This is a genomic window from Streptomyces sp. NPDC025793, from assembly GCF_055558375.1.
In genome coordinates, this window is sequence record NZ_JBVHMR010000003.1 from 448801 (window position 1) to 504131 (window position 55331).

Genomic DNA, 55331 nt, shown 5'->3' on the forward strand with positions numbered 1-55331 from the left:
TACGTCACCGCGGTCGGCGGCACCTCGCTCAGCCGCGCGGGCACCGCCCGCGGCTGGTCCGAGTCGGTGTGGTCCACCAGCAGCACCGAGGGCACCGGATCCGGCTGCTCCGCGGACGAGGCCAAGCCCACCTGGCAGACCGACACCGGCTGCTCCCACCGCACCGTCGCGGACGTCTCCGCGGTCGCCGACCCGGCCACCGGCGTCGCCGTCTACGACACCTACGGCGGCTCGGCCGGCTGGAACGTATACGGCGGCACCAGCGCCTCCTCGCCCATCATCGCGGCCACCTACGCCCTCGCCGACACCCCGGCCGCGAACAGCTACCCGTCGACGTACGCCTACGGGCACACGTCGGCCCTGAACGACGTCACCGCGGGCAGCGACGGCACCTGCTCCACCAGCTACCTGTGCACGGCGGCCACCGGCTACGACGGCCCGACCGGTCTCGGCACCCCGAACGGCACCGCCGCCTTCGCCTTCGGCGCGAACGGCGTCAACTCCCTCCAGCCCGGCCAGAAGCTCACCTCCGGCCACCGGCTGAGCAGCGCGAACATCACGCTGACCATGGGCAGCGACGGCAACCTGGTCGCGTACCTCAAGACGAACGGCACCAGCGGCAGCGGCCCGGCGATCTGGTCGACCCACACCAGCGGCCACTCCGGCGCCTACGCGTCCATGCAGGCCGACGGCAGCCTGGTCGTCTACTCCAGCACCGGCACCGCCCTGTGGTCGACCCACACCAGCGGCCACTCCGGCGCCTACTTCCTGGTCCAGGACGACGGCAACCTGGTGGTCTACGGCTCCGGCGGCGGCCCGAGCACGGGCGGCTCGCTGTGGGCCGACGGCACGAACGTGCACTCGGCGACGATCGGCTCCGGCCAGAAGCTCACGGCCGGCTGGTGGGCCCAGGCCCGGTACACCCGCCTGGCGATGCAGCCGGACGGCAACCTCGTGCTGTACCGCAAGCGCGACGGCAAGGCGATCTGGTCCACCGGCACCTCCGGCCACTCCGGCGCCTACACCTCCATGCAGGCCGACGGCAATCTGGTCGTCTACTCCAGCACCGGCACCGCCCTGTGGTCCACCCACACCTACGGCCACTCCGGCGCGTACGCGGTGATGCAGAACGACGGCAACGTCGTCGTCTACACCGCCACCGGCGGCACGGGCAAGGGCGGCGCCCTGTGGGCGAGCAACACACGGTCGTACCTGCCCTGAGCCGCACCCGCCCTGTGTGGGGCTGGATGGGGTACACGGTCGTAAGTCACCGCACATAACCCGTCCAGCCCGACTGGAGTCCGCACGAGGACCTCCCTCGCGTCAGGACGCCATTCTGTACGAGCCCTCGTACGAGAAGGGGAAGCAGCGCAGGGCGTCCCGGGCCGCGCGGTGGGCCGCCTCGATGACGTGCGGCCCGACGCTGGGGGCGAGCACGAGCGACGCCTCGACCGGCTCGACCGGCGGGAAGCACTCCTCGGGAGCCTTGCGCAGCCCCCACAGTTCGTCCGCGTTGGCCGGCAGGCAGGTGTTGCCGAGTCCGGCGCGGATCGCCGCCCGGACGCCGGGCAGATCGGGGCCCTCGTACACGCTTCTCCAGGGCACCCCGCCCAGGGCGACGGAGTTCAGCACATGGACCCGCAGGTTGCACGGCTCGACGCACAGCACCAGCGGGAGCGGAGCGCCCGCCTCGATCAGATGACGGCCGAACCAGGCGAGTTGGACGCGCCCCAGGAACAGGTCCCGGCTGCCGCGCGGCGGCGCGGAGACCACGGCGAGGTCCAGTTCGCCGTCGCCGACGCGGGCGGTGAGCGGTGCGCTCAGCCCCGTGCGCAGGGCGATCCGGGCGTCCGGCAGCAGCCGGGTGAGCGTGGCCAGCAGTTCCGGCATGGCGGGTTCGAACTGCTGCGAGACGCCCACCGAGAGGTGTAACTCGGTGCGCGGTACGGCGCTGACGCGGCCGACCGCCTCGTCGTTGAGAGCGACGATCCGCCGGGCGTATCCGGCGAGTTCCTCGGCCCGCGGACTGAGCCGGAGCCGGCGCCCGGTACTGGTGAACACCGGACCATTCAGCAGGGATTCGAGTTTGCGTATGTGCTGGCTCACCGCGGGCTGTGTGAGCGAAAGTCGCTCGGCAGCACGATGGAAACCTCCCGTTTCCAGAATAGTAACGAGGGTACGCAGCTGACCGACATCCAGATTGCGAGACATAACTACCTCGGTGTGTGGGGGGCTTGCATTTTCACCAACAAGGCCACCTGCCCAGGAAGTCCCCGCATCACCCTATCTTGACGGGATCTTGACAAGGCCTTTTCCTGTTACACCGATCCACCGATAAGCGGGAATTATTGAACCAATAACAAATTCTTGTTGGCCGACCCGTTGAGGCTTCACCTAGGGTTTTGAACAGCCAGTGTGGCAGCCATCGATGTGCCCGGACACCCATTCCCGGGCCTTTCAGGGGGACTCAGTGAACAAGTCCGAATACTTCGACGCGCGCACCACCGTAGAGCGAGTAAGCCTGGGAAACCTGCTGGAAAAGCTGGACGTCGGGACCGGTCCCGAGCCGTACCCGATTGTTCGGTACACCCAGGTCCTGAAGGAACTCCGGAAGCAGTCGGCCGGCATCGGAAACGAACGACAGCAGGTGGAATTCGGTCGGCTCGTCGAGAAATCACTCCGGGAACTCGGAGCGGAACTCGGGCTTCCGGAAGAGCACTTCTCCGTGGACACCTCAGGCGATCCGCTGCTCGTCAAGGAGGGTGCCGGGCAGCACTGGATCCTCCCCACCCACTTCGAGGGCGGCGCCTACTTCAGCGCCCCGCACGCCGACCACCAGTACGCCCTGGCCGCGCACCAGATACCCCGCATCAACATCGGCCGGTACGTCCGGTTCGGCAAGGGGAGCGGGATCAACGCGGGCGGCGACATCACCATCGGCGACGGCGCCTGGCTGTCCCCCGGCAGCCTGCTGCTGCGCCAGGACCACAGCGCGTACGGACGGCCCTCGATCGGGGCGCGCACCGTCTCCATGACGGACCAGCCGGGCGTCGTCCTGCGGGACTACGCATGGGTGGGACGCGACGCCATGGTCGGCTGGAACAGCGACTACCTGGGCCTGGCGAGCGTCGTGGGCACCCGGTCCTTCATCAACAGCTGGGTGGGCGACTACTCCATCGTCGGCGACCACGGCCGCATCCTCCAGTACCAGCCGTTCAAGGCCTTCCTGTTCGGCCGGTTCCAACTGAGCGTGGAGGAGGTGCTGCGGATCTCCGACTGGGGGAAGGTCGACGCGGACTGGCTGCGGACCTACGCCGCCGAGAGCGGCCCGCTGCTCGGCTCCGGCGACGACCTGTCAGAACTCGCCGAGCTCACAAGTGAGTTGAGGCACCCGCGGATGCGCACCCTGCTGCTGAAGCCGGACTCCCTGCGCCTCGTGCCCCTGCTCGCCGAGGCCCGTCTCGACATCGCCACGCACTCCCCGGACCTCACGCCCCACGTGCTCCAGTGGGCCGGCGACCACAAGGCCCTGCGCGTCCGGGTGCGTTCGGACCTCACCGGCGCCACGCTGCCCTTCGAGACCGCCGGTCACTTCCACTACAACAAGCGGACCGGCTACGACCTCACGATCAGCGAGCACGCCCCCGGCACCACGGTCGTCCCGTTCGCCGAGCTGGAGCGCACCCTGCTCCAGGGCGGCCTCCTGGTCAGCGACGTCCGCGACGTGCCGGGCGGCGGCCCGCTCCCCGACAACCTCGTCGAGACCGCCGACCTGACCCTCGCCGGAAACCAGTACAAGGTGTTCAGGAAGAAGTGATCACCATGACGCGGAAGACCGCCGGATCGTACGAACTCGCCGTCGAGTACGCCGCCAGCGGGCTGTCCTGGCCGGAGTTCCTGGACGGCCGGCCCGAACAGCCCCTCCCCGCCGGGCAGGTGCCCTTCCTGCCCGCCGACCGGTCAAGGGCCGCCGTCTACAGCTTCGGCTACACCCACTCCGTCGTGAACGGGGCGAAGGTGGAGAAGGGACGGCTGGACTTCTACTACAAGGGCACCGGGGACCTCCTGCGCACCGACGGCGACCGGCTCACCAGCCCGGTGCCGCTGACGTCCGGCGGCATCGAGGTCGAGTACTGCGCCGCCTACTGCGTGAACAAGCAGGGCGAGCCGGTCTACCTCGGCTTCACGCTGGCCAACGACTTCTCGGACGCGGGCCTCAGACACGCCCGCCGGAACCTGGCCAACCTGTCGAAGCTCCAGCCGACGGTCGTCGCCGCCGAGGCCGTGCTGGAGGAACTGCCGCCGACCAGCGCCGTCAGCGCGTCGATCAGCCGGGACGGCCGGGTCGTGTGGCAGCGCGACGGGGCCCTCGGCAGGCGGGAGATGCTCTACTCCCCGCGCGTCCTGGAACGGCTGCTGCTGCACCGGCGCGGCCTGTTCGAGGCCGGCACGGTCGTGTATCTCCTGCTGGGCTCCTGCATCAGCTCGCACAAGGACGGGGCCGAGCTGCGCGACGGTGACGTCATCGCGATGCGGGACACGTACTCGGGCCTGAGCCTGACCACCCCCTTCGCCTGCTGAACCGGCCGGTCCCGGCTCCCCGCCGGCACCGGCCCCGGTCAACGCGAGGCCGGCGCGCCCTCGGGCTCGCCGGCCTCGCGCCGCCGTTCGGGCCCCGGCTCCGCGGCCCCCATGTTGTGGATCACGGCGGCCAGCAGCCCCGGGAACCGCCCCTCGAACTCGTCGACACGCAGCCGGGCGCTCTGCTGCTGCCCCTGGTGGCTGCGCCAGATCAGCCCGCACTCGCGCAGGACACGGAAGTGGTGCGAGGCGTTCGACTTGCTGATGCCGAGGTCGTTGTAGATCACCGAGCACTCGGTCTCGCCGCGTTCGGCCAGCAGGGCGACGATCCGCAGGCGCAGCGGGTCGCTCAGCCCGTGCATCGCCTGGGCGAGGCTGACGTTGTCCAGTTCGGCATGAAACCTGTCGCGCATGCCTACGACCCTACTGCGCCGCGCCGCCCCTTCCAATGGTTCAACAACTCTTGTACCGTTGGACCATGAATCCAAGGATCTACCTCCTGGCCCTTGGCACCTTCACGGTCGGAACCGAGGGTTACGTGATCGCCGGCGTCCTCCCGGACGTGGCCCACGACCTGCACTCCACGGTGTCGATGTGCGGGCAGATGGTCACGGTCTTCGCCGTCGTCTACGCCTTAGCGGGTCCGCCCCTGATCGGCCAGTTCCAGCACGTTCCGCTCAAGAAGCTGCTCATCTGGGCGGCCGTCGGCTTCGCCGCCGCCAACGTGCTCGCCGCCGTCTCCCCCAACCTCGTCACCCTGGCCGTGGCCCGGGTCCTCGCCGCGCTGGGCGCCGCCCTCTTCGCCGCGCCCGCCGCGGCCGCAGCCGCCGCGCTGAGCAAACCCGAGGAGCTGCCGCGCGCCATCGCCGTCACGGCCGGCGGCAACGCGATCGCCCTCACCCTCGGCGCCCCCATCGGCACGGTCGTCGGCGCGGCCCTCGGCTGGCGGGCCTCCTTCGGCTTCGTCACGGCCCTGGCCCTCGTCACCGCCGTCGCCATCGCGGCCTGGCTCCCGGACGTCCCGGGCACCGCGGGCGCGACCGCCGGCCGGCTCAACCTGCTGCGCCGCGGCGCCGTCCGCTGGGGCCTGGTCACCACGTTCGGCCTGTTCCTGGCCGCCTACACGATGTACACGTACCTCGCCCCCATCGCGCAGCGCTCCACCGGCCTCGGCAGCACCGGCGTGGCCGCCCTGATGGTCGTCTTCGGCGCGGGCGGGTTCACCGGCGGCCGCATCATCGGCTCCGTCCTGGCCAAGCACGCGCTCGCGAACGTCCTGCGCACGGCGCTGCTGCTGATCACCGCGTTCCTCGCGGTACTGACCCTGCTGACCGTCGCGCACCTGCACACGACGGCGCGGATCATCGCCTTCCCGCTCCTGTTCGCCTTCGGCATGGCCTGGTGGTCGGGCGGCATCAGCCAGCAGACCCGCCTGGCCGGCCTCGCCCCCGAGCAGCGCTCCCAGGCCCTCGGCCTGCACTTCTCCGCACAGTTCCTCGGCGTCGCCGTCGCCGGCGCGCTCGGCGGCGTGACGCTGTCCACGATCGGGGCGGCCGGCGTTCCGGCGGTGGCGGGAGCGATCGCACTGGCGGCACTGGTGAGCGTGCGTCAGGTGGTGCCGGGAGCCGACGGGGCCCGCGGCGGCGCCACGCCGGCGGCTTCCACGACCTCCACGGCGCCGGGCGCTGCCCGCGTGGAGTGAGGCCGACTCCACCGGAGGCGGATCGCCGTCGAGAACTGCCGTCGATGCCCTCACGATCATGGATCGTGAGGGCATCGCCCCAGGTGGAGCCGGTAGAGCCAGAGCCCCCTGTCGGATTCGAACCGACGACCTTCGCTTTACAAGAGCGGTGCTCTGACCAGCTGAGCTAAGGAGGCGTGCGCATGGGCGCCCGTGCAGTGTACCCACCTCCGCGCCGGGTCCTGTCGAAAATCTCCGCGAAGTTCACCGTCGCCCGGGTACTGACAGACCGAGTGAACGCCAGGTACCGTCCTGATCCAGTTCACCCGCGTGGACCACAGCGCGTGGACTGCACCCACCACCTTCCTACAACGGATCGTCCGGCACGTTCCTGCCGGTAGAAGGGGGCCCCTCACCATGGCCACAGTCACGTTCGACAAGGCGACCCGGATCTACCCGGGTTCCACCAAGCCCGCCGTCGACGGTCTCGACATCGCGATCGAGGACGGCGAGTTCCTCGTCCTGGTCGGCCCGTCCGGTTGCGGAAAGTCCACCTCCCTGCGGATGCTCGCGGGCCTGGAGGACGTCAACGGCGGCGCCATCCGCATCGGTGACCGCGACGTCACCCACCTGCCGCCCAAGGACCGGGACATCGCCATGGTGTTCCAGAACTACGCCCTGTACCCGCACATGACCGTCGCCGACAACATGGGCTTCGCGCTCAAGATCGCCGGCGTCAACAAGGCGGAGATCCGGCAGAAGGTCGAGGAGGCCGCCAAGATCCTCGACCTCACCGAGTACCTCGACCGCAAGCCGAAGGCCCTCTCCGGCGGTCAGCGCCAGCGTGTCGCGATGGGCCGCGCGATCGTCCGCGAGCCACAGGTCTTCCTCATGGACGAGCCGCTGTCCAACCTGGACGCCAAGCTCCGCGTCTCCACCCGTACGCAGATCGCGTCCCTGCAGCGCCGTCTCGGCATCACCACCGTCTACGTCACCCACGACCAGGTCGAGGCCATGACGATGGGCGACCGCGTGGCGGTCCTCAAGGACGGCCTGCTCCAGCAGGTCGACTCGCCGCGCAACATGTACGACAAGCCCGCGAACCTCTTCGTCGCCGGCTTCATCGGCTCCCCCGCCATGAACCTGATCGAGGTCCCGGTCACCGACGGCGGCGTGAAGTTCGGCAACAGCGTCGTCCCCGTCAACCGCGAGGCCCTGACGGCCGCCACCGACAAGGGCGACCGCACGGTGACCGTCGGCGTCCGGCCCGAGCACTTCGACGTGGTCGAACTGGGCGGAGGCGCGGCCGCGTCCCTCTCCAAGGACAGCGCGGACGCCCCGGCCGGTCTCGCCGTCTCGGTGAACGTGGTCGAGGAGCTGGGCGCCGACGGCTACGTCTACGGCACCGCCGAGGTCGGCGGCGAGGTCAAGGACCTGGTGGTCCGGGTCAACGGCCGCCAGGTGCCGGAGAAGGGCTCCACGCTGCACGTCGTGCCGCGGCCGGGCGAGATCCACGTGTTCTCCACGTCGACGGGCGAGCGCCTCTCCGACTGAGCTGGGCGTTTGCGCCGGAGTTGACGAATGGGGCCCCGCGGAGTGCCGCGGGGCCCCATTCGCGTCGTATGTACCGCCGGAAATACCCCGGCACAGCGATCATTTCGGGTGAGCGGCGTCAACCCCATACCCAGAAAAAGGCACGACCTCATCCCCCGTAAGAGTGACTCAATGTCGCCAAATCATTACCGGGCGCTACCCTCACACGCGTGAAGCACTCCACCAACCCTCAGACGCGACGCGGCCACCGGGGCGGCCCTGCCCGCCACATCGGCCGCACTCTCGCCCTCGTCCTGCCCGTCGTCCTGGTGCTCTCCGGGACCCTCGCGGTCACGCGGGTCAACTGGACCGGGAGCCCCCGCAGCTCGGTGCTGGCCGCCTCGGACGTCTCCCCGGCGGAGGTTTCCCCCGCGTCCGCCGAGAAAGCTCCCGAGACCCCGCAGGACGCGCTCCGTGACCGGCTGATCAGCGAGCTCCAGGACAAGAACCCGGGGGTGGTCCTCACCCACCTCCAGCAGGCCGTCAACGACCACCCGTCGCTGGCCAAGCACTGCTCGTCCATCGCCCGCGCCCTCGGCCAGGCCGCCGCGCGCATCTACGGCGCCTCGCACGCCCAGTCCTACGCCCGCCCGGTGTGCGACACGTCGTTCGCCTCGGGCGTGCTCGCCGCGCACAGCTGAGCCGGAGCCCGGGCCCGCGTCGTTGTCGGCCGGCCCGGGCGGAGCGCCACGTACAGTGCGGGCATGACCCATCCCAACGCCGCGTCGCGCCCCACCCAAGCCGTGGTCCTGGCCGGTGGCCAGGGCTCCCGGCTGCGTCCGTACACCGACGACCGGCCCAAGCCGATGGTCGAGATCCCCGGCACGGGCACTCCGATCATCGGCCATCAGCTGTCCTGGCTCGCCGAGGAAGGCGTCACGGACGTGGTGGTCTCCTGCGGCCACCTCGCCGAAGTCCTGCAGAAGTGGCTGGACTCCGCCGACCTGCCGGTCTCCGTCACCACCGTCGTGGAGACCGAGCCCCTCGGCCGCGGCGGCGGCCTCAAGTACGCCGCCGCGCACCTCCCCCGCCCCGACCGGCCGTGGTACGCCACCAACGGCGACATCTGGACCCGCTTCTCCCTGCGGGACATGGCCGACTTCCACACCGAGCAGGACGCCACGGCCACCCTGGCCCTGGCCCGTCCCCGTATCCCGTGGGGTGCGGTGCGGACCGACGGGTTCGGGCACATCACCGACTTCATCGAGGCACCGCCGTCGACGTTCGAGATCAACGCCGGCGTGTACGTCTTCTCGCCCGAGTTCGCCGGGATGCTCCCGGAGCGGGGCGACCATGAGCGGACCACGTTCCCCCGGCTGGCCCGGGAAGAGCGGCTCTTCGGATTCCCCATTCCGCAGGGGGCCTACTGGCGGGCCATCGACACCGCCAAGGACCTGACGGAAGCCGCCAAGGAGCTGGCGGCTCTGGGCCGTTGACGGCAAAGGGCCCCGCATCGTCGTGATGCGGGGCCCTTGCCTTTCGCGCGCCTTTCGCTGCGCCGACTACCGGCTACCGGCTGCCGGTCAGCCCAACAGGCCGCCCACCAGGCCCGGTTGGCCGGAGGACGACGCGCCGCCGGAGCTGCCCGAGCCGCCCGAGGACGTCGGGCCGCCGGTCGCCGTACCGCCCGTGCTGGTCGGGCCCGCGGTGGTGCTCGGGGTGCCGCCCGTCGGGGAGGAGTGGTGACGCGGGAGCTGGCCCGAGGTGCCCTGGGTCTCGCTGGGCACCGTCGTACCAGCCGCGCTGCGCGTGGCGCCCGGGGTCGTCGCCGCGCCGGAGGGGCTCGCACCGCCCGTGGGGGGCGTGGAGGCCGACGGGGAGGTGCTGTGCCGCCGGCCCGGCTCCTGCGGGAGCGGGGAGCCCGGGAGGTTGTTGCGGGGGGCCTCGCCGGGGCCGGGGACGACCACGCGGCTGGAGTCGCGTACGGCGCCGCCCAGCAGGGAGCCGACGAGCAGGGTGAGGCCGGCCGTGACGGCCGTGATCAGGGCGCCGCGGCGCAGGACGTAGCGGCGCAGCTCCCAGATGTCGGAGCGGGGGCCGAGGCGCCGCCAGGCACCGGCCGCGAGCCGGCCGTCCACGGAGTAGACGGGCGCACCGGCGATGATCAGCGGCGACCAGGCGGCGAGGTAGATGATGTCGGGCGCGTCGTAGGCGGGGACCGTCTTCCAGCTGACCGTGACGATCAGGGCGGCGGAGAGCAGGGCACCGACGACCGCGGCCACGCGCTGCCAGCAGCCGAGGATCGTCAGGACGCCCACGACCACCTGGAGGAAGGCGATGACCAGGCCGGAGCCGACCGGATGGTGCAGGGCGAACTGGCGCAGCGGCTCGGCCACGTCCCACGGGTGCAGGGTGTTGAGCCACTTGACCATGGAGCCGCGCTTGCCGCCGTCGAAGTAGACGGGGTCGCACAGCTTGCCCATGCCGGCGTAGATGGAGATGAAGCCGAGGAAGATGCGCAGCGGGAGCAGGACGACGCCGAGGTTCATCCGGCGGCCCGGGTAGTAGGCGTGCCGGGCGAGGTCTTCGCCCTGGCGCCGCACGGGGCGCGCGAGGTCGTCGAGGGCGCGGTCCCGGCGGCCCGGGTGATCCGCGTACGCGTCGTAACCGTCGCGGTCGTCGTAGCCGTCGTAGTCGTCGTAGCCGTGGGGGCGTCCGAAGTCGGCTTCCTGGTACGGGGGTTCGTCGTAGGCGCCGCCGGCCGTGCCCATGTGGGGCAGCAGGCGGGTGCCGTCGGCGTCCGGGGCGGTGCGCTGGTGGCCCACGACCGGGGTCTCGACCGTCTGGTCCAGCGCGTCGTAGCCGTCGTCGTAGCCGGTGCCGACGCGCGGGATGACCTGGGTGGCGCCGCCCTCGGGCTCCTCGGTCTGGCGGACGCTGCCCCGCACGGCCTGGAGGAGCCGGTGGGCGCCGGTGTCGTCGGGGGCGGACTTGCCGCTCCACACGACGGGGCGGCGGCGGCCGACGGCGCCCGCCCGGCCCTCGGGGCTCATGGCGGGCATCCCGGCGGTGTGATGGGCGGCACTCAGATGCCGGGCGATCCGCGGGGATTGGGTCCGCTTCGCCGACGCGCTCAGCTGCACGCGGAAGCTGGCGTGATTGACGATGACCTGCGCCGGATCGCTCGGCACCTTCACCATGCTCAGCGCGGGAGCGTCTTCGGGACCGGACGAGAATCCGGACTTGAATCCCGACGAGCGGTCCCCCGTGGGTGTGCGGGGTGTTCTGGTGTCCACACTCATCTAACCGAGTGACGTGGAGTTAGGACACGTCTTTGACCGGTCGGATGTGTCCGGACCCCGTCAAAGGGGCCCGGAGCACTGCAGGAACACCGGAATCAACCCGAACAGGTGAGAATTCGGACGGCCGTTCAGGCCCGCCTGCGCGCCGCCTCGTACAGCACGATCCCCGCCGCCACACCGGCGTTCAGCGACTCGGCGCCGCCCGGCATCGGGATGCGGACGCGGAAGTCACAGGTCTCGCCGACCAGACGGGACAGGCCCTTGCCCTCGCTGCCGACCACGATGACGACCGGGCCGTCCAGGGCCGCCAGCTCGCCGAGCTCGACCTCGCCGTCCGCCGCCAGGCCGACGACCGCGACGCCCGCCTTCTTGTACTGCTCCAGGGTGCGGGTCAGGTTGGTGGCCCGGGCGACCGGGGTACGGGCCGCCGTACCGGCGGAGGTCTTCCAGGCGCCGGCGGTCATGCCGGCCGAGCGGCGCTCGGGCACGACGACGCCGTGGCCGCCGAAGGCGGAGACGGAGCGGACGACCGCGCCCAGGTTGCGCGGGTCGGTGACCCCGTCGAGCGCGACGACCAGCGGGTCCTCGCCCCCGTCGGCCGCCGCGTCGAGCAGGTCCTCGGGGTGCGCGTACTCGTACGGCGGGACCTGGAGGACGAGGCCCTGGTGGTTGAGGCCGTTCGTCATGCGGTCCAGCTCGGGGCGCGGGGCCTCCATCAGGTTGATGCCACCGCGTTCGGCGGCGAGCTGGAGGGCCTCGCGGACGCGCTCGTCGTTGTCGATGAACTGCTGGACGTAGAGGGTGGTGGCGGGCACGCCCTCGCGCAGCGCCTCGACGACCGGGTTACGGCCGACGACCATCTCGGACGCCGACTTGCCGCCGCGGCCCCGGGCCACGGGACGGCGCGCGGCCTGCTTCGCCTTGGCGGTGGCGATGCGGTTCTTCTTGTGCCCCTTGCGCATCTCGGCGGGCGGGGTCGGGCCCTTGCCCTCCAGGCCCCGGCGCCGCTGGCCGCCACTGCCGACCTGCGCGCCCTTCTTGCCGGACATGCGGCGGTTGTTCGCGGCCATGAGTCACTCGTCTCCGTGAGCTTCGTACGTACGTCTTCTGTGTCTGCGTCGTCCGCGTCTGTGCGTCCGCGCCCTATGCAGTGTGCCGCCCGGAAGGCCGGGCGGCACAATCGATCTTCCGGTCCTGGCTAGGCCTTGAGGGTCCAGCGGGGGCCCTGGGGGCTGTCCTCGACGGTGAGGCCGGACTGGGTGAGCTGGTCGCGGATGGCGTCGGCGGTCGCCCAGTCCTTGCGGGCGCGGGCGGCCTCGCGCTGGTCCAGGACCAGGCGGACGAGGCTGTCGACCACGCCGTGCAGGTCCTCGCTCCGGTCGGACTCGCCCGCCCAGTGCTCGTCGAGCGGGTCGAGGCCGAGGACGCCGAGCATGGCCCGCACCTCGGCGAGCCGGGCCACGGCCGCTTCCTTGTCGTCGGCGGCCAGCGCGCTGTTGCCCTGCCGGACCGTGGTGTGCACGATCGCCAGGGCCTGCGGGACGCCCAGGTCGTCGTCCATCGCCTCGGCGAAGGCCGGCGGGACCTCGGCGGCCGGCTCGACGGTCTTGCCGGCCAGCTCGGTGACCCGCTGCACGAAGCCCTCGATCCGCGCGAACGCCGACTCGGCCTCGCGCAGCGACTCCTCGCTGTACTCGATCATCGAGCGGTAGTGCGGGGTGCCCAGGTAGTAGCGCAGCACGACGGGCCGCCACTGCCTGACCATCTCGGACACCAGCACGCTGTTGCCCAGCGACTTGGACATCTTGTCGCCGGCCAGGGTGACCCAGGCGTTGTGCACCCAGTACCGGGCGAACTCGTCGCCGTACGCCTTGGCCTGGGCGATCTCGTTCTCGTGGTGCGGGAAGATCAGGTCCAGGCCGCCGCCGTGGATGTCGAACGCGGAGCCCAGGTACTTGTGGGCCATCGCCGAGCACTCCAGGTGCCAGCCCGGACGGCCCGCACCCCACGGGGTCGGCCAGGTCGGCTCGCCCGGCTTGGCCGCCTTCCACATGGCGAAGTCGCGCGGGTCGCGCTTGCCGGTCTCGCCCTCGCCGGACGGCTGGAGCAGGTTGTCGAGCTCCTGGCGCGACAGGGCCAGGTACTGCGGGAAGGAGCGCACGTCGAAGTAGACGTTGCCGTCCGCCGCGTAGGCGTGCCCGCGCTCGATGAGGCGCTGCATCATCTCGACCATCTCGGTGATGTGGCCGGTGGCGCGCGGCTCGTAGGTCGGCGGGAGGCAGCCGAGGGCGGTGTAGCCCTCGTCGAAGGCGCGCTCGTTCTCGTAGCCGATCGACCACCACGGGCGGCCCTGCTCACGGGACTTCGCGATGATCTTGTCGTCGATGTCCGTGACGTTGCGGACGAACGTCACGTCATAGCCGCGGTACGTGAACCAGCGGCGCATGATGTCGAAGTTGAGCCCCGACCGGATGTGCCCGATGTGGGGGGCCGCCTGCACGGTGGCGCCACACAGGTAGATCGAGACACAACCCGGCTCGAGCGGGGTGAAGTCACGGATCTGCCGGGCGCTGGTGTCGTACAGGCGAATGGTCACCACTCCAGGGTAGTGGGCACGGCATGGTGCCCGGTGCCGGACGGCTCAGAACATCCCCACGACCTTCTCCGGGGTGATCCTGACGATCACGCGGTCGGCGTCGTTGACGGAGTCGGGGTTGAACTCCGCGTATTTCTTGCCGGTGTACTTCAGTGACAGTTCGTCGATCAGCTCCCTGGCGCCCTGCACGGCGAACTCCGCGGTGCCGCGGATCTCGGCGTAGACGTACGGCATCTCGGGATCCTGGACGACGACGCTGACCCGGGGGTCGCGGTCGAGGTTCTTCTTCTTGCGGCGGTCGACGGTCGTGGAGAACAGGACCTGGTCGCCGTCCCGCTTCACCCACACCGGGGACAGCTGAGGCCGGCCGTCGGGCTGGATCGTGCCGACCACGATGAAGACGGGACCGTCGAGCAGGGACTTGAGCCGGTCGGGCAGGGTGGCGGGCATGGGTGCCTCCTAGGGTCGGCGGTGACTCTCCGGGTACCCTCGCACGCTCTCCGCCCACCCGCACCACGACCGACGGCCGCCGCCGGCCTCAGCCCGTACGGACCACCAGTGCCGTCGCGATCGCCATCAGCCCCTCGTCGCGGCCGGGGAAGCCGAGGCCGTCCGTCGTCGCGCCGGAGACGGAGACGGGGGCGCCGGCCGCCTCGGAGAGAACCCGCTGGGCCTCGGTGCGCCGCTTGCCGATCTTCGGACGGGGGCCGATCACCTGGACGGCGATGTTGCCGATGGTGAAGCCCCCCGCGCGGACGATCCGGGCCGCCTCGGCGAGGAGGGTCACCCCGGGGGCACCGGACCACTCGGGGCGCCCGGTGCCGAAGTGCTGCCCCAGGTCACCGAGCCCGGCGGCGGAGAAGAGGGCGTTGCAGGCGGCGTGGGCGACGACGTCCGCGTCCGAGTGCCCGGCCAGGCCCGGCCCCTCGCCCTCCCACTTCAGGCCCGCGCACCACAGCTCGCGGCCCTCCTCGAAGGCGTGGATGTCGGTGCCGATGCCGACCTGGGGCAAGGGCAGCACGAAGCCGGCCTCAGAAGCCATCGTTCAGCCTCCTGCGGGCCAGGACCGCCTCGGCGAGGACCAGGTCGAGGGGGCGGGTGACCTTGAAGGCCTCCTCGTGACCGGGGACGGTCACGACCCGCAGCCCGAGCTGCTCGACCATGCTCGCGTCGTCCGTCACGTCGTCGGTGACGGTCTCGTGCGCCCGGACCAGGGTCGTACGGTCGAAGCCCTGCGGCGTCTGGACGGCGCGCAGGCGGGCGCGCTCCGGGGTGGCGACGACCGGCTCGGGGGCGCCGGCCTCGGCGGCGGGCTCGACCTCCTTGACGGTGTCGGCCAGCGGCAGCGCGGGGACGACGGCGGGTGCGCCCGCGACGACGGCCTCGATGACCGCGTCGACGGTGTCGACCGGGACGAGCGGGCGGGCCGCGTCGTGCACGAGGACGACGCCGTACTCGGGAGGCAGGGCGTCCAGGCCCCGCTTGACCGATTCCTGGCGGGTGTCACCGCCGGGGACCACCAGGAAGTCGGTCCTCTCGGGCAGCGCGTGCGCGTCGAGCAGGGACTTGACCTCTTCGGTGCCGTCGGACGGGGCGACGACGATCACGAGGGAGACACGGCGGGACGCGGCGAGCGCGCGGACCGCGTGGATGAGCATGGGCGTGCCGTTCAGCGCGCGCAGCGCCTTGGGGGCGCCCGGACCGAGGCGTACGCCCCGGCCGGCGGCGGGAATCACGGCTGCGACGGGGGTCTGCGCAGGTGAGGGGCGCGATTCGTCAGACATCGGTTCCTGTCAGGTTTGTGTGCTCGACCTAGGTGGGTATGGCCTGGAGGAGTGCCGGGCGCGCTGCCTTGACCGGACCCTTCCGTGACCCTGGTCGAGGCCGACTGCCCGGGCCCGGCACATCAAATTATCGGGGGTCTTTCCGGTCAGAAAGTCGCCCGACCGACGCGCGGATACGAAGCGGGTACGAACATGCCGCAGCGCCCGGCGACGGGATCCGACAGAGTCAGTGTCGAATCCGTGTCATCGGGCACCGCGGCATTTCACTGTGCGCATTTCATTGTGCAGAGTGTGCTGCGCGAACCGGCAGCGAGAGATCGCCGCCGTGGCGCATCAGGAGGCGAGCACCTCGTCGAGCAGAGCCTCGGCCTTGTCCTCGTTCGTGTTCTCCGCGAGGGCCAGCTCACTCACCAGGATCTGGCGGGCCTTGGCGAGCATGCGCTTCTCACCGGCGGACAGTCCGCGCTCGCGCTCGCGACGCCACAGGTCACGCACGACTTCCGCGACCTTGATGACATCGCCGGAGGCGAGCTTCTCCAGGTTTGCCTTGTAGCGACGGGACCAGTTCGTGGGCTCCTCGGCGTACGGCGCGCGCAGCACCTCGAAGACCCGGTCCAGCCCGTCCTGACCGACCACATCACGCACGCCCACGAACTCAGCATTGTCCGCTGGCACACGTACCGTCAGGTCACCCTGGGCGACCTTCAGCACCAAGTAGGTCTTGTCCACGCCTTTGATCTGGCGAGTTTCGATGGCCTCGATCAGCGCGGCCCCGTGATGGGGATAGACCACGGTGTCGCCAACCTTGAACGTCATGTGACAGGTACCCCTTCCGTGGCTATCCAGGGTAACACGGATACGGCGTCTTCTGAATGGCGTTTTCGCAGGTCAGGGCATATCTCGGGGCTTGACAACAGCAACAGGAACGTGCTTCGAGAGGCCTGCGCAAGCGGGTATTCGCAGGTCGGAGGGGCTCTTCGGGCGGGGTGAAACACGTGCGTCACACACTCCGAGCACCCTCTCCGGGTGGCTTAACATCCCGATTTGTCCTGTTCCAAGCGTACGACTTCCGCTACTCCGTTCGGTGCGTACAGGCGGATCCGGAGGGCGATCCGGAGGCGGCCGCGACGAGAATCCGGAATTGATCAACGACCGCCCGAGGGGTGCTCGGTGATCAATTCCGGGACGGTCGCCGAGCGGTCATCGAGAGGGCTTCAAGACCGCCGCCGAGAGGGCCCGCATTCCTTCACGGAAATTTTGCGCGCGGTTATGTGAATGGCGGACGAGCACTCGGCAAAGTCGCGGAAGAGGAGCTTGTGCCCGCAGCGACGAGGCCGCGGGCGGTACCCCCAGCCGGAGGCAAGCGGGACGCTTGGGGAGGGTCGGGTGCGGCGGCGCCGGAACGGCTCGGTAACCTAAGGCCGCTGACAGACACTTAGGGTGGCTTTATAAGAGGAGCCGCCCGCGCGTTCAAGGAGTTGCCGCCGCCGTGAGCAGCAGCCTTCGACGCGGCGCCCTCGCCGCCTCCGCCATCGTCTTCTCGATCGCCTCGCTCGCCGCATGCGGCGCCGGCAACGGCTCGCAGACCCTGGAGGTCAAGCCGGACAACGCTGCCACCAAGGTCGGCAACATCAAGGTCCAGAACGCGCTGATCATCACTCAGCCCGACCTTCAGTCGACCGGACCGGCCGTCATCTCCGCGACCCTCTTCAACCAGGGCGCCTCGGACGAGACCCTCCAGTCGGTCGCCATCCCGGGCACCAGCGGCACGGTCAAGCTGACCGCCGCCAAGGGCCAGAGCCTCACCGTCCCGGCGCACGGCTCCCTGATCATCGGTGGTCAGGGCAACGCCTCCGCGGAGGTGCCGGGCGGCCGTACGGCGGTCCAGGACGGCAACGTCCAGAAGGTCACCTTCACCTTCAGCACGACCGGTGCCGTGAGCCTCAGCGCCTTCGTGGTCCCGGCCACCAGCTACTTCGACAAGTGGGGCCCGAGCACGATCCCGTCCCCCCCGGCGACCCCCACGGGCGCCCCGGGCGCCCCGGGCGCCTCGGCCTCCACCAGCGGCAAGCCGGAGAAGGGCAAGGGCAAGGGCGGCAAGGCGACCCCGTCGTCCTCCGCGAGCACCCACGCCACCCCGAGCGACTCGGCGTCCCAGTCGGCCGCCGGCCACTGAGCACCGCGCCACGCACGAAGGGCGGCACCCCTGCGGGGGTGCCGCCCTTCGTCGTGCACGGGGAAGGCCGGGGAGGACCGTACGACCGATGGGGCCGTACCGGCGGTTTACGGCTCGAACTTGTAGCCCAGGCCGCGGACCGTCACCAGGTAGCGCGGGGCGCCCGGGTCCGGCTCGATCTTGGCGCGCAGGCGCTTGACGTGGACGTCCAGCGTCTTGGTGTCGCCGACATAGTCGGCGCCCCAGACGCGGTCGATCAGCTGCATGCGGGTCAGGACGCGGCCGGCGTTGCGGAGCAGCATCTCCAGGAGGTCGAACTCCTTGAGCGGAAGGTCGACCTTGGAGCCGGCCACCGTCACCACGTGGCGGTCGACGTCCATGCGGACCGGGCCCGCCTCCAGCGCGGCCGGGGTGACCTCCTCCGGCTCGCCACGGCGGCGGAGCACCGCACGGATGCGGGCGACCAGCTCGCGGGACGAGAAGGGCTTGGTGACGTAGTCGTCGGCTCCTATTTCGAGGCCCACGACCTTGTCGATCTCGCTGTCCTTGGCGGTCACCATGATCACCGGGACGTTGGAGCGGCCGCGCAGCTGACGGCACACCTCCGTACCGGGCAGGCCCGGCAGCATCAGGTCGAGGAGGACGAGGTCGGCGCCGTTGCGCTCGAACTCGTCGAGTCCGTCGGGCCCGGTGGCCGCCACTGCGACCTCGAAGCCCTCCTTGCGGAGCATGTACGACAGGGCGTCGGAGAAGGACTCCTCGTCCTCGACGACGAGCACTCGGGTCACGGAAGGACCTCCGGGGCGGGAAGCGGTTCGTACGGGGATGATTCGGTGGAGCCGCCGGCCTCGTCATCGAGGTCGGGGTCCGGGTGCTGACCGGCACGATCACGGGCCACGCCCGCCTCCGGCAGTCTCAGGGTGAACGTGGAGCCCTGGCCTTCGGCGCTCCAGACCGTGACCTCCCCGCCGTGCGAGGCGGCCACGTGCTTCACGATCGCGAGCCCCAGACCGGTGCCTCCGGTCGCCCGGGAGCGGGCGGGGTCGACGCGGTAGAAGCGCTCGAAGATGCGGTCCTTGTCCTTGTCGGAGATGCCGATGCCCTGGTCCGTGACGGCGAGTTCGATCATGTCGCCACCGGGTGCGGAGACCCGGCGGGCGGCTATGCCGACGCGGGTGCGGGCCGGGGAGTAGTTCACGGCGTTCTCGACGAGGTTGCCGAGGGCGGCGGCCAGCTGGCCGCGGTTGCCCCAGACGTGCAGGTCGGCGGTGCCGCCCGCGGCCATCGTGATCTGTTTCGTACCGGCCTGGTGGCGGCAGCGGTCGACGGCCTCGGCGACGAGTTCGTCCACGCGGACGGGCTCGGCGTCCTCCAGCGGATCGTCGTTCTGCACGCGGGACAGGTCGATGAGCTCCTGGACCAGGTTGGTCAGCCGGGTCGCCTCGATCTGCATGCGGCCCGCGAAGCGCTGCACGGCCTCGGGGTCGTCGGAGGCGTCCATGACCGCCTCCGAGAGGAGGGACAGCGCGCCGACGGGCGTCTTCAGCTCATGGCTGACGTTCGCCACGAAGTCACGCCGGACCGCCTCGATCCGGCGGGCCTCGGTCAGGTCCTCGACCAGCAGCAGGACCAGACGGGAGCCGAGCGGGGCCACGCGCGCGGAGACGGCGAGGGCCTCGCCGCGTCCGGTGCCGCGCCGGGGCAGGTCCAGCTCGACCTGGCGTATCTCGCCGTCACGTCTCGTGTCCCTCGCCATCTGGAGCATGGGCTCCACGGCGAGCTTGCCGCCGCGCACCAGCCCGAGGGCGTACGCGGCGGAGCTGGCCTTGACGACGGCGTCGGCCTCGTCGAGGACGACGGCCGAGGAGCGGAGCACGGACAGCACGGTGTCCACGCCGGGCGGGAGTACGGGATCGGTGTGCAAGGAAGTCCTGGTCGGTCGCTTCTGGTCGCGTTCGCTCCAGCGGAACGCCAGCATGGCGATGACGCCGGTGAGCACCCCGGCGATCGCTGCCGCTGCGGCGACCGCCGCGTTCACGTCCATGCATCCAGGTTAAGCAGGGCGTACGACATACCCACAGCCGTCAAAGGGCGACCTCGAACACTCGTCGCCCAGAGTTCACCTTGGAGCCAGTGCTGGTTCACTTGAGATGGCGGAAACGGACGCGTGCGGACCGGAACGTGGGAGCGTGGGACCAAGCACACCTATGAGAGGGAACCCTGATGCGGGACGCGTACCACGAGGAACTTGACTCGATCGGCGATGGTCTGGTGGAGATGGCCCGGCTGGTCGGATCGGCCATCGGGCGCGCCACGACCGCCATTCTGGACGCCGACCTGAAGCTCGCCGAGAGCGTCATCGAGGCGGACCAGAAGGTCGACGAGCTCCAGCACGACCTGGAGGCCCGGGCGATAGCCCTGCTGGCGCGGCAGCAGCCGGTGGCGACCGACCTGCGCATCGTCGTCACGTCGCTCCGCATGTCCGCCGACCTGGAGCGCTCCGGCGACCTCGCCCAGCACGTGGCGAAGCTGACCCGGCTGCGCTTCCCCGAGCGCGCGGTCCCGAACGACCTGCACGCCACGATCCTGGAGATGGGCCAGCTCGCGCAGCGCCTGATGGCGAAGGCGGCCGAGGTGATCATCACGAAGGACGTCGACCTCGCGCTCCAGCTGGAGCAGGACGACGACGAGATGGACCTGCTGCACCGCACGCTCTTCCAGCACCTGATCGACGAGCGCTGGAAGCACGGCATCGAGACCGCGGTGGACGTCACCCTGCTGGGCCGCTACTACGAGCGCTACGCCGACCACGCCGTGGCCGTCGCCAAGCGCGTGGTCTACCTGGTCACGGGCGAGCACGCGGACGAGCTCCAGCCGGACATCCAGCCGGTGACGGGCGTCGAGGGCGCCTGACCGGGGCCCTCCGGGGCTTGTGGGGGTGACCTGCGGGAGCGTGCGAGCGCCACTGTGCGCCGTTGATGCGCCCTGGGAAGCGGGCATGAAATGGGCGAGGGCATCCCTGCCCCAGCGTCCAGGAGGGACCCATGGCCGAATCCCCCAGCACCACGCCAGACCCCACGCAGGAGCGCGAGACCGACCAGCCCGCCGAGACCAGGAGCCTTCCGCTGTTCGGTGCGTGCGGCTGCGGCTCGGGCTGCGGCTGCGGCTGCCAGTCGGGCAACCCCTGCCAGTGCGGCTGACGGACCACCCGGAATAGGGCACGAACACCACAGGGCCGGTGTGAATCGAATTCACACCGGCCCTGTGCTGTAAGGGGTCGCCCTACTCCTCGCCCTACTTCTTGTTGCTCCGGGTGTTGTCGGGGATCTTGGGGAGCTGGGATTTTAATGGTCAGGGGCGCTGGACTCGTGCACCTGGTGGTCGTCGTTGGTCGTCATTGGCCACTGTCGAGCGGCCTCGGACGGCCCAGAGACGGCCCAGCTCAGCCGCACTCGACCGGCGGCCGGCACCCTTCGACGCGCGCGGTCTGAACCTCAGCCGACGACAGTCAGCCACGACGGCGAGCACGCCGACCGACCAGCCACGCGTGTGCCTCGCTGCACCCCCGCCGGCCTCAGCCACGTTGCCAACGCGGTCGACCAGAGCAAGCCACGACGGCCAGCCCGTGACTACGGTGCCTGAGCCCTCAGCTTGGGAAGCTGCGAGTATTCGGGGCCGGTCTTGGCACTGACCTGGGCGAACGGTTGTGATGCTGCCTCGTCGGGCTCGGTCGCTTTCACCGTGGTTCCCCGCTGTTCCCCGCTCGTTCTGGTGCGCTTGTGGTGCGGGAACTCTGGGACGTCACGACCACGAGTAGAGCGTGCCCGTTCCGTAAGGCGTGCCACTGTCCGGATGCTCTTCGGGCAGTGGGGCCCGTACAAACTGAGCGCGGTACCCGTTGCACGCGCCGATCGCCTCGAAGTTCTGGCGAGCCTGCCGCAGGCTGAGGTCGTGGTTGGGGCCGCCGCGTACCTCATCGGCGTCGTGCTCGTCTTGACCGTCGTCCTCCCAGTAGCAGACATCGCAGATCTCGAAGGCTCCGCGCTCGGACAGTGTGATGAACCCGCAGCAGGGGCAGCGGTACGGCCCGTTCTCGGCGCTCCCACGCACAATCATGAAGGTCACGTCTGCATCCTGGCCCGCAGCTACCGCGCGCGCCCGTGGTTTCAGAGCGTTGGCGTGCACGCTTTCCAAGTCTGTTGGTGGCCGAATGAGCCTTGTGCCAGAGGGTTCACCTGCGTTCATGCCCGGCCAGGCGTTCAGCGCGAGCCGACGGCCGGACCCTCCTGAACGGCGGCGTCCGTCGATGAATGAGACGGAGACTGAGACGGACAAGCCCGGGCCTTCGGGCGCCGGTGCCTGAAGCGCACCACCAGGGCTGCTCACCACCGGCAGATTTACAGATCGCCGGCCTGCCCGCCTACCACCAGCGGAAACGCCGTCGCAGAACATCGCTGCCCCTGGTCTGCCCCGAGCGCCGTGGCGCCCCGCCACTCGTATCCAAGCGCTTCACTGTCGTCGGCGGGGTACAAACGGGCAGGCGAACGTAGCGGGCTGGATTCACAGGCGCATGATGACCAGGGCGGTGTCGTCGGTGGCGTCGCCTGATGGAAGCAGGTCGTTGAGCACGGCGTCGGCGAGGGCTTCGGGGTCCTCTGCCTGGTGGCCGGCCAGAGAGTCGGCGAGACGGGCGAGGCCGGTGTCGATGTCTTCGCCGCGTCGTTCGATCAGGCCGTCGGTGTAGAGCGCGAGAACGGCGCCCTCGCGGAAGGTCGTGACAGCCTGGATCCGGGGGGCGTGCTGAGGGCAGGCGGCCAGGGGCGGGTCGGTGGCCTGGTTCAGGAACGCGACGGTCTCGTCCCTCTGCAGGAGCGCGGGTGGGGGGTGGCCGGCGCTGCTGTAGGTGATGGTGTGGGTCTCCCAGTCGATGAATGCCGTGGCCACGGTGGTGTTCTCGGCGCCGTCGACGGTGCGGGCGTACAACCCGAGGACTTCCAGGGCGCGGGCGGGACCTTCGGCGACGAGGGAGGCGGCGCTGAGGGCGCTGCGCAGTTGTCCCATGACGCCGGCCGCGGCCAGGCCGTGGCCGACGACGTCGCCGACAGCGACGGAGATGCGGTCACCGGGCAGATCGACCAGGTCGTACCAGTCGCCGGCCACATTCAGTGCTTCGGCGGCAGGCCGGTAGCGTACGGCCGCCTGATGTCGGCCGACCGGGCGCAAAGCGGGCAGCATGGATTCCTGCAAGGCCAGCGCCACTTCACGGGCGCGGATGAGTTCGGTGACGTCCTCCGCCCGGTGCAGCAACAGCGCCACCCGCCCATCCGGTCCGAACACGGGAATGTTGGTCATGTTGAAGTACCGCTCGTGCCACACTCCGGGCTGATCGGGGTCCTCCCTGTCGTAGCGTTGCAACGCTACGATGCTGCGCTCACCGGTGTCGGCCGCCTGGCGCAGTGACGCCAGAACTCTGAGCAGGAGAGGCTCGGCGGGGGCTCTTTCGGGGTGGTCCTCAGGCACGAAGTGACCGATCACTTGTTCGCGTGGAAGGCCCCGCAGGCGCAAGAACTCCGCGTTGGCGTCCGCGTAGATCAGTTGCGGGGTCACTAGCGCCACCGCCCCGGGAAGGACCTGGAACACCGCCGCGTAGTCGATCGCCGGTACCTTCATGACTTCCCTGCCTTGCCCGCAGCTCTGTCTCTTTTCACGATACGAGCGGGGAGTCGCAGCTCGCCTCATGATGTTGTGGGCCCGAGGGCGGCTACACACGAGCGGTGATCGATTGGCGTGCCCGGAGACCTCGCCGGGGCATACGCCGCGGTCTGAGCGTCGAACCGCATTCGGCACGGCTGCAAGGGTCAGGCGCCTACCTCCTTCACCCACCACTCACCCCAGCTCCCATCCCGTCCGCCGTCGACCCACACACCGTCTTCGACACGGCCCCGTCCGGCCCGTCCCGCACCTGACGGCCCAGAGAGGGCCCCAGCACAGCATCAAGGCCCCTACCAGCGACGAGTACGCAGGTAGGGGCCTTGATCGTTCCGCGTTACTTCTTCTTGCCCTGGTTCTTGACCGCCTCGATCGCCGCTGCGGCCGCCTCGGGGTCGAGGTAGGTGCCGCCCGGGGTGATCGGCTTGAAGTTCTCGTCCAGCTCGTAGGCCAGCGGGATGCCCGTCGGGATGTTCAGGCCCGCGATGTCGGCGTCGGAGATGCCGTCCAGGTGCTTGACCAGGGCGCGCAGCGAGTTGCCGTGGGCCGCGACCAGGACCGTGCGGCCGGCCAGGAGGTCGGGGACGATGCCGTCGTACCAGTAGGGAAGCATCCGGACGACGACGTCCTTCAGGCACTCCGTGTCCGGGCGCAGCTCCGGCGGGATGGAGGCGTAGCGGGCGTCGTGCGCCTGCGAGAACTCGGAGTCGTCCGCGAGCGGCGGGGGCGGGGTGTCGTACGAGCGGCGCCAGAGCATGAACTGCTCCTCGCCGAACTCGGCCAGCGTGGCCGCCTTGTCCTTGCCCTGGAGGGCGCCGTAGTGGCGCTCGTTCAGGCGCCAGCTGCGGTGGACCGGGATCCAGTGGCGGTCGGCGGCTTCGAGGGCGAGCTGCGCCGTGCGGATCGCGCGCTTCTGGAGAGACGTGTGGACCACGTCGGGGAGAAGACCGGCGTCCGTCAGGAGCTCGCCGCCGCGGACTGCCTCCTTCTCGCCCTTCTCGTTGAGGTTGACGTCCACCCAGCCGGTGAACAGGTTCTTCGCGTTCCACTCGCTCTCGCCGTGGCGGAGGAGGATCAGCTTGTACGGTGCGTCGGCCATGGGAAAGAGCGTAATCCACCCGTTCGGGGCGCCGCCCCGCCCGGCCGGTGGGTGGACGGTTGACGGAGTCTGTTAATCGAGTGGCAACCGACGGACCGGCTCTGTAACTTGTGCCTACCGCTTGCGCCGCTTACATCGCCTCTCACGTCCGGGGCGTCGTCCATCCACGGGGGTCCGCTGTCATGCCCGCAACCAGTCTCAGACGTGCCGCCCGGGAGACCGTCTCCGGGCTCCCCCGTGAGTTCTGGTGGCTGTGGACCAGCACCCTGGTCAACCGGCTCGGCGCCTTCGTGGCCACCTTCATGGCCCTGTACCTGACGCTCGACCGCGGCTACTCCGCCTCGTACGCCGGTCTCGTCGCCTCGCTGCACGGGCTCGGCGGAGTCGTCTCCTCGCTGGGCGGTGGCGTCATGGCCGACCGGCTGGGGCGGCGGCCGACGCTGCTCATCGCCCAGACGGCCACCGCCGCCTCCGTCGCGCTGCTCGGTTTCATGACCGACCCGGTCGCCATCGCGGCCGTCGCCTTCCTCGTCGGCATGGCCTCCAACGCCTCCCGGCCGGCCGTGCAGGCGATGATGGCCGACCTCGTCCGGCCCGAGGACCGGGTACGGGCGTTCTCCCTCAACTACTGGGCCATCAACCTCGGGTTCGCCGTCTCCTCCACGGCCGCCGGGTTCATCGCCGAGTTCAGCTATCTCGCCGGGTTCCTGATCGAGGCCGGGATGACCCTGGCCTGCGCGCTCGTCGTCTTCCTGAAGGTGCCCGAGTCCCGGCCGGAGGCCGCGGACAGCGAGGACGCGGAGGAGGCCGTCAGCCTCGGGACCGTGCTGCGCGACGGGCGGTACATGGCCGTCGTCGGGCTGTCCTTCCTCGTCGCGCTGATCTTCCAGCAGGGGGCCGTGGGACTGCCGGTGGCCATGGGCCGGGCCGGGTTCTCGCCCGCCGACTACGGCCTCGCCGTCGCCGTCAACGGCGTCCTGATCGTCGCCCTCCAGATCCCGGTCACCCGGTTCATCGAGCACCGCGACCCACGCACGCTGCTGGTGCTCTCCTCGCTCCTCGCCGGGTACGGCTTCGGGCTCACCGCCTTCGCCGGATCGGTCGGCGTCTTCATGGTCACCGTGTGCGTGTGGACCCTCGCCGAGATCGTCAACGCGCCCACCCAGACCGGCCTCGTCGTCCGGCTCTCGCCGGTCCACGGGCGTGGCCGCTACCAGGGCGTCTACACCCTGTCGTGGTCCGTCGCCGCGCTGGTCGCCCCGCTGATGTCCGGCGCGGTCATCGACCGCTGGGGCGCGCAGTGGCTGTGGGCGACGTGCGCCGTGGTGGGAACGGTCGCGGGCCTGGGGTACGGGGTGCTCATGCGGAGACTGCCGAAGGAGACCCCGACAGCACCTGCACCGCCGCCCGCGGACCCGGGACGCGAGGACACAAGCACCGAGCGCACGGGCGCCGAAGACACGGCGACCGAGGTCCGCGCCGCGTGAGCGGTCCGGGCGGGTGACCCGGGCGGCCCGGGTGGTCTGGGCGGGCCGGGCGGTCCGGGGAAACGGCCGGGCCCGTCACGGCCGAGGGCCCGGGAGGGCACGGGGACCGAGGGCACGGCGGCTGGGGCCCGACACCTGAGGCCCGGCGACCTGAGGCGCGGCGGTCGGGGCGCGGAGGGCGAGGACGTCAGGGCCGAAGGCACAACGACCGCGAGCACGACGGCCGGAAGCGCGGCAGCCGAGGCTCACGCCGCCTGAGCGGCCCGGACCGGTGGCCCGGGCGAGTGGTTCGAGCGGGCCGGGGAAACGGCCGCCGAGGCTCGCGCCGCCTGAGCCGTACGGGTACGGCGCCGCGTCGAGCCCCCTGGCTGCGCGGTGATGCGCGGGCAGGGGGCTCGGTGTGGCGATCTGGGTGATCTGGGTGATCAGAGGGAGATGTTGACGCCGACGTGGCCGTACTGGCCGAGGACGCCCTGCACCTCGCTCGTGACGCCGTTGAGCTGGGACAGCACCTCGGTGCTGGTGACGGTCGTGGCGCCGAGGGAGGCACTCGCCTCGGGGCTCAGGCCGCCGGCGACGGAGTCGAGGTCGGCGTCGGAGATCTCGACGGTCTGAACCTGGTGAGCGGAGTTCATGGGGAAACTGCCCTTCGCATGGATGGTCCACAGGGGGGAGCGGCGCCGCTGGGGACAGACGGTGAGCCGCGGCCGCGGGCGTGCGCCGGCCTTTTCAGAGCACCTCGGCACGGTCCCGACGGTGCCAGCGATACAACCACGGAGCGCGCCGGAGCAGCCAGTCAATCACCGCCCCCACCTGGCCAATTGGCCGCTCTCGTCGTCTCATTCGTGCGGGCGTGCTCACGCGACGCGGGCGGTTTCTCCACACCTCCCGTCACACAGGCACCGCACAGCTCTTGCCACCGCCGCGCCAACCACGACAACTCCGCACGAAGGGGAACCGAGACAGGCCGCCCGCCCGGCAGTTGCGTGCGCGCTGTGCAGATTCGGCGCCGGACCGCGGGAGCGGTGATGGGCGTCACATTCGCTCGTGTCACATCTCGGCGAGCCCGCCCGTCAGAGGTGTGCAGTCATCGACGACCACACGGGAGCAGATCATGGAAGCGCGTCTGAACCTCTTCGGCAACACGCTCGCCACCAAGGCGGTCAAGCACCTCAACGCGGTGGGCACGGTGGTCGCGGAGTCCGGGCTGCCCGCCGCCACGCAGGAGTTGGTGAAGATCCGGGCCAGCCAGATCAACGGCTGCGGATTCTGCACCGACATGCACACCAAGGACGCGACCGCCGCCGGTGAGAGCGCACAGCGGCTGCACCTGGTCGCCGCCTGGCGGGAGGCCAAGGTGTTCACCGAGGCCGAGCGGGCCGCCCTGGAGCTGGTGGAGGAGGGCACCCGGATCGCCGACGCGGCCGGTGGCGTCCCGGACGAGGTGTGGGAGAACGCCGCCAAGCACTACGACGAGAACCAGCTCTTCGGCCTGATGACGCTGATCGCCCTCATCAACGCCTACAACCGGCTGAACGTCATCGTCCGGATGCCCGCCGGCGACTACCAGCCGGGCCAGTTCAAGTAGTCACCCGAGAGTGCCGGAGGGTGCGCCCCGCCCGCGCGGGGCGCACCTCGCGGAGGACCGCACGGACGCGCCTCGCGGAGGACCGCACGGACGCACCTCGCGGAGGACCGCACGGACGCGCCTCACGGATGCATCCGCGCCCCCTTCAGCACCTTGTCCACCCCGCTCCGCGGGCCGTGCACCGCCAGCCCCACCAGGTCCAGTTCCGCCGTCGGCACGGCACGCACCGCCGCCCGGTTGTCGCGGTCGTTGCCCGTCGTGAACAGGTCCGCGGTGAAGACGGCCCTGGGCAGGGCGCGGCTCAGCGCCCTGGTGTGGGCCGCCTTCAACGTCTCCTTCGTGCCCGCGAAGACCAGCACCGGCTGGCGGAACATGGGCAGGTACCCGACCCCGTCCGCGTCCTCGTACGGCTCGCCGATCACCTCGGGAACCTGACTGCCGAGACCGCTGACCAGGAACGCGGTGACGTTGAGGCGCTGCCAGGGCTCCAGGTCCTCGCGCAGCAGCACGGCGATCTTCGTGTCGAAGCGTACGGGCCCGGGACTGATCGATTCGGTGTTCATGCAGTGAGACTGCCGGTCGGCCGGACCGCGGGTCTTGTACGTTCTTAACGTGGCCGACCGGCAGGAAGTCTCCGCCTGGCGCCCGCGCATCCCGGGTGTCGTGGAGGTCTTCCACGCCCACTTCACCGAGTACGCCTATCCGATGCACGTCCACGACGCCTGGACGCTGCTCATCGTGGACGCCGGGGCCGTACGGTACGACCTCGACCGGCATGAACACGGCACCCCGCTCGACACCGTCTCGCTGCTGCCGCCGCACGTGGCGCACAACGGCTCGCCCGCCACCCCGGACGGCTTCCGCAAGCGGGTCGTCTACCTCGACAGCAGCCTGCTGGGCGAGGACCTGATCGGGGCCGCCGTCGACACGCCCGATCTGCGGGATCCGCTGCTGCGGCAGCGCGTCGGGCGACTGCACTCCGCCCTCGCCCGGCCCGGTGACGAACTGGAGGCGGAGAGCCGGCTGACGCTCGTCGGGGAGCGGCTGCGGGACCATCTGCGGCGGCGCACGGACATGCCCTTGTGCCGTCCGGATCCGGTACTCGCCCGCCGGCTGCGGGAGTTGCTCGACGCCCGGGTCGTCGACGGGGTCCGGCTGGAGGAGGCCGCACGGTCGCTGCACGCCCATCCCGCCCATCTGGTGCGGGCGTTCAGCGGGGCGTACGGCATCGCCCCGCACCAGTACCTCATGTCGCGGCGGGTCGGGCGGGCCCGGCGGCTGCTGCTGGACGGGCTCGCGCCGGGCGAGGTGGCGGCCGTCACCGGATTCTTCGACCAGGCCCATCTCACCCGGCACTTCAAGAAGCTGGTCGGGGTCACCCCCGGCCGCTACCGGCTCAGCGCGCGCTGAGCGTCAGTCCGCAGGGCGTTCGATCAGATGCCTGAACGCGTCCAGGTTCCGCGTCGACTCGCCCCGGGACACCCGCCAGGCGTACTCCTTGCGGATCGAGGAGGCGAAGCCCAGCTCCAGGAGGGTGTTGAAGGCGCCGTCGGCCGCTTCCAGGACCTGGCCGAGGAGGCGGTCGATCTCGTCGGGGGTGACCGAGGCGAGGGGCAGGCGGGCGGTGACGTAGACGTCGCCGAGGCGGTCGACGGCGTAACTCACGCCGTACAGCTTGAGGTTGCGCTCCAGGAGCCAGCGGTGGACGCCCGCCTCGTTCTCGTCGGGGTGGCGGACGACGAAGGCGTTGAGGGAGAGCGAGTGGCGGCCGACGAGGAAGGAGACCGTGGTCGAGAGCTTGCGGGTGCCGGGGAGCTTGACCACGTAGTTCCCGGGCTCGGGGCTCTCCCACTCCAGCTCGGCGTCCTCCAGGACGCCCTCCAGGACCTGCGCGGTCTTGTCCACATCACCCATGGGGCGAGCGTACGCGACGGCGGTGGGACTGGGTCGCGGCCGTGTAGACCTCGGCGGTGGCGGTGGCCGCCGTGTCCCAGCCGAAGGACTGCGCGTGCCGGGCGGCGGCCCGGCCCATGGTGGCGGTGAGCGCGGGCTCGTCGGCGAACCGGCGCAGCACGCGCGCGTAGTCGGCCGGGTCGTGGCCCTGGACCAGGAAGCCGGTCGCGCCGTCGCGCACGGCCACCGGCAGCCCGCCGACCGAGGCGGCCAGCACCGGCGTACCGGCCGCCTGCGCCTCGATCGCGACCAGCCCGAAGGACTCGCTGTACGACGGCATGACCAGCAGCGACGCGGCCCGGAACCAGTCCGCGAGCTGCTCCTGGCCGACCGGCGGGCGGAACCGTACGACGTCCGCGATGCCGAGCCGCGCCGCGAGCTTCTGCAGCCCCTCCGGCTTGGCGAGCCCGCTGCCGCTCGGGCCGCCGACGATCGGCACGAGCATGCGCGAGCGCAGCTCCGGGCGCTCGTCCAGCAGGACGGCGACGGCGCGCAGCAGCACGTCGGGGGCCTTCAGGGGCTGTATGCGGCCCGCGAAGAGCGGGATCAGGGCGTCCTGCGGCAGGCCCAGGCGCAGCCGGGCGGCGGCGCGGCCGTCGGCCGGGCGGAAGCGGTCGAGGTTCACGCCGGGGTGGACGACGGCGACCTTGGCGGGATCGGCGTCGTAGTGCCGGACCAGCTCGTCGGCCTCCTCCGCCGTGTTGGCGACGAGGCGGTCGGCGGCGGCCACGATCTGGGTCTCGCCGATGACGCGGGCGGCGGGCTCGGGGGTGTCGCCGGCGGCCAGGCTGGCGTTCTTGACCTTGGCCATCGTGTGCATGGCGTGCACCAGGGGCACGCCCCAGCGCTGGGCGGCGAGCCAGCCGACGTGGCCGGAGAGCCAGTAGTGGGAGTGGACGAGGTCGTAGTAGCCGGGGCGGTGGCCGGCCCAGGCCTGCATCACGCCGTGCGTGAAGGCGCACAGCTGGGCGGGCAGGTCCTCCTTGTTGAGCCCCTCGTAGGGGCCCGCGTCCACGTGCCGGACGAGGACGCCGGGGGCCAGCTGGACGGTGGGTTCGAGGCCGCCGGAGGTGGCGCGGGTGAAGATCTCGACCTCGATGCCCTGCGCGGCGAGGCGCTGGGCCAGCTCCACGATGTAGACGTTCATGCCGCCGGCGTCGCCGGTGCCGGGCTGGTGGAGCGGGGACGTGTGCACGGAGAGCATGGCGACCCGGCGCGGCCTGCGGTGCAGCCGGAGCCGGGGGGCGGTCGCCGGAGAGCGGCGCCCGAGCCTGCTGACGTACTGGCTCACCTGGCGTTCCTCCTGGGCTGCGGGCATGCCTGCCGGAGGGCCTGCCGCGCCCTCCAAGGGGGTGCAACAGCGGGCGGGGGCGCTGTCATTTCCCGATCGGACCGCTTTACCCAATCATGACCTTCCCGCGGTCAACCATAGGGGTGGGTGCCTGCCATCCGTCGCGCGGGTGCCGGTCGGCGGTCCGGGTGGGTGCCAGACCCGCACGCGACACCTCTTTACTCGTGGCGGAAACCTCTTAGAACAAGGCTTGACCTGCTGCGATACAACCTTTGACAGCGTCTGCGCGGGGCATGTACACGCTTCCTCGTGCTCCGTTCCCGTCACCTCACCAGGGCGGCGCGTGCCATCGGCACGTCGGCCGCCGCGGCCGCCCTCTCCGTCGCCGCCGCCCAGTCCGCGCTCGCCTGCGACATCGCCGACTTCACCGCCGCCCCGGCCTGCGACAGCGCGGGCAAGCCCGTCGTCCGGGTCACCGACAAGGACGCCTCCGGCACCCCCGCCACGCTCACCCTGAAGATAGAGCTGAGCATGCCGGGCGGGGAGCGGGACGTCGACACCGGCACCATCGGGCACCCGACCGCGCAGGGCGCGAGCGTCGACCTGCATCCCCTGGACTGGCACGCCGGGCAGACCTTCGTGGTCCACGTGAAGGCGGGCGACAGCGTCGACGAGGACCTCAAGCCCCCGGTGGTCGTCCCGGACGACTTCACCTGCACGCCCGCCGGCGGCTCCGCCCCCTCGGCCTCCCCGACACCGTCCGCCCCCGCGTCCTCGGCGGCGCCGTCCGCGCGCCCCTCCTCGGCGGCCTCCGCCGTCCCGGCCCCGGCCCCCAGCGGCAGCCCGGCCGCCTCGCCGGTGGCGAGCGGCGCCCCGTCGCCCGCGGGCGGGGGGACCCGCCTCGCCGAGACCGGTGCGTCCAGCGGCACCCCGCTGATCGCCGGTGCGGCGGCCGCACTGGTCGTGGTGGGCGGCGGCATCGTCCTCGTCCTGCGCCGCAAGGCCGCACAGCGCTCCCGCTGACCCCCGACCCCACGCGCCCGGCCGACGGAGTTCGGCCGGGCGCCCGCTTACCCTCGTAGGCATGACAGCCCGCGCAGCCTCCCGCCCTGTCGGAACGGTGACGCGCGGGACGACCAACCCGAACCGGCTGCGCCGCATGGACCGGTGGATCGCCGCCACGCACGGCGCCGAGCTGTGCCGCGCCGCGGACCCGCTCGCGATCGACCTCGGCTACGGCGCCGCGCCCTGGACCGCCGTCGAACTGCTCGGCCGGCTGCGGACCGTCGCGCCCCGCGCGCGCGTGGTCGGCGTCGAGATCGAACCGGAGCGGGTGGCGGCGGCCAGGCCGTACGAACGCGACGGGCTGGTCTTCCGGCACGGCGGCTTCGAGATCCCCGTCGCCGGACGCCCGCTGCTCGTCCGGGCCGCCAATGTGCTGCGCCAGTACGACGAGGACCAGGTCGCGGCCGTCTGGGAGCGGCTGTGCGCGCGGCTCGCCCCGGCGGGCGCCGGCTCGCGCGGCGGGCTGCTGGTCGAGGGGACGTGCGACGAGATCGGGCGGCGCCACGTGTGGGTGGCGCTCGGCCCGGAGGGGCCGAGGACCGTGACCTTCGCGACGCGGCTGGGCTCGCTGGAGCGGCCGTCCGACCTCGCCGAGCGGCTGCCGAAGGCGCTCATCCACCGCAACGTCCCCGGCGAGCCGGTGCACGCCTTCCTGCGCGACTTCGACCGCGCCTGGGCCGCCGCCGCGCCCTACGCCTCCTACGGCGCCCGCCAGCGCTGGCTGCGCGCGGTACGGGACCTGACGGCGGACTGGCCGGTGACGGACTCCCCGGCCCGCTGGCGGCAGGGCGAAGTGACGGTCATGTGGGGGGCGTTGGCGCCGCGCGGCTGACCCCGGTGTCCGGTGGGACCGCCGGGCGTGGAGGGGAGGGGAGGGGAACGATCTCCGTGCGTCGTTCGTCACATCGGCGGGGGATCGTCGTACGGCGGCGGGTGCGGGGGGATTGCTTCCTGTGTCGTTTCCGTGGGTCTGTCATTGCCTCTGTCGTTTTGCGCCATGACGTGACACGATCCCCGGGCACCGTAAGTTACTGACGGTAAATCAGGTTGGGGGACGTGTGATGGGCTGGGGCAAGCGCGGCATGCTGATGGCCGCCGTGACCGTGGTCTGCGCGGTGACCGCGCTGTCGGCACCCGGCACGGCCTTCGCCGCTCCGGCACCCACGCCGAGCGCGACCCCCTCCCCCGCGTCGTCCCCGACTCCCGTGCCCGGCAAGGACCTTGAGAAGGTCCGCGAGCAGCTGGACAAGCTCTACCACGACGCGGCCGTCGCGACCGACGCCTACAACGCCGCCGAGGAACGGACGAAGAAGCAGTCCGCCGAGATCGTCGCGCTGGCCAAGAAGATCGCCACGGGGCAGCAGCGGCTGGAGAGGCTCAAGGACCAGGCGGGCGCGGCGGCCAGGGAGCAGTACCGCACCGGCGGTCTGCCGCCCACCGCGCAGTTCCTGCTCAGCGACGACCCGGGCCAGTTCCTGGACGGCGCCGGGCTGGTGCTCCAGGGCCAGCAGGCGACGAAGAAGCTGATCGGCGAACTGACCGGCACGCAGGACGACTTGCAGGCCTACGCCGTCGACGCCGCCGACCGGTGGCAGAAGCTGGACGCCGACCGCAAGACCAAGGCCGACGCCAAGAAGAAGATCGAGCAGCAGATCTCCGCCGCGAAGAAGCTCGAATCCGAGCTGGCGAAGAAGGACCAGGAGCGGCTGGACCAGCTGGAGAACCAGGCCGCGCTGAAGGCCCAGACCGCCTGGCTGGACACCGGCATCCTCAAGGAGATCAACGCCAAGGCCTCCGAGCAGGGCAGGAAGGCCGTCGCGTTCGCCACCGCCCAGCTCGGCAAGCCGTACGTGTGGGGTGCCGAGGGCCCCGGCTCCTTCGACTGCTCGGGCCTGACCTCCCAGGCCTGGGCGGCGGCCGGCCGGCCCATCCCGCGCACCTCGCAGGAGCAGTGGCAGCAGCTCAAGCACGTCGACATCAAGGACATGCGGCCCGGCGACCTCATCGTCTACTTCACGGACGCCAGCCACGTCGCCATCTACATCGGCGACGGCGCCATCATCCAGGCCCCCCGCCCGGGCCGGAACGTCACGATCGCGGGCGCCGGCTCGATGGCGATCCTGGGCGTCGTACGGCCCGACGCGTAGGCCTCACGGCCGGGACACACCCCGCACCCCACCCGCACATCACCCCCCGCACCACCCTGCGCGTGACCCACGCCATGTGACCCACCGCACCCCAACCCCCGCCCGAACCCCGGCAGACGTGAGCTTCGTCATCCCGCGGGCCGGGGCGCCCTGTCCAACTGCGGTAGGGAACGCGGCATATGACAGCGGCCTGCGCGGGAGCGACGCGGCTCACACCATTCCATCAGGGCGGGCAATGCCGCTATGGTCACCCGTCGATGGCCCGAGACCCTCGGCGCCGTCACGCCCTCGGGGGGAGGGAAGGAACCCGACACCATGCCCGTACCCGTACCGCGGCAGAGAGCGATCCCGGCCGTGGAGAGTGGTCAGGCGCAGGAGGCCGCCACCGCGGTCGGCGGCCCCCTCAAGGAAGAGGCCCACCGCGACGCCACGCCCACCAGCGGCACCGGCACCACTCTCACGCTGCTGCTGATCGAGGACGATCCGGCCGGCTCGCCGCTGGCGCACGAGTTGCAGGACTCGGCCGGCAAGCCGATCCGCGTGCGCACCGCCCGCAACCTCACCGAGGCCGAGCGGCTGCTCACCGACGACGTCCACTGCATCCTGCTGGACCTCGCGCTGTCCGCGCCCGCCCGCGACGACGCCGACGACGAGCTGGCCGTGCTCAAGCACGTGCTCCGGCTCGCGCCCCGGCACGCCGTGCTCGCGCTGACCGCCTCCGCCGACCCCGAGCGCGGCGCCGAGGCCGTGCGCGTGGGGGCCCAGGACTATCTCTTCCGGGACGAGCTGGACGGCCGGCTGCTGAGCCGCGCCATCCGGTACGCGGTGGAGAGGAAACGTTCCGACACCGCGGAACGGCGCCTCGCGGAGGGCCGGCTGCGCGCCCAGGAGAACCGCCGGCTGGAGCGCGGGCTGCTGCCCACGCCCCTGCTGGACGGCTCCGAGCTGCGCTTCGCCGCCCGCTACCGCCCCGGCCGCTCCCGGGCACTGCTCGGCGGCGACTTCTACGACGCCGTCCGCACGCCCGACGGCACGGTGCACGCGATGATCGGTGACGTCTGCGGCCACGGCCCGGACGAGGCCGCGCTCGGCGTGGAGCTGCGCATCGCCTGGCGGGCGCTGACGCTGGCCGGGCTGTGCGGGGACGAGCTGCTGAGCACGCTGCAGCAGGTGCTGGAGCACGAGCGCGCCGACGAGGAGATCTTCGCGACGCTGTGCACGGTCGACATCGCGCCGGACGGCCGCAGCGCGGGCCTGTGCCTGGCCGGGCACCCGGCACCGCTGCTCGCCCGTCCCGGGCGGGACGCGACGCTGCTTCCCTACGACAACAACGGCCCCGCGCTCGGGCTGCTGCCCGGGGCGCGCTGGCCGCGGATGCAGGTCGAGCTGGGGGCCGAGTGGAGCCTGATGCTCTACACCGACGGGCTGATCGAGGGGCGGGTCGGCGACGGCGGGGAGCGGCTGGGTCAGGACGGCATGGTGTCGATGATCCGGCGGCAGCTGTCCGAGGGGCTGCGGGGCGAGGCGCTGCTGCGGGCCGCGGTGGCCGAGGTCCGGCAGCTCAACGGGGGCGAGTTGACGGACGACGTGGCGGTCGTGCTGCTGGACCGGACGCTATGAGCGGTACCTCCCCGTAGGAGGTACCGCTCCGTCGCCGGCTGCCGGTCGGGGCGCTGCTTGTCAGCGGCCGCCGTTGTACGGCCCGTACGGACCGTCGCTGCTGCTGCCGCGGCCCCGCTTCCGGAAGCCCTTGCCGCCCGAGACCTGCTGGAGGGCCGGGCGGACGTCCACGAAGAAGACGATCGTGGCGACCAGGCCCGCGAGCTGGAGGAAGAGCCAGGGGACGAAGAGGTTCACCGCGACCGCGAGGCCCAGGATGATCAGCCAGAAGCCCTTGTTGTTCTTGTTCGCGGCGCGGTAGGCGTCCTCGCGGAAGATCGCCGCCATCACGAACGCCACGATGGCGAGCGCCAGCATGGCGGTGAAGATCAGCCACATCACTCCGCCGATTGCCGTTGTCAGCACAGTACCCACCACCCGAGTCGAGTCGTCCGTACAGCCACGGTACCCATACAACGGGCCGGACACCCCGAAGGTGCCCGGCCCGGTGCCGGCTCGTCGCGCGCGCTCACTTCGCGGGCGGCGTGGTCTTCTTCGCGGTGGTGCTCTTGCGCGGCGCCGGGGCCTTCTTGGCGGCCGGCTTCTTCTCGGCGGGCGCGGCCTCGGCCTCGGCGGGCTTCGGCTCCTCCTCCTTGACGGCGACCGGCTCGGGCCTGCCCTCGACGGCGATCGCGAAGTCCTCGATGTCCTCGGCGGCTTCGCCGCGCCAGGTCTTCACGGTCTGCTCGCCGTGCTCGGCGACCTTCTCGTAGGTCTCGCGGGCCTTGACGGCGTACTCGGCGGCGACGCCGACACCGCGCAGGGCGAGGTCCTGGGCCTGCTCGCCGAGCTTCTTCAGGTCCACGTCGAGGGTGCCGAGGAACTCGTTGACCTTGGTCTGCAGGGTCTCCTGCGCCTCCTTGGCGCGGGCGGCGGCCTTCTCCTGCACGGCCTTGGGGTCGGTGTTGCGCACGGCCTCGATGCGGGCCGGGGCCTCGGCGCGCAGCTGCTCGACCAGGGCGGGCACCTTCTTGGCCTGCTGGTAGGCGAGGTCGGCGGTACCGGCGGCGAAGTAGAGCGGAGTCGGGTCGCTGAGGGTCTTGCGCAGGTCGTCGGTGATGGCCATGGTGATCTGGTCCTCCCGGATTCGCGTTCGGCTGAGGGTTGGTGTGGTCCGCGGTGGGGCGGCCGGCGCCCTGGTCCGGTTATCCGGCCGTCCGCCGCGGACCGGCATCGACATCGCTTCTGCCGGCCGCGGCGCCGGCGCCGTCCGTGCCGCCGGCGCCGTGGTCCGCGCCCGCCGGGCCGTCCTCGGCCGCGTCGGGCTCGCCGCCCCCGAATCCGTTCTCCTTGCGGAAGGACTCGTAGATCTGGAGCAGCACCTGCTTCTGCCGCTCGTTGAGCGAGGGGTCGGCGAGAATGCCGGCGCGCGTCGCGCCTTCCCGGAGGCGTTCCTCCCCGTCCCGCTCCGCGTCGAGGATGCCGGCGCGCACGTACAGCGTCTCGGCGGAGATGCGCAGGGCCTTGGCGACCTGCTGGAGCACCTCCGCGCTGGGCTTGCGCAGCCCGCGCTCGATCTGGCTCAGGTACGGATTGGACACCCCGGCGGCGTCGGCGAGCTGCCGCAGCGACAGCTGGGCGTTCCGCCGCTGTTCGCGCAGGTACTCACCGAGATTGCCGACGTTCAGCGATGCCATGCCCCCACTGTGCCCCACCCATGCTAACAATTGCAAGCACCTTGCTTGCAAAAGTGTGTCGCGGGGTGGGGCACGGTGGCCGGCCGGTCACCGGGACAGCTGCGCCGGTTCGTCGAGGCGGGTCAGCTTGTGCGGGTTGCGGACGACGTAGAGACCGGTGATGCGGCCGTCGGCCACCGTGGCGCTGACCGCGCACGGCTCCCCGTCGAGGTCGATCCGGATCGCCGGTGCGCCGTTGAGCCACACCGGCGCGAAGTCCGACGTGACCTCGCCGGCGCGCGCCAGCAGCCCCGCGACCAGCTCGGCGCCGTGGAACGGCGTCAGCCCCGCGGCCACCACCCCGCCGCCGTCGGTGATCATGACCACGTCGGGCGCCATGACGTCCAGCAGCTCCTGCAGCCGCCCGGTGCGCAGCGCCAGCAGGAAGCGCTCCACCACGGCCCGCTGTTCCGAGCGGCTCACCGTCACCCGGGGCCGCCGGGCCGCCACGTGCGCGCGGGCCCGGCGGGCGATCTGCCGTACGGTGGCGGCCGGCCTGCCGACGGCCTCGGCGATCTCGCCGTACGGCAGGTCGAAGACCTCGCGCAGCACGAACACCGCGCGCTCGGTCGGCCCGAGGGTTTCGAGGACGGTCAGCACCGCCATCGACACACTCTCCGCGAGCTCGACGTCCTCCGCGACGTCCGGGCTGGTCAGCAGGGGTTCGGGCAGCCACTCGCCGACGTACTCCTCGCGTCTGCGCGCCAGGGTGCGCAGCCGGTTGAGCGACTGCCGGGTCACGGTGCGGACCAGGTACGACCGCGGGTCGCGGACCTCGGCCCGGTCGGCGCCCGCCCAGCGCAGCCAGGACTCCTGGAGCACGTCCTCGGCGTCGGCGGCCGAGCCGAGGATCTCGTAGGCGACCGTGAAGAGCAGGCTGCGGTGGGCGACGAAGGGGTCCTGCGCCGTCATGCCGTCGGGGCCGGGCCGGACGTCGCCGGGCGCCCGGCCAGGGGGATCTCGCAGGCGTCCGAGAAGCCCTGCGACTTCACTCCGAGTGCCGCGTTGTTCCTGGTCGAGAAGTTGGCGAAGGCGATCGCCGCCGTCAGCTCGACCAGTGCCGCCGGGCCGAGCCGGTCCAGCAGGCGCGCGACCAGCGCGTCGGTGACGGTCGGCGGGGTGTCCGTCATGCCCTCGGCGTACTCCAGCACGTCCCGCTCCAGCGGCGTGAACACGTCCGACTCCCGCCAGCGCGGCACCTGGCTCGCCTTGGTCAGGTCCAGGTCCTTGTGCTGCGCGAGGAAGTAGTTGATGTCGAGGCACCAGCCGCACCCGACCTGTGCCGCGACGGCCATGTGCGCGAACGTCTTGAGGCTGTCGTCGGCCATGTCCCACGCGGTCACCCGCGCCCCCATCTCCGAGCTCGCCCGGAAGACGTCGGGGTGGTGGCCGGTGGCCTCAAGGGGTTCGGGCACGAGGCCGTACTGCTCGATCATGCTCTCGCTCAGCTCGGCGGAGAGGTCCGCCTTCGGGACACGCAGTGCCATCGTCTTCTCCCGGTACGAACGGTACGAAGGGCTTGTCGCCATGAAGACACCGGCGGGATCCGGGATGTGACACCCCGGCCCGGATCAGTCGGCGACCGCGTCCTCGGGTGCCGTGCGGGCCAGGTCGGCGAGTGTGCCGAGCGCCTGGGCGAGGACGTCGCGCGGGGGTGTGGCGAGGCCCACGCGGACGGCGGCCGGGGCGTGGGCCTCGCCGACGGTGAACGCGGCCGCGGGCACGACCCCGATGCCGAGCCGGGCCGCGGCGGCGACGAACGTGTCCGCGCGCCAGCCGCCGGGCAGCCGCCACCAGCAGTGGAAGGAGCGGTCCTCGCCGCGCACGTCGAACCCGGCGAGCCGCCGGGCCGCGATCTCCTGCCGCACCACCGCCTCCCGCCGCTTGGCGGCCGCCAACTCCGCGGCCGTGCCGTCCTGTTGCCAGCGGTGGGCGGCCTCCAGCGCGAAGCGCATCGGGGTGCAGCCGCTCGCGCGCAGGGCGGCGGAGAGGGTCGGCGTGAGCGCGGCCGGGGCGACGGCGAAGCCCAGGGTCAGACCGGGGGCGAGCCGCTTGGACAGGCTGTCGACGAGGACGGTCCGCTCGGGCGCGTACGCGGCGAGCGGCCGGAGTTCGTCGCGCAGGAACCCCCAGATCGCGTCCTCCACGGCCGGCAGGGCGAGCCGCTCCAGGGTCTCGGCCAGCTCCACGACCCGCCGCTCGGGCAGGGTGAGCGAGAGCGGGTTGTGCACGCGCGGCTGGACGTAGACGGCGTGCAGCGGGGCGGCCGCGTGGGCCCGCGCCAGCGCCTGCGGGACCAGCCCGTCCTCGTCCATGGCCAGCGGGACGAGGGTGATGCCGAGCCGGGCCGCCACGGCCTTGATCACGGGGTACGTCAGCTCCTCGACGCCGAGGCGGCCGCCCGGGGGCACCAGGGCGGCGACGGCGGCCGAGACGGCCTGCCGGCCGTTGCCCGCGAACAGGATCCGCGCGGGGTCGGGTCGCCAGCCGCCGCGGGCGAGGAGGGCGGCGGCGGACTCCCGGACAGCGGGCAGCCCGGCCGCGCCGACCGGCCGCAGGGCGTGCGCGAGGGCGTCCGGGCGCAGCAGCCCGCCGAGCCCCTCGGCGAGCAGGGCGCTCTGCTCGGGTACGACGGGGTGGTTCAGCTCCAGGTCGATCCGGGCGAGCGCCGGTTCGCTGAGCGCGGGGGCGGGGCCGTCGGGCGTCGCGCGCACGAACGTGCCGCGGCCGACCTCGCCCACGGTCAGGCCGCGCCGGGCCAGTTCCCGGTACACGCGCGTGGCGGTGGAGCCGGCGATGCCGTGCCGCCTGGCGAACGCGCGCTGCGGGGGCAGGCGGTCGCCGGGCCGCAGGGTGCCGGCGCGGATCTCCTCGGCCACGGCGTCGGCGACGCTCCGGTAGTCCTTCACGGCACCCACCCCACCACATCATTGCACCGAGCGCAATCTTTTGATTGCACCGAGGTATTGAACTGACCTACGCTCGCCGCATGATCGAACCAAGTGGAGTGTTCGGCGTGGGCCTGGTGGCGCTCGGCATGGTCCTCACGCCCGGCCCGAACATGGTCTATCTCGTCTCGCGCAGCATCACCCAGGGCCGCCGGGCCGGGATGATCTCCCTCGGCGGGGTCGCCCTCGGCTTCCTGGTGTACCTGCTCGCCGCGAACCTGGGCCTGTCGGTCGTCTTCACCGCCGTACCCGAGCTGTACGTCACGGTGAAGCTGGCCGGCGCCGTCTACCTCGCGTACCTCGCCTGGAACGCCCTGAAGCCGGGTGGCGTCTCGGTCTTCGCCCCGCAGGACGTGCCGCACGACTCGCCGCGCAGGCTCTTCACGATGGGCCTGATGACGAATCTGCTCAACCCGAAGATCGCCGTCATGTACGTCTCCCTGATCCCCCAGTTCATCGACCTGGGCAAGGGCCACGTGCTGCTCCAGGGGCTCCTGCTCGGCTCGGTCCAGATCGTGGTGAGCATCGCGGTCAACCTGGCCGTCGTGCTCGCCGCCGGCACCATCGCCGTCTTCCTCGCCCGCCGCCCCTCCTGGCTCAGGGTGCAGCGCTGGGTGATGGGCACGGTGCTCGGCGGGCTCGCCCTCTCCCTGGCCGCCGACACCTCGGGTCCTGCCTAGGGCCTCTCGAAGCCGTCAGGATTCGAGAAGCGCCGGCGGCGCGGGCGGCGTTAGGTTGGCCGGCATGGACCTCACCGCGGCACGCGCCGCCGACAGCCACGACCTGATCCGGGTGCACGGCGCCCGGGAGAACAACCTCAAGGACGTCGACGTCGAGCTGCCCAAGCGCCGGCTGACGGTCTTCACCGGGGTATCCGGCTCCGGCAAGAGCTCACTGGTGTTCGACACGATCGCCGCCGAGTCGCAGCGGCTGATCAACGAGACGTACCCCGCGTTCGTCCAGGGCTTCATGCCGAACATGGCGCGCCCCGAGGTCGACGTGCTCGACGGGCTGACCACCGTGATCACCGTCGACCAGCAGCGGATGGGCGCCGACCCCCGCTCCACCGTCGGCACCGCCACCGACGCCAACGCCGTGCTGCGCATCCTCTTCAGTCGGCTCGGCACGCCGCACATCGGCTCGCCCAAGGCGTTCTCCTTCAACGTGGCCTCGATCAGCGGCGCCGGCGCGGTCACCGTCGAACGCGGCGGACAGCAGGTCAAGGAGCGGCGCAGCTTCAGCGTCACCGGCGGCATGTGCCCGCGCTGCGAGGGCCGGGGCACGGTCTCCGACCTCGACCTGACCCAGCTCTACGACGACTCCCTCTCCCTCAACGAGGGCGCGCTGACCATCCCCGGCTACAAGTCCGGCGGCTGGAACTACCGGCTCTACACCGAGTCCGGCCTGGTCGACCCCGACAAGCCGATCCGCACGTACACGAAGCGCGAACTCCAGGACTTCCTGCACAAGGAACCGACCCGGATGAAGATCGCGGGCATCAACATGACCTACGAGGGTCTGATCCCGCGCATCCAGAAGTCCATGCTCGCCAAGGACAAGGAGGGCATGCAGCCGCACATCCGGGCCTTCGTGGACCGCGCGGTCACGTTCGCCGTCTGCCCCGAGTGCGCGGGCACCCGGCTCACCGAGGCGGCCCGCTCCTCGAAGATCGCGGGCGTGAGCATCGCCGACGCGTGCGCGATGCAGATCAGCGACCTCGCCGCGTGGGTGCGCGGGCTGGCCGAGCCGTCGGTGGCGCCGCTGCTCGCCTCGCTGCGGCACACCCTGGACTCGTTCGTGGAGATCGGCCTCGGCTATCTCTCGCTGGACCGGCCGGCGGGCACGCTGTCGGGCGGCGAGGCGCAGCGCGTGAAGATGATCCGCCACCTGGGCTCCGCCCTGACCGACGTGACGTACGTCTTCGACGAGCCCACCACCGGCCTGCACCCGCACGACGTCCAGCGCATGAACGACCTGCTGCTGCGCCTGCGCGACAAGGGCAACACGGTCCTGGTCGTGGAGCACAAGCCGGAGGTCATCGCCATCGCCGACCACGTCGTGGACCTCGGCCCCGGCGCCGGTACGGCGGGCGGCACGGTGTGCTTCGAGGGGACCGTCGAGGCGCTGCGGGGCAGCGGCACCCTCACCGGCCGCCACCTGGACGACCGGGCCGCCGTGAAGGACACCGTGCGCAAGCCGACGGGGGCGCTGGAGATCCGGGGCGCGCGGACGCACAACCTCCAGGACGTCGACGTGGACATCCCGCTCGGCGTGCTGTGCGTGGTCACCGGCGTCGCGGGCTCCGGCAAGAGCTCGCTCGTGCACGGCTCGGTACCCAAGGGCCCCGGGAGTGCGGACGTGGTCTCCGTCGACCAGGCCCCGATCCGTGGCTCCCGGCGCAGCAACCCGGCGACGTACACAGGCCTGCTGGAGCCGGTCCGCAAGGCCTTCGCCAAGGCCAACGGCGTGAAGCCGGCCCTGTTCAGCGCCAACTCCGAGGGCGCGTGCCCCACCTGCAACGGCGCCGGGGTCGTCTACACCGACCTCGCGATGATGGCCGGTGTCGCCACGCCGTGCGAGGAGTGCGAGGGCAAGCGGTTCCAGGCCTCGGTGCTGGAGTACACGCTCGGCGGGCGGGACATCGCCCAGGTGCTGGCGATGTCGGTGACCGAGGCGGAGGAGTTCTTCGCCACGGGCGAGGCGCACATCCCGGCGGCCCACAGGATCCTCCGGCGGCTGACCGACGTCGGCCTCGGCTACCTGACCCTCGGCCAGCCCCTCACCACCCTCTCCGGCGGCGAGCGCCAGCGGCTGAAGCTGGCCACGCACATGGCCGACAAGGGCGGCGTCTACGTCCTGGACGAGCCGACTGCGGGCCTCCACCTGGCCGACGTCGAGCATCTCCTCGGCCTGCTCGACCAGTTGGTGGACTCCGGCAAGTCCGTCATCGTGGTCGAGCACCACCAGGCCGCCATGGCCCACGCCGACTGGATCATCGACCTCGGCCCGGGCGCCGGGCACGACGGGGGCCGGGTGGTGTTCGAGGGGACACCGGCGGAACTCGTCGCTGCGCGCTCGACGTTGACCGGGAAGCACTTGGCCACCTACGTGGGGGTGTGACAGAGGGCACGGTTGCCACCGGCCGGGCGCACGCCACCCCCGTCAGAACGGCAGCGGGCGGGAGTGGACGACGTCCAGGCGGGAGACGGCCCGGGTCAGGACCACGTACAGGCGATGTGCGCCGCGCGGCTCCGCCGCCGTGACCGACGCCGGTTCCACGGCCACGACATGGTCGTACTCCAGGCCCTTCACCATGCTCGCCGGGACGAGCGTGACCCGGGCGCCCAGGGTGTCCGGCCCGGACGTGGCGATGCCGGCCGCGCTCAGTGCCTCCCCCACGCCGGCCACCTCCTCGTCCGCCGCGACCACGCCCACCGAGCCCTCGTGGGCCAGCGCCTCACGGACCGCCGTCACCGTCGTACCGGGCACGTCCGTCGTCGGCCGCAGCCGCAACGCGCCGTCCGTGCGCAGGGACCGGGCCGCCGGGACCGCGACGTCCAGCCGGGACAGGAGGCGGTTGGCCAGGGTCACGACGGCCGCCGGTACCCGGAAGCCGGTGGTCAGCGGCACCACGCGCGCCTCCGGCTTGCCGAGGTGGCGGAGCTGGACGGACCAGTCGCGGGCGGCCCACGGGGTGGTGCCCTGGGCGAGGTCGCCGAGGACGGTCAGCGAGCCGAAGGCCGCCCGGCGGGCGATCGCCCGGCACTCCATGGGCGACAGGTCCTGCGCCTCGTCGACCACGATGTGCCCGTATCCCTCGGGGTGTTCGATCAGCCCGGACAGCTCGTCCAGCAGCACCAGGTCGGCGGCCGACCAGCGGGCCGACTTGTACGAGCGCGGCGGCCGGGGCCACAGCAGGGCCGACTGTTCGGCGGGGTCGAGGAGACCGTCCGCCGCCGGCGCCAGCACCCCCGCGTCCGAGAGGAGTTCGGTGAGCGCCTCCTCCGGGCGGACCCTCGGCCACACCGTGTCCAGACACGCGGTGAGCGGCCGGGCCCGCTCGATGCGGCGCACCCAGGCGGCGGGCAGCACCCCGGCGCGCCGCTCGGCCCGCTCCCGCAGGCGCCGTACCACCCGGGTGCGCACCCGCTCGCGCCCGACGGCGTACGGCGGCTCCTCGGCGCGCACCTCGGCCACGATCGCGGCCAGTTCGGCGGCGGGCACCCGCCAGCGGTGGGAGCCGTCGGGCACGGCGAGGTCGCTGAGACCGTCGGTGCTCACGCGCGCGTACAGCGCCCGGCGCAGCACCTCGGCCATGCGGGCGTCGTGCTTGAGCGCGGCGGCGGCCGGGGAGTCGGCGCCCGTGACGGGGTGGCGGGCGATCTCCTCCGGCAGCGTCGTCTGCCGGTACCCCCCGTCGGTCGCGCCGCGCCGCGCGCTCTCGCCGAGGGCCGGGAGCACCTCGGCGATGTAGTGCAGGAAGGTGCGGTTGGGGCCGAGGATCAGCAGGCCGGAGCGCTGGAGGCGCCTGCGGTGGGTGTAGAGGAGGTAGGCGGCGCGGTGCAGGCCGACGGCGGTCTTGCCGGTGCCGGGGGCGCCCTGCACGCAGACCGAGTCGGCGAGGGCGGCGCGGACGAGGTCGTCCTGTTCGGGCTGGATGGTGGCGGCGATGTCCCGCATGGGCCCGACCCGGGGCCGTTCGATCTCGCGGGCGACGATGTCGCTCGCCCTCGACTCGCCCCGGCCCAGGTACTCGTCCTCCAGCCCGGTCAGGTCGGCGGAGTCGCCCGCGCCGCCGGGCGCCCAGCCGAACCGGCGGCGCACCTCCACGCCCTGGGGATCGCGGGCGCTCGCCTGGTAGAAGGCGCGGGAGACGGGGGCCCGCCAGTCGACCACGAGGGGCGGGGCGGCCGGGTCCTCGGTGATGCGCAGGCGGCCGACGTGGTAGGCCATGCCGCCGTGCTCGGGGTGGTGCCCGGCGAAGTCCAGCCGGCCGAAGAAGAGCGGGCCCGGCGGGAGTTCGCGCATGGCCTTGGCCTGGCTGCGCAGCCGGTGGCCGAGGACCTCGGCGTCGGCGCCGGAGGCGGAGACGTCCTCGCCGATGACGACCTGCTCGGCGGCGCCCTCGACCATCGCGGTGAGGGCGGCACGACAGGCGTCGTGGTGGGCGCGCTCGGCGTGGAGGGTGTCCGTGAGGGCGGGGTCGGGTGGCGTCATGGCGCCAGCGTACCGCCATAACGTTACTGAGTTAAATTTTTAACCCGGTCTCACACAGTGCCTCTCAGCTGCGGGAGCCCCTCCGCCAGCCGCGCGAAGGCCCGCTCCGCCGCCCGCACGGCGTCCGGGGCCACGTCCTCCACGGCCTCCCCCGCCGCGATCCGCCGCCAGTTGTCCTGGGCGAGGATCCGCTGGACGGCGATGATCTGCCCGGCCGCGAGCCGCGCGTCCAGATCGCCGCCGAGCGCCTCGGCGAGCGCCGCCTCCGACCGCTCCTGGTGCCGGTACGCCCGCGCCACCAGGGACGGGGTGCCGTAGAGCAGGGTGTGGAAGGCGAGCACCTGCGGATGGCCGTTCAGGCCCGTGACCGGGTCGCGGCGCTCCAGCCCGGCGAGGAAGTGCCGGCGCAGCGCGTCCAGCGGGTCGGCGGCCCCGGCGACCACCCGGGCCGCCTCCGTCTCGTGGTCCGCGATCCGGTGCAGGACCAGGTCCTCCTTGGCCGGGAAGTACCGGAAGAGAGTCGGCTTGGAGATCCCGGCCGCCGCCGCGACCTCCGCCACGGACACCGCGTCGAAGCCCCGCTCCAGGAACAGCCGTACGGCGGTGTCCGACACGTCCTGGTACATCCGCTGCTTCTTGCGCTCGCGCAGGCCCATCTCTTCCATGCGGCCGAGCCTATGCGGGACCGCCGGGACGGGTGGGCCGGGCCAGTACGCGGGTGAGGTACGGGTTGGCCCGGCGCCACGACGGCAGTCCCCGTGACGACAGCCCCAGCGAGGCGGTGGCCGCCGCCAGGGTCATCGCGTACGAGTCGAGGGCGCGGCGGACGTTGGGGGCGTCCAGGCTCGCGCCGGTGACCAGGCGGTCGAGGTCGACATAGGCCGACCGGACGATCTCGATCCAACGGTAGACCCGCCAGTCCTCCTGCCAGTTGCGGGTGAACCGCTGGGACAGCCGGTTCTCCCAGCGACGGAACATACGGTCGCGGATCTCCGGCCGGGTCGGGGTGAGGTGCATGTGCCGGACCAGCTCGTACAGCGGGTCGCCGACCACGGCCATCTCCCAGTCGATGAGGGTCAGCGCCAGGGCGTCGTCGCGTCGCACCAGGTTCCAGGGGTTGAGGTCGCCGTGCAGCAGGGCGGGGTCGCGGTCGGTGACCCGGTGCCGGGCGAGGATCTCGCGCAGCCGGGGCGCGTCGGGCAGGCCGAGGAAGCGGGCCAGCCGCTGGGACTCCTTGGGCAGTCCGGCCACCAGCGCCACGAGCTGGTCGCTGAGCCAGCCGTAGAAGCCGGGCGGGTCGGCCACCGGATCGACCTGCCCGTAGTCGACCTCGGTGAGCCCGGCCAACTGGTCGACCAGGCCGTCCGCCTCGTGCGGGAACAGTCCGTTCACCGGGTGCTCGGGGCGTCGGCCCGTGTCGGACGATCCTTCGTAGGTGTGGATGGCGAAGAGGTCCCCGGAGTAGGTGCGGATACCGACGGGGTCCATCGAATGGCTCTCGCCCAATGCCAGCACCCGGGGCGCGGCCACGGCCGCGCCGGACCGCTCGATGGCCTGGAGCACGGCATGCTCGCTGAGGAATCTGCGCTCGCGCCGGGTGACGTTCGTGACCTCACGCCGGACGACGACCGGGAACCGGGTACCGGGGACTCGGAGCACCGTGTTGAGGTGCACGGTGCCCTTGAACACCCGGTCGGCCTGAGCCGCGCCCTCCAGGGTCAGGGCGTGGGCGACGGCGGAATGGGGGAAGTCCGGGTGTTCCGGGACCCGCCGGTCCGGCTTCCAGTCGATCGTCCGGGCGCCGGACCCCGGCCACGACCCGCCGCCGTCCGGCGCCCCGGCCCCTGCCGTCGTCCCGACGACGGACCGTACGGACGCCAGCCAGCGGAACAGGATCCGCTCGATCTCCCGCCGCCCCGGCACCCGGCCTAGCCGCAGCGGCTCCGCCGCCGCCTCCAGAGCCCGGCGCACCCAGGCTGTGGCCTCGTCCAGACCCTTCTGGTCGAAGGACTCCTCCAGCGACTTCGCGGCACGCATCACATCGGGGTACACGGACTGCGCCCGCTCGAAGGCGACGTAGTGCCGCAGATCGCGGCCCACGCCGTTGACGGCGGCGGGCCGCACCGCGCCCATGGCACGCACCCACGCCTCGACGACCTCGTCCCACTGGTGGTCCGGATACTGCGTCCGGACCAGGTGGATGGCGAGATCGTGCAACGGGTCGCCGTAACTGGCGAGTTCCCAGTCGACCCAGATCAGGGGAGAGTCACCGCCGTACGACATGATCACGTTGTCCCGGTGCAGGTCGGCGTGGAGCAGGCTGTAGGGGCGGCGGGACATCGAGGGGACCCGTTCGGCCAGCCGGACCAGGGCGTCCTCGGGGATGCCCAGCGCGGCGAACAGGCCACCGAAGCGGTGCCAGTTCGGCTTGCGGATCTGTACGTCGGCCATCCGGGCCAGGGTCTCCAGAAAGGCCTGGCTGTCGGTGTAGTTGCGGGGCCACAGGGACGGCAGGACCGGCAGCGCGGAGCGACGCACCCGGGCCGTCTGCGCGAGCAGGTCCGCCAGCGCCCGGATCAGCAGGCCGTCGACCGGTTTGCCGGCCCGGCAGACGCTGGAGAGCGGCACGCCTTCCACATAGCTGTGGATGGCGAAGCCCTCGCCCTGGACCAGGCACTCGGGCACGTTGGGCAGCACGCCCTTGATGGCTCGCAGGATCTGCGCCTCGCTCCGCCAGGTCCGGATCACCACGGGCAGCGCACCCGCGCGCGGGAGCCGCACGGTCACCGGCGTGCCCGACCTCAGGCCGAGCAGCCGGGCCATGGGCTCGGTGAGCGGCAACACATAGTTCTGGTTGTGGAAGCCGCCGCTGGGGCGCCCCCGCGCCGGGGCCTGGGCCGCGAACGCCGCACAGACCGCTTCACGCGAGGCCCGGCCGCCGCGCTCCCCGGCCGTGTCGCGGGGGACGGGTGGTGCGCCCACTGGCCGCTCCGGGAGTTCGATCGCGCTGTACTGGAGGGGGACGGGTCAGGCCGGGTCACCGTGTCTTCCCGTCTTCCCGGGGTGGAGCATCACAAGATTCGGGCGGGACGAAGAGTCAGGCGGGTGGTCTGCCCATCGTCCGCACCTGGTCCGGCCGAGGTCGGCCCGTTCGCCGTCCCGTGTGCGGAAACCCGAGCGATCGCTCAGACGGCTGGCCGGATGCTATCGCATACTCTCCCCTGTCCCGGCCTTGCCGCCCTCGGTGCCGTCCGTGCCACCGGCGCGGGCGGACTCGTCCGTCAGCAACTGCCAAGTGGCCTCGAACCACGCCGTCATGTCGCCCACGAAGGTCGACCCGGTCGAGTCCGTGCGGCCGTCGTGGACGTGGTGGGTCAGGGTCGCGCCGAGTCCCAGGACGTCCACCGCCTGGACCTCCTCGCCCATGTCGAGCATCACCGGCCGGACGATCGGTATGTACGGACCGTGCAGCACCTCGGAGCGGTTGATGATGTAGAGCTTGAACATCGGGGCCGAGGCGAGGTGGCGGAACTCGTACTCCACCGACGGGACGAGTTTCTCCGTGTGCAGCTCTCCGAGGACCTTGTCCAGGGAGGCGATGTGGGTCTCGGCGATGCTCCGCAGCCGTGTGCGCAGCCGTACGTCGTCCTTCCCGTCGTGCACTCCCCGCGGGTAGGGCAAGGTGTCGATCCCCGACGGGACGATCAGACGCAGCGCGATGCGCCGGGGTGCTATGAACCCGGCGCGGATCCGCTCCGCCTGCAAGTGGATGTGGGTGTTGAGGCTCTCCGACGTCAACGTGTAGATGTCCAGGGAGACTTCGGGTTGTTCGAACGCCTCGGCGATCAGCGGCCCGAGGGTCAGCTGACGCCGGGACCTGCTCGCCCTGGGTGTCGTGGACTGGATGCGCTGGTTCCGCACCACCCGGGAACCCTTGCCCTGCCGGGACTGGATCCAGCCCTCGCCGCGCAGCACACGCAGGACCCTTTGCACGGTGTCCCGTGAGACACCGAACTCCTTCGCCAGTGCGACCTGGGAGGGCAGGTAGGTGTCCACGGGGTAGAAGCCATCGGCCATCCGCGCCCGCAGTTCCTCCGCGACCCGGAGGAACTCGTGACCACCGGCCTCGCCCTGCTCGTCCCTCTCGTCCTTCCGGTCCACCGTCACACGCGGTACGTACCTCCCGCGCACCGGCGGCAAACACCTGACGGTCAGGCAACCAGTCAAATCAACTACACGGTTACTGGATCTAGTTGACCGGGCATGCCTGCCATAAGCAGTCAACTTCGCCAGCCAACAGGACGACTTGAGAGGTTGCCTGATCGCGTGGGCAGTACGGGGGTGGCAGTCGTGACGGTCCGTGTACTCGGGTTGGACATACAGATCGACGACGTGGGTCACCTCGTCATCTGGGGGGCCGGCCTGGCGGTGTCGCTGGCGGCCTGGCTCCGCAAGCGGGCCCGGCGTCGCCCGGAGGCCGTGGCCACGGACGACGCACGGCCCGGTGTCACCGGCCGCGCAGCATCCGCAGCAGCGGTTCCAGCGAGCCGACCACGCACCCGGCTCCGGCCTCCCGCAGGAGCTTCCTCTTGTGTTCGTTACGCGCGTAGCCGAGAAACGGCACGCCGGCGTCGTGCGCGGCGGTGAGGTCGGAGGGCGAGTCGCCGATCATCAGGGCCGCTCCGGGGGCCGAGCCCATCGCGGACAGCGCGCGGTTGAGGCAGTGCGGGTCGGGCTTGAGCAGGTGCAGGTCGGTCGTACGGCCGTAGATGTGGGGGGCGAAGCAGGAGGTGAGGCCGCGGCCGTTCAGGTAGGCGCGCACCACCGTCGGCGAGTTGTTGGTGGTGATGGCCAGCCGGGCGCCGACCGCGGTCCAGGTGCGTATCAGGGGGTCGGCGTAGGCGGTGGGCAGCGCGGATCCGGCAGCCCGCAGCTCCTCGTGGCTGAGCCGTTCCTCCAACTCGGCCACGAGGTCGCTGCCGGGGCGCCGACGGTCCACGGCGCGCAGCACCACATGCGGATCCAGCGAGCCGCGCTCGGAGTCGCTCAGCAGATTGTGCAGTCCCCGTCCGGCCAGCCAGTCCACCAGCTCGGCCGCCACCCGTTCCGCCGTGTGCCGGGCGAACAGCCGGCAGATCGGCCCGTCGAAGTCCCACAGCACGAAGCGGGCCGGTGTGATCAGTTCCCGAAGCTTTTCGATCTCGCCGGCATCAGAAGTCGCATCAGAAGTCACTAGGAGAGTGTCAGGTCCGACGTGATGGTTTCCCAGAGGGCGTCGAACCACTTCTGCGATTGCTCCACGAAGGCGGCGTCACGCTGCCCGGAGCGCCGCTCGAAGGAGAAGAGGAGCGACTCGGAACCCAGGGTGTCCCACATCTCCAGTGTCCCGCTGTCGGTCGGCTCCTCGCGCCGGCTGATCATGTAGTGCGCGAACAGCGCCTCCGCCCCGTTGAGCAGGTACAGCTTCACGGGCGGGGTGAACGGCAGCGCCCGGAAGGTGACCTGGACGTCGATGCCGTGGGTGCCGCGGAGCGCCTGGAGGTTGTACTGGAGGACCTGGCCCTGGGCGTTGCGCATCGCCAGCCAGCGCTGGTGCACGGCGTCGTCCTCCTCGCTCCCGGCGTCGACCGAGACCGGGAAGGCGAGGTTGATGTCCCGGCCGGGCAGCAGCACCCGGGCGTCTATCCGGTCGGGCTTGAGCCGCCCCTCGTGGATCAGCCGCAGCGGCTCGCCGAGCGCCGGGATCAGGCTCTGCGCGGTCAGACAGACGGCGTCGATGCGCACGTGCGACGCCGAGAACGCCTCGGTGAGCCGGGGCGCCAGCCCCACCATGGTCGGCTGCGGCCCCTCCCGGCCCTCGCCCGGCTCGGCGACCCGTGGCGGGCTGCCCTTGCTGACGTCGCTGAGCAGCCCGTCCTCCTGGAGCACGCGCAGCGCCTGGCGCACGGCACCCCGCTCGACCCCGAACTCCCCCGCCAGCACGGCCTGCGTGGGCAGCCGCGCACCGGGCCGCAGGGCACCCGTGCGGATGCGTTCGCGCAGGGTGTCGGCGATCTCCTGGGGCGTGCGCCTTCTGCTGCCGTTCACTGCCACATACTCCCGAGTCACGACCAAACGCTACAACTCTGATCCATCCAGGGAGAGTTGCCCAGAAGTTGTTCGCCCATAGCTGCCAAGCACCGGCAACTTGGCCGGAGTTGGCTGCCACCCACGCGCCCGCCGGCTACGCGCCGAACCGCAGCTCCGAACTGATCGTCCCCCACAGCGCGTCGAACCACCGCCGGGACTGCTCCACGAACGCCGCGTCCCGCGCCCCGGCGTCCCCCTCGAAGGCGAACAGCACCGAGCGCGTGCCGTCGGCGTCGTACAGCTCCAGATGCTCGTGCTCGATCTCCCGCTCACGGCGCTTGAGCGTGTAGTACGCGAACAGCGCCTCCGCGTCGTTGAGCAGATACAGCTTCACGGGCGGGGTGAACGGCAGCGCCCGGAAGGAGACCCGGACGTCGATGCCGTGCGTGGTGAGCAGGGCCAGCAGGTTCTGCCGCAGCACCTGCCCCTGGGCGTTGCGCTGGGCCAGCCAGCGGCGGCGCAGCAGGCCCCCGTCGTCGGCGGCCACCGGCGCCGGAAAGGCGAGGTCGATGTCCCGGCTGGGCAGCAGCACCCGGACGTCGATCTTGGCCGGTTTCAGCCGTCCCGCGTGGATCTGTCGCAGGGGCTCGCCGACGGCCAGCGTGAGCGAGACGGAGGTCAGGCAGAGCGCGTCGATCCGCACGTGCGGCGCGGCGAAGGCGGCCGCGATGCGCGGGGTGAGCCCGACCATGGTGGGCTGCGGCGCGGCGGCCGGTCCGGACACGAAAGCCACAGGCCCGAGCGCGGGGGCCACGGTCGCCGGACTGCCCTTGGACACGTTGATGAGCAGCTGCTCGGCCTGAAGGATGCGCAGCGCCTCCCGTACGGCCCCGCGCTCGACGCCGAACTCGTCGGCCAGCTTGGCCTGCGTGGGCATGCGCTGGCCCGGCCGCAGCACGCCGGACCTGATCCGGCTGCGCAGTTCGTCGGCGATGTCACGGTGGGACGAGCGGGGCCGCTGTGGCCTCGTCCGTCCATGGGACAAGACGTGCTCCGGGTCCACGGACAAACACTACAACTTCCCGCCAACTTCTGGCAGTTCGGCGACAGCTGGTTATGAGCCGCTTCCGCGCGGAGATAAGTACAGTGAAGTTGGCTGCCAACTTGCAGGACATGGTCGAGCTTCCCCAGTGGTTGGCCGACCGGGCTTCCTTCCGGAGGGGAGCCGGGAGCCCGGGCAGGGGACGGCCACCGAAGCGCACAGTCACAACTGAACAGGACATGAGACAAACAGCACAGCCACAACTGAACACCGCACAGCACAGCCACAACTGAACAGCTCGCTACGGATAGCAGTCATGAACAGCCATGAACAGTCAGGGCAGCCGGGAGAAGGGAACCGTCAGAAGAGGTCCGGGCACCACGGGAGCCCGGGCGAGCGGAACAGGGCGTCGGCCTTCCGGGCGGCGCCCTCTCGTTCTTCCCGCACCCGCCCGAGCGCCACGAGCCGCCGCAGCGACTCCCCGCCGAGCCACACACTGCTCAACTCGCCCACGCCGAGAGTGAGATCGGCGCTCGCGGACGTGACCGTGCAGGAGGCCGTGCCGTCCGCCGAGGCCTCCAGCCGGAACCGCCCGCCGGCCGGCCCCTCCGGGTCGGCGACCTCCAGAACCACCGACCCCGCCGCCTCGTACGTCCGCGCCTCCAGGGCCCGTACGACGTCCAGGATCCGCAGCCACAGCCAGTCCGTGTGCTCGGTGAGGCGGGCCGCGCGCGGGTCGGGCAGGAACTGGGGCAGCAGGTCGTCCGGGGCGCGCCGGTCACTGGTCACCCGGGCCACCCAGTCGATCGAGCACAGGAAGTGCCACAGGGCGCGCTCGGCGGCCGGGGTGGTGGCGAGCATCCAGTTCACGGCCAGGGTGTCCCCCGGCTGATTGCCCGGCCAGTCGTGCTCCGCCGTGCGGTACGACACCAGACCCTCGACCTCGCCGGAGGCGGAGCGGTACACCGCGTGGTACGGCTCGGTCCAGTCCGGGCCGGAGCGCAGAACGCCGGTCGTCAGGTCCCACCACACCGGGACACGGCTGACCGCGCCGGGCGTGGCGGCCCGGAACCGCTCGTGCAGCGCGGGCCCCAGCGTGCGCACCTCGGCGCCGTCGGCCAGATCGATCCGGCCCCCGCCCTCGGGCCCGGCCCAGCGCCGGTCGAGCCCCGCCCGGAGCGCCTCGACGGTCCACTTGACGGACCAGGCCGCCGGGCCGAAGCCGTAGCGGCCGTAGATCGGGTACTCGGCGGCGATCAGCGTGGCGACGACGTCACCGCGCTCCTTCGCCGCGGCGAGGTCCCGGCCCAGCATCTGGGTGAGCAGGCCCCGGCGCCGGTGCGTGGGACTCACGGTGACGCCCGAGACGGCGTTCGCGGGGACGAACGCGCCGCCGACTGCGGTGAGTTCCTGCCGGAAGGAGCAGAGCGTCGCCACGCACCGGTCGCCGTCGAAGGCGCCGGTCCGCCGGGCCGACGCCTCGGCGTCCGTGCGGCGGCTGCGCTCCAGCTGGTCCGCGCTCACGGTGGGCGGACTCAGGAACCCGGTGCTCACGGCCCGCAGCCAGTTCTCGTGCTCGGACTCGCCGACAGTGCGTATCACCAGGTCGCTCATCACCTCACGATAGGCACGCGACCCGCCGGGCGTCGCCCCCTTTTCAGCTCAGCAGGTCGTCCACCGTGGCCTCGCCCACCCGGTACCGGCGGGCGATCTCCCCGCTGCACTCGTCGGTGGTCTGCTGCAGCCGCTGCCGGCGCCGCGAGACCTCCTGCTCGTAGCGCACCAACCGCCCCATGGCACTGCTCAGTTCGAGATCGGTCCGCGCCGCGAGATCGCTCAGCTCGACCTCGCCGAGCATCTCGGCGGCCAGCTGCCGGTACTCCTCGTTGTGCGGGGTGCCGAGCGTGACATGGCGGGCCGAGGAGCGATACCGGGCCGGGGCGTCCTTGAGGATCTCCGGGAGCCGGTCCACCACCGAGCCGTCGGCCGGCGCGGGCAGCGAGGCCCGGCCGCGCCGGCACAGCTCCGCGCGGAGGATGTCGATCCGTCCCTGGAGCAGCCGCCGCACATAGCTGAGGTCCGCCTCGTCGCGCTGGGCGTCCCGGCGCAGGGTGCGCAGCTCGGGCAGGCCGAGCCGGGCCAGTTCGCGCTCGCCGGGCTCGGCGGGCGGCACGGGGCTCGACGGGCTGTCGGCGCGCTGCGTGGGAGCCCGGTACGTCACCTCCGGCATCCCCTGGACCCCTTGGACCCCCTGGAGCTCCAGCCGCCCGCTGGTACTAGGTGTGCTCATCGTGGTTCTGACCGTCCCCTCGACCGGCGTGTGGTAAGCATCGTGCCACCCCGACCGACCGCAATGTGACCGAGTGCCCCCGAACAGCCCCAGATGGGCGGTAAGGATTGATAATGGGCCGCCTGTGACCACGAGCGGGACACCCGGCATGATGGTCCGCATGCGAGCGGTGGTGCAGCGGGTGGACGGCGCGAGCGTCGTCGTGGACGGCGAGACGGTCGGCGCGATCGAGGGCGAGGGGCTGTGCGTCCTGGTCGGGGTGACCCACGAGGACACCAAGGAGAAGGCGGCCCAGCTGGCCCGCAAGCTGTGGTCGATCCGCATGCTCCAGGACGAGCGGTCGTGCAGCGACGTCGACGCCCCGCTGCTGGTCATCAGCCAGTTCACCCTCTACGGCGACGCCCGCAAGGGCCGCCGCCCCACGTGGAACGCGGCGGC

The 55331-nt window shown here is 71.6% G+C and carries 53 protein-coding genes and 1 tRNA gene (2 of these 54 only partly in view); 20 read left to right on the forward strand and 34 right to left on the reverse strand.

Translation table 11 applies throughout. The annotated features are described in order from the left end of the window. Positions 1–1221, forward strand: the 3' portion of a protein-coding gene (locus tag ACZ4MF_RS09550) for a hypothetical protein (RefSeq protein WP_467491362.1). The gene continues 753 nt to the left of window position 1, outside the view; the window shows 1221 of its 1974 coding nt (coding positions 754–1974); its start codon lies off the left edge, out of view; it ends in the stop codon at positions 1219–1221. Between the two features lie 102 nt (positions 1222–1323). Here ACZ4MF_RS09550 and ACZ4MF_RS09555 read toward each other — a convergent pair whose 3' ends face one another. Beyond that, on the reverse strand, positions 1324–2211 hold the full coding sequence (locus tag ACZ4MF_RS09555; RefSeq protein WP_356020326.1) for a LysR family transcriptional regulator: 888 nt from the start codon (positions 2209–2211) through the stop codon (positions 1324–1326). A 259-nt stretch (positions 2212–2470) separates the two neighbouring features. On the opposite strand from ACZ4MF_RS09555, the gene ACZ4MF_RS09560 reads away from it, so the two are divergent. Next, positions 2471–3817: an acyltransferase gene (locus ACZ4MF_RS09560; protein ID WP_467491364.1), complete on the forward strand. Its 1347-nt coding sequence runs from the start codon at positions 2471–2473 to the stop codon at positions 3815–3817. 5 nt (positions 3818–3822) lie between these two features. After that, positions 3823–4581 (forward strand): hypothetical protein, encoded by a 759-nt coding sequence (locus tag ACZ4MF_RS09565; protein WP_467491366.1) that lies wholly within the window; start codon positions 3823–3825, stop codon positions 4579–4581. 38 nt (positions 4582–4619) lie between these two features. Here the strand turns inward: ACZ4MF_RS09565 and ACZ4MF_RS09570 are convergent, their stop codons facing one another. Further along, positions 4620–4994, reverse strand: coding sequence for an ArsR/SmtB family transcription factor (locus ACZ4MF_RS09570; RefSeq protein WP_467491368.1), 375 nt, complete (start codon positions 4992–4994; stop codon positions 4620–4622). Between the two features lie 65 nt (positions 4995–5059). Here ACZ4MF_RS09570 and ACZ4MF_RS09575 point away from each other — a divergent pair, with 65 nt between their 5' ends. Next, positions 5060–6283: an MFS transporter gene (locus ACZ4MF_RS09575; RefSeq protein WP_467491370.1), complete on the forward strand. Its 1224-nt coding sequence runs from the start codon at positions 5060–5062 to the stop codon at positions 6281–6283. Between the two features lie 102 nt (positions 6284–6385). Here ACZ4MF_RS09575 and ACZ4MF_RS09580 read toward each other — a convergent pair. Continuing rightward, positions 6386–6459 (reverse strand) — tRNA-Thr (locus ACZ4MF_RS09580). Between the two features lie 220 nt (positions 6460–6679). On the opposite strand from ACZ4MF_RS09580, the gene ACZ4MF_RS09585 reads away from it, so the two are divergent. From ACZ4MF_RS09585 to ACZ4MF_RS09595, 3 genes are all read left to right on the forward strand, one after another. Further along, on the forward strand, positions 6680–7816 hold the full coding sequence (locus ACZ4MF_RS09585; protein ID WP_467491372.1) for an ABC transporter ATP-binding protein: 1137 nt from the start codon (positions 6680–6682) through the stop codon (positions 7814–7816). Positions 7817–8025: 209 nt separating this feature from the next. Then, positions 8026–8496: a hypothetical protein gene (locus tag ACZ4MF_RS09590; RefSeq protein WP_356020339.1), complete on the forward strand. Its 471-nt coding sequence runs from the start codon at positions 8026–8028 to the stop codon at positions 8494–8496. A gap of 63 nt (positions 8497–8559) precedes the next feature. Continuing rightward, positions 8560–9291: a nucleotidyltransferase family protein gene (locus ACZ4MF_RS09595; protein ID WP_467491374.1), complete on the forward strand. Its 732-nt coding sequence runs from the start codon at positions 8560–8562 to the stop codon at positions 9289–9291. Between the two features lie 87 nt (positions 9292–9378). Here ACZ4MF_RS09595 and ACZ4MF_RS09600 read toward each other — a convergent pair whose 3' ends face one another. From ACZ4MF_RS09600 to ACZ4MF_RS09630, 7 genes are all read right to left on the reverse strand, one after another. Next, positions 9379–11097, reverse strand: coding sequence for a DoxX family protein (locus ACZ4MF_RS09600; RefSeq protein WP_467491376.1), 1719 nt, complete (start codon positions 11095–11097; stop codon positions 9379–9381). A 128-nt stretch (positions 11098–11225) separates the two neighbouring features. Next, complete coding sequence (rlmB, locus tag ACZ4MF_RS09605; RefSeq protein WP_467491378.1) at positions 11226–12167, reverse strand: 23S rRNA (guanosine(2251)-2'-O)-methyltransferase RlmB; 942 nt, start codon at positions 12165–12167, stop codon at positions 11226–11228. A gap of 128 nt (positions 12168–12295) precedes the next feature. After that, on the reverse strand, positions 12296–13693 hold the full coding sequence (cysS, locus tag ACZ4MF_RS09610) for a cysteine--tRNA ligase (protein WP_467491380.1): 1398 nt from the start codon (positions 13691–13693) through the stop codon (positions 12296–12298). 45 nt (positions 13694–13738) lie between these two features. Then, positions 13739–14143, reverse strand: a complete 405-nt coding sequence (locus ACZ4MF_RS09615) for a PPOX class F420-dependent oxidoreductase (protein ID WP_467491382.1) — start codon at positions 14141–14143, stop codon at positions 13739–13741. Positions 14144–14231: 88 nt separating this feature from the next. Continuing rightward, positions 14232–14735: a 2-C-methyl-D-erythritol 2,4-cyclodiphosphate synthase gene (gene ispF, locus ACZ4MF_RS09620; protein ID WP_467491384.1), complete on the reverse strand. Its 504-nt coding sequence runs from the start codon at positions 14733–14735 to the stop codon at positions 14232–14234. Further along, entirely contained in the window at positions 14725–15477 is a 753-nt protein-coding gene (gene ispD, locus ACZ4MF_RS09625) for a 2-C-methyl-D-erythritol 4-phosphate cytidylyltransferase (protein WP_467491386.1), read from the reverse strand. The genes ispF and ispD overlap by 11 nt, the downstream gene beginning before the upstream one ends. A 333-nt stretch (positions 15478–15810) precedes the next feature. After that, the gene (locus ACZ4MF_RS09630) at positions 15811–16293 is read right to left on the reverse strand and encodes a CarD family transcriptional regulator (protein WP_003953493.1); all 483 of its coding nucleotides are present in this window, start codon (positions 16291–16293) and stop codon (positions 15811–15813) included. Positions 16294–16966: 673 nt separating this feature from the next. On the opposite strand from ACZ4MF_RS09630, the gene ACZ4MF_RS09635 reads away from it, so the two are divergent. Beyond that, positions 16967–17653 carry a DUF461 domain-containing protein gene (locus ACZ4MF_RS09635; RefSeq protein WP_467491388.1) on the forward strand — a complete coding sequence of 229 codons (687 nt, stop codon included), beginning with the start codon at positions 16967–16969 and terminating at the stop codon, positions 17651–17653. 107 nt (positions 17654–17760) lie between these two features. Here the strand turns inward: ACZ4MF_RS09635 and phoP are convergent, their stop codons facing one another. Beyond that, on the reverse strand, positions 17761–18432 hold the full coding sequence (phoP, locus tag ACZ4MF_RS09640; RefSeq protein ID WP_466437636.1) for a two-component system response regulator PhoP: 672 nt from the start codon (positions 18430–18432) through the stop codon (positions 17761–17763). 5 nt (positions 18433–18437) lie between these two features. Continuing rightward, complete coding sequence (gene phoR, locus ACZ4MF_RS09645) at positions 18438–19697, reverse strand: two-component system sensor histidine kinase PhoR (RefSeq protein WP_356020360.1); 1260 nt, start codon at positions 19695–19697, stop codon at positions 18438–18440. A 179-nt stretch (positions 19698–19876) separates the two neighbouring features. On the opposite strand from phoR, the gene phoU reads away from it, so the two are divergent. Both phoU and ACZ4MF_RS09655 read left to right on the forward strand, forming a co-directional pair. Then, complete coding sequence (phoU, locus tag ACZ4MF_RS09650; RefSeq protein WP_356020362.1) at positions 19877–20566, forward strand: phosphate signaling complex protein PhoU; 690 nt, start codon at positions 19877–19879, stop codon at positions 20564–20566. 131 nt (positions 20567–20697) lie between these two features. Beyond that, the gene (locus tag ACZ4MF_RS09655) at positions 20698–20853 is read left to right on the forward strand and encodes a hypothetical protein (RefSeq protein ID WP_177239864.1); all 156 of its coding nucleotides are present in this window, start codon (positions 20698–20700) and stop codon (positions 20851–20853) included. A 601-nt stretch (positions 20854–21454) separates the two neighbouring features. Here ACZ4MF_RS09655 and ACZ4MF_RS09660 read toward each other — a convergent pair. The 3 genes from ACZ4MF_RS09660 to ACZ4MF_RS09670 form a co-directional block, all read right to left on the reverse strand. Further along, on the reverse strand, positions 21455–21838 hold the full coding sequence (locus ACZ4MF_RS09660) for a CPCC family cysteine-rich protein (RefSeq protein ID WP_467491391.1): 384 nt from the start codon (positions 21836–21838) through the stop codon (positions 21455–21457). A 375-nt stretch (positions 21839–22213) separates the two neighbouring features. Further along, entirely contained in the window at positions 22214–23323 is a 1110-nt protein-coding gene (locus ACZ4MF_RS09665; RefSeq protein WP_467491576.1) for a PP2C family protein-serine/threonine phosphatase, read from the reverse strand. A gap of 376 nt (positions 23324–23699) precedes the next feature. Then, positions 23700–24461, reverse strand: a complete 762-nt coding sequence (locus ACZ4MF_RS09670; RefSeq protein WP_467491393.1) for a phosphoglyceromutase — start codon at positions 24459–24461, stop codon at positions 23700–23702. 182 nt (positions 24462–24643) lie between these two features. Between ACZ4MF_RS09670 and ACZ4MF_RS09675 the strand changes: the two genes are divergently transcribed. Then, positions 24644–25948, forward strand: a complete 1305-nt coding sequence (locus ACZ4MF_RS09675) for an MDR family MFS transporter (RefSeq protein WP_467491395.1) — start codon at positions 24644–24646, stop codon at positions 25946–25948. Positions 25949–26373: 425 nt separating this feature from the next. Here the strand turns inward: ACZ4MF_RS09675 and ACZ4MF_RS09680 are convergent, their stop codons facing one another. Further along, the gene (locus tag ACZ4MF_RS09680) at positions 26374–26583 is read right to left on the reverse strand and encodes a hypothetical protein (RefSeq protein WP_467491397.1); all 210 of its coding nucleotides are present in this window, start codon (positions 26581–26583) and stop codon (positions 26374–26376) included. 479 nt (positions 26584–27062) lie between these two features. On the opposite strand from ACZ4MF_RS09680, the gene ACZ4MF_RS09685 reads away from it, so the two are divergent. After that, positions 27063–27536 carry a carboxymuconolactone decarboxylase family protein gene (locus ACZ4MF_RS09685; RefSeq protein WP_467491399.1) on the forward strand — a complete coding sequence of 158 codons (474 nt, stop codon included), beginning with the start codon at positions 27063–27065 and terminating at the stop codon, positions 27534–27536. 122 nt (positions 27537–27658) lie between these two features. Here the strand turns inward: ACZ4MF_RS09685 and ACZ4MF_RS09690 are convergent, their stop codons facing one another. Beyond that, complete coding sequence (locus tag ACZ4MF_RS09690) at positions 27659–28099, reverse strand: DUF2000 family protein (RefSeq protein WP_467491401.1); 441 nt, start codon at positions 28097–28099, stop codon at positions 27659–27661. 49 nt (positions 28100–28148) lie between these two features. Here ACZ4MF_RS09690 and ACZ4MF_RS09695 point away from each other — a divergent pair, with 49 nt between their 5' ends. After that, positions 28149–28946: an AraC family transcriptional regulator gene (locus ACZ4MF_RS09695; RefSeq protein ID WP_467491404.1), complete on the forward strand. Its 798-nt coding sequence runs from the start codon at positions 28149–28151 to the stop codon at positions 28944–28946. A gap of 3 nt (positions 28947–28949) precedes the next feature. Here ACZ4MF_RS09695 and ACZ4MF_RS09700 read toward each other — a convergent pair whose 3' ends face one another. Further along, the gene (locus tag ACZ4MF_RS09700; protein WP_467491406.1) at positions 28950–29450 is read right to left on the reverse strand and encodes a type III secretion system chaperone family protein; all 501 of its coding nucleotides are present in this window, start codon (positions 29448–29450) and stop codon (positions 28950–28952) included. Further along, complete coding sequence (gene mshA / locus ACZ4MF_RS09705; RefSeq protein ID WP_467491408.1) at positions 29443–30780, reverse strand: D-inositol-3-phosphate glycosyltransferase; 1338 nt, start codon at positions 30778–30780, stop codon at positions 29443–29445. The genes ACZ4MF_RS09700 and mshA overlap by 8 nt, the downstream gene beginning before the upstream one ends. A 309-nt stretch (positions 30781–31089) precedes the next feature. Between mshA and ACZ4MF_RS09710 the strand changes: the two genes are divergently transcribed. From ACZ4MF_RS09710 to ACZ4MF_RS09725, 4 genes are all read left to right on the forward strand, one after another. Next, entirely contained in the window at positions 31090–31803 is a 714-nt protein-coding gene (locus ACZ4MF_RS09710; RefSeq protein ID WP_467491410.1) for an LAETG motif-containing sortase-dependent surface protein, read from the forward strand. Between the two features lie 61 nt (positions 31804–31864). Continuing rightward, positions 31865–32677 carry a class I SAM-dependent methyltransferase gene (locus ACZ4MF_RS09715; RefSeq protein WP_467491412.1) on the forward strand — a complete coding sequence of 271 codons (813 nt, stop codon included), beginning with the start codon at positions 31865–31867 and terminating at the stop codon, positions 32675–32677. 229 nt (positions 32678–32906) lie between these two features. Further along, positions 32907–33992: a C40 family peptidase gene (locus ACZ4MF_RS09720; RefSeq protein WP_467491414.1), complete on the forward strand. Its 1086-nt coding sequence runs from the start codon at positions 32907–32909 to the stop codon at positions 33990–33992. A gap of 315 nt (positions 33993–34307) precedes the next feature. Further along, positions 34308–35612: a PP2C family protein-serine/threonine phosphatase gene (locus ACZ4MF_RS09725; protein WP_467491416.1), complete on the forward strand. Its 1305-nt coding sequence runs from the start codon at positions 34308–34310 to the stop codon at positions 35610–35612. 60 nt (positions 35613–35672) lie between these two features. Here ACZ4MF_RS09725 and ACZ4MF_RS09730 read toward each other — a convergent pair whose 3' ends face one another. The 6 genes from ACZ4MF_RS09730 to ACZ4MF_RS09755 all read right to left on the reverse strand — a co-directional run bounded on the left by ACZ4MF_RS09730 (position 35673) and on the right by ACZ4MF_RS09755 (position 40236). Beyond that, entirely contained in the window at positions 35673–35990 is a 318-nt protein-coding gene (locus ACZ4MF_RS09730) for a DUF2516 family protein (RefSeq protein ID WP_467491577.1), read from the reverse strand. Between the two features lie 130 nt (positions 35991–36120). After that, the gene (locus tag ACZ4MF_RS09735; protein ID WP_467491418.1) at positions 36121–36717 is read right to left on the reverse strand and encodes a hypothetical protein; all 597 of its coding nucleotides are present in this window, start codon (positions 36715–36717) and stop codon (positions 36121–36123) included. A 79-nt stretch (positions 36718–36796) separates the two neighbouring features. Continuing rightward, complete coding sequence (locus ACZ4MF_RS09740; protein WP_467491420.1) at positions 36797–37288, reverse strand: helix-turn-helix domain-containing protein; 492 nt, start codon at positions 37286–37288, stop codon at positions 36797–36799. Positions 37289–37375: 87 nt separating this feature from the next. Continuing rightward, complete coding sequence (locus tag ACZ4MF_RS09745) at positions 37376–38239, reverse strand: RNA polymerase sigma-70 factor (protein ID WP_467491422.1); 864 nt, start codon at positions 38237–38239, stop codon at positions 37376–37378. Continuing rightward, entirely contained in the window at positions 38236–38814 is a 579-nt protein-coding gene (locus ACZ4MF_RS09750; protein WP_467491424.1) for a carboxymuconolactone decarboxylase family protein, read from the reverse strand. The genes ACZ4MF_RS09745 and ACZ4MF_RS09750 overlap by 4 nt, the downstream gene beginning before the upstream one ends. Before the next feature lie 84 nt (positions 38815–38898). Next, positions 38899–40236: an aminotransferase-like domain-containing protein gene (locus ACZ4MF_RS09755; RefSeq protein WP_467491426.1), complete on the reverse strand. Its 1338-nt coding sequence runs from the start codon at positions 40234–40236 to the stop codon at positions 38899–38901. Between the two features lie 80 nt (positions 40237–40316). On the opposite strand from ACZ4MF_RS09755, the gene ACZ4MF_RS09760 reads away from it, so the two are divergent. Together ACZ4MF_RS09760 and ACZ4MF_RS09765 are read left to right on the forward strand one after the other, a co-directional pair. After that, a complete protein-coding gene (locus tag ACZ4MF_RS09760; protein ID WP_467491428.1) occupies positions 40317–40955 on the forward strand; it encodes a LysE family translocator in 639 nt (212 codons plus the stop codon). Between the two features lie 64 nt (positions 40956–41019). Next, positions 41020–43395, forward strand: coding sequence for an ATP-binding cassette domain-containing protein (locus ACZ4MF_RS09765; protein WP_467491430.1), 2376 nt, complete (start codon positions 41020–41022; stop codon positions 43393–43395). A gap of 42 nt (positions 43396–43437) precedes the next feature. On the opposite strand, the gene ACZ4MF_RS09770 is transcribed toward ACZ4MF_RS09765, so the two are convergent. From ACZ4MF_RS09770 to ACZ4MF_RS09810, 9 genes are all read right to left on the reverse strand, one after another. Then, on the reverse strand, positions 43438–45492 hold the full coding sequence (locus ACZ4MF_RS09770) for a HelD family protein (RefSeq protein ID WP_467491432.1): 2055 nt from the start codon (positions 45490–45492) through the stop codon (positions 43438–43440). 50 nt (positions 45493–45542) lie between these two features. Then, positions 45543–46157, reverse strand: a complete 615-nt coding sequence (locus tag ACZ4MF_RS09775; RefSeq protein ID WP_467491434.1) for a TetR family transcriptional regulator — start codon at positions 46155–46157, stop codon at positions 45543–45545. Between the two features lie 10 nt (positions 46158–46167). Further along, entirely contained in the window at positions 46168–48474 is a 2307-nt protein-coding gene (locus ACZ4MF_RS09780) for a phosphotransferase family protein (RefSeq protein WP_467491436.1), read from the reverse strand. Between the two features lie 222 nt (positions 48475–48696). Next, entirely contained in the window at positions 48697–49659 is a 963-nt protein-coding gene (locus tag ACZ4MF_RS09785) for a GntR family transcriptional regulator (protein ID WP_467491438.1), read from the reverse strand. 340 nt (positions 49660–49999) lie between these two features. Continuing rightward, positions 50000–50725: an HAD family hydrolase gene (locus ACZ4MF_RS09790; RefSeq protein WP_467491440.1), complete on the reverse strand. Its 726-nt coding sequence runs from the start codon at positions 50723–50725 to the stop codon at positions 50000–50002. Then, complete coding sequence (locus ACZ4MF_RS09795; RefSeq protein ID WP_467491442.1) at positions 50725–51606, reverse strand: FadR/GntR family transcriptional regulator; 882 nt, start codon at positions 51604–51606, stop codon at positions 50725–50727. The genes ACZ4MF_RS09790 and ACZ4MF_RS09795 overlap by 1 nt, the downstream gene beginning before the upstream one ends. Before the next feature lie 109 nt (positions 51607–51715). Continuing rightward, a complete protein-coding gene (locus ACZ4MF_RS09800) occupies positions 51716–52606 on the reverse strand; it encodes a winged helix-turn-helix domain-containing protein (protein ID WP_467491444.1) in 891 nt (296 codons plus the stop codon). Between the two features lie 357 nt (positions 52607–52963). After that, a complete protein-coding gene (locus tag ACZ4MF_RS09805; RefSeq protein WP_467491446.1) occupies positions 52964–54217 on the reverse strand; it encodes a GNAT family N-acetyltransferase in 1254 nt (417 codons plus the stop codon). Between the two features lie 43 nt (positions 54218–54260). Next, positions 54261–54893 (reverse strand): RsiG family protein, encoded by a 633-nt coding sequence (locus tag ACZ4MF_RS09810; protein WP_467491448.1) that lies wholly within the window; start codon positions 54891–54893, stop codon positions 54261–54263. 160 nt (positions 54894–55053) lie between these two features. Between ACZ4MF_RS09810 and dtd the strand changes: the two genes are divergently transcribed. Then, a protein-coding gene (gene dtd, locus ACZ4MF_RS09815; protein WP_467491450.1) for a D-aminoacyl-tRNA deacylase crosses the window boundary here: on the forward strand, positions 55054–55331 show its 5' portion. Its footprint extends 148 nt past the window's final position; the window shows 278 of its 426 coding nt (coding positions 1–278); it begins with the start codon at positions 55054–55056; the stop codon falls past the right edge of the window.

Coding starts and splice junctions, on each gene's coding strand:
- ispD (WP_467491386.1), bottom strand. CDS start 15,477: ATGTCTGACGAATCGCGCCCCTCACCTGCGCAGACCCCCGTCGCAGCC.
- ACZ4MF_RS09685 (WP_467491399.1), top strand. CDS start 27,063: ATGGAAGCGCGTCTGAACCTCTTCGGCAACACGCTCGCCACCAAGGCG.
- ACZ4MF_RS09770 (WP_467491432.1), bottom strand. CDS start 45,492: ATGACGCCACCCGACCCCGCCCTCACGGACACCCTCCACGCCGAGCGC.
- ACZ4MF_RS09715 (WP_467491412.1), top strand. CDS start 31,865: ATGACAGCCCGCGCAGCCTCCCGCCCTGTCGGAACGGTGACGCGCGGG.
- ACZ4MF_RS09670 (WP_467491393.1), bottom strand. CDS start 24,461: ATGGCCGACGCACCGTACAAGCTGATCCTCCTCCGCCACGGCGAGAGC.
- ACZ4MF_RS09565 (WP_467491366.1), top strand. CDS start 3,823: ATGACGCGGAAGACCGCCGGATCGTACGAACTCGCCGTCGAGTACGCC.
- ACZ4MF_RS09655 (WP_177239864.1), top strand. CDS start 20,698: ATGGCCGAATCCCCCAGCACCACGCCAGACCCCACGCAGGAGCGCGAG.
- ACZ4MF_RS09760 (WP_467491428.1), top strand. CDS start 40,317: ATGATCGAACCAAGTGGAGTGTTCGGCGTGGGCCTGGTGGCGCTCGGC.
- ACZ4MF_RS09720 (WP_467491414.1), top strand. CDS start 32,907: ATGGGCTGGGGCAAGCGCGGCATGCTGATGGCCGCCGTGACCGTGGTC.
- ispF (WP_467491384.1), bottom strand. CDS start 14,735: ATGGCTTCTGAGGCCGGCTTCGTGCTGCCCTTGCCCCAGGTCGGCATC.
- ACZ4MF_RS09615 (WP_467491382.1), bottom strand. CDS start 14,143: ATGCCCGCCACCCTGCCCGACCGGCTCAAGTCCCTGCTCGACGGTCCC.
- ACZ4MF_RS09810 (WP_467491448.1), bottom strand. CDS start 54,893: ATGAGCACACCTAGTACCAGCGGGCGGCTGGAGCTCCAGGGGGTCCAA.
- phoR (WP_356020360.1), bottom strand. CDS start 19,697: ATGGACGTGAACGCGGCGGTCGCCGCAGCGGCAGCGATCGCCGGGGTG.
- ACZ4MF_RS09595 (WP_467491374.1), top strand. CDS start 8,560: ATGACCCATCCCAACGCCGCGTCGCGCCCCACCCAAGCCGTGGTCCTG.
- ACZ4MF_RS09630 (WP_003953493.1), bottom strand. CDS start 16,293: ATGACGTTCAAGGTTGGCGACACCGTGGTCTATCCCCATCACGGGGCC.
- ACZ4MF_RS09750 (WP_467491424.1), bottom strand. CDS start 38,814: ATGGCACTGCGTGTCCCGAAGGCGGACCTCTCCGCCGAGCTGAGCGAG.
- rlmB (WP_467491378.1), bottom strand. CDS start 12,167: ATGGCCGCGAACAACCGCCGCATGTCCGGCAAGAAGGGCGCGCAGGTC.
- ACZ4MF_RS09740 (WP_467491420.1), bottom strand. CDS start 37,288: ATGGCATCGCTGAACGTCGGCAATCTCGGTGAGTACCTGCGCGAACAG.
- ACZ4MF_RS09600 (WP_467491376.1), bottom strand. CDS start 11,097: ATGAGTGTGGACACCAGAACACCCCGCACACCCACGGGGGACCGCTCG.
- ACZ4MF_RS09745 (WP_467491422.1), bottom strand. CDS start 38,239: ATGACGGCGCAGGACCCCTTCGTCGCCCACCGCAGCCTGCTCTTCACG.
- phoU (WP_356020362.1), top strand. CDS start 19,877: ATGCGGGACGCGTACCACGAGGAACTTGACTCGATCGGCGATGGTCTG.
- ACZ4MF_RS09725 (WP_467491416.1), top strand. CDS start 34,308: ATGCCCGTACCCGTACCGCGGCAGAGAGCGATCCCGGCCGTGGAGAGT.
- ACZ4MF_RS09585 (WP_467491372.1), top strand. CDS start 6,680: ATGGCCACAGTCACGTTCGACAAGGCGACCCGGATCTACCCGGGTTCC.
- ACZ4MF_RS09730 (WP_467491577.1), bottom strand. CDS start 35,990: ATGTGGCTGATCTTCACCGCCATGCTGGCGCTCGCCATCGTGGCGTTC.
- ACZ4MF_RS09735 (WP_467491418.1), bottom strand. CDS start 36,717: ATGGCCATCACCGACGACCTGCGCAAGACCCTCAGCGACCCGACTCCG.
- ACZ4MF_RS09765 (WP_467491430.1), top strand. CDS start 41,020: ATGGACCTCACCGCGGCACGCGCCGCCGACAGCCACGACCTGATCCGG.
- ACZ4MF_RS09690 (WP_467491401.1), bottom strand. CDS start 28,099: ATGAACACCGAATCGATCAGTCCCGGGCCCGTACGCTTCGACACGAAG.
- ACZ4MF_RS09570 (WP_467491368.1), bottom strand. CDS start 4,994: ATGCGCGACAGGTTTCATGCCGAACTGGACAACGTCAGCCTCGCCCAG.
- ACZ4MF_RS09675 (WP_467491395.1), top strand. CDS start 24,644: ATGCCCGCAACCAGTCTCAGACGTGCCGCCCGGGAGACCGTCTCCGGG.
- ACZ4MF_RS09665 (WP_467491576.1), bottom strand. CDS start 23,323: ATGAAGGTACCGGCGATCGACTACGCGGCGGTGTTCCAGGTCCTTCCC.
- ACZ4MF_RS09700 (WP_467491406.1), bottom strand. CDS start 29,450: ATGGGTGATGTGGACAAGACCGCGCAGGTCCTGGAGGGCGTCCTGGAG.
- ACZ4MF_RS09575 (WP_467491370.1), top strand. CDS start 5,060: ATGAATCCAAGGATCTACCTCCTGGCCCTTGGCACCTTCACGGTCGGA.
- ACZ4MF_RS09805 (WP_467491446.1), bottom strand. CDS start 54,217: ATGAGCGACCTGGTGATACGCACTGTCGGCGAGTCCGAGCACGAGAAC.
- ACZ4MF_RS09680 (WP_467491397.1), bottom strand. CDS start 26,583: ATGAACTCCGCTCACCAGGTTCAGACCGTCGAGATCTCCGACGCCGAC.
- ACZ4MF_RS09775 (WP_467491434.1), bottom strand. CDS start 46,157: ATGGAAGAGATGGGCCTGCGCGAGCGCAAGAAGCAGCGGATGTACCAG.
- ACZ4MF_RS09555 (WP_356020326.1), bottom strand. CDS start 2,211: ATGTCTCGCAATCTGGATGTCGGTCAGCTGCGTACCCTCGTTACTATT.